This is a genomic window from Fredinandcohnia onubensis (genome assembly GCF_002734215.1).
Lineage (GTDB): Bacteria > Bacillota > Bacilli > Bacillales > Bacillaceae_L > Ferdinandcohnia > Ferdinandcohnia onubensis.
Map to the genome: position 1 here is coordinate 1 of NZ_NSEB01000023.1, position 57671 is coordinate 57671.

The following is a 57671-nucleotide window of genomic DNA, read 5'->3' on the forward strand; positions in this document are numbered from 1 at the left end:
GAGGTAAGTTTTGTCCCAGCCTCTTTTTTTAAGTGTGTCTGAATTTTAAGATTACGCTGACTTAATCGCAGCACCCTTCTTTTCTTTACGCTTCTTGGCGTATTCAGCAGTTGCTGTGAAAAGTACGTCCGATGATGAGTTAAGGGCAGTTTCACAAGAATCTTGTAGGACCCCAATAATGAAACCAACAGCAACGACTTGCATGGCAACATCGTTTGGAATTCCAAATAGGCTTGATGCTAAAGGAATTAGTAAAAGTGATCCGCCAGCCACACCTGATGCACCTGCTGCTGAAACAGCTGATAGTACGCTAAGAATAAGTGCTGTTGCAAAATCAACTTCAATGCTGAGTGTATGAACAGCTGCAAGCGTGAGAACAGAAATCGTTACTGCCGCACCAGCCATGTTAACTGTTCCACCTAATGGGATTGAGATTGAATAAGTATCTTTATTTAAACCTAGTTTTTCACATAGATTCATATTAACCGGAATATTTGCAGCTGAGCTACGAGTAAAGAATGCTGTAATTCCACTTTCTCTTAAACATCTAAATACAAGTGGATATGGATTTTGACGAATGTAGAAATAAACAATCAATGGATTTACAACTAGGGCAATAAAGAACATACAGCCAAGTAGAAGGCCGAGGATTTTTCCATATTCCATCAATGCAGAAAGTCCATTTGTCACAAATGCATCGAACACTAGGCCCATAATACCGATTGGTGCTAGGCTGATCACCCATTTTACGACTGTAGCAATTGCATCACTAACGTTGGAAATTAATGTCTTGGTTGTGTCGTTTGCATTTTTTAATGCAATACCTAGGACAACTGCCCAAGCAAGAATTCCGATGTAGTTTGCATTCATTAGGGCATTAATCGGATTATCAACAATGTTAAATAGTAATGTTTGAAGAACCTCTAGTACACCACTTGGAGGTGAAAGGTCTTCTGCACCCGATACAAGTGACAACTTGACTGGAAAGATAAAACTTGCTAATACCGCTACGAATCCAGCTACGAATGTACTAATTGCATATAAGCCGATAATCGATTTGATATTTGTTTGGGTTCCACTTCTGTGTTTAGAGATGGCGTCAATAACTAAGAATAAGACCAATACCGGTGCAACGGCTTTTAGTGCACCTACAAATAATGAACCAAAAATACTAACCCATTTTGCTCCTTCTGGTACGACTAAAGCTAAAAGGATACCAACGATAATACCGCCAAATATACGTTTAACCAGGCTAATCTGATTCCATTTGTAAAAGATTTCTTTCATATTCTTTCCCCCTTTTCATGATTGTCCACATTATTATTTTATGAAATTAATATTATAAGAATAATATAATATTTGTTAGTTTAACACGAAAATTGTCAATTGTGTATAAAATTTAAAAGCTGGAAACGAATTTAGTATGTGAAAAATTTGGTATTTAAAAAAATACAGAACTCTTTGACAGAAAGGGAAAGCTAACGAAGTATAGGCATTATTTTATCATAGATATCAAGATTTTTAGAACTAAATGTTTATAAAATGACTACCACTTATTCACAAGTATTTCGGTATTCTAAAATAATAGTTTCGAGAGGATTTTTCGTGAAACGAACTTATTGTAAAAAACAAAAAAACGACAATCCATGATCGGAATTAGTCGTTATTTTCTTTAACATATTTTTTGAATTAAATTTGGTGAGTTATTGCGTGGTGAGTTAACTAAAGATGAGACCTCATATGCCTCCATGTTGTCAGCAGGTAATGGTTTGAGTAGATGTGACACCTTTGATACATCATTTAGAGAAGGGTCGAGCCATGCTTGTTCGTCCTCCTTATTTAAAATAACAGGCATACGGTCGTGAATATCCTTCATTAGTTCATTTGGGGTTGTGGTAATGATAGAACAAGAAAATAAGGAATTCCCTTCTGGAGATTTCCAACGTTCCCAGATTCCTGCCATTGCGAAAAGATCATTCGATTTTAATTTAATGCGTATCGGTGTTTTTGTTTTGTTGGGCCCTTTTTTCCATTCATAAAAGCTATCCGCAATAATCAGACAGCGCCTATGTTTGAAAGCATGTCTGAAGCTTGGTTTTTCAGTCAATGTTTCAGCACGTGCATTGATCATTTTATAACCGACTTTTTCATCCTTTGCCCATGAAGGTACGAAGCCCCAACGTAAATATCCTAAGCGATTTTGTGTACCGTCATTAATTACTGAAAGGACCGAATGGGAAGGGGCGATGTTATAGCTTTGTAAATATAAATCTTGTTCAATTGCAGCTTCAATATCAAAACGATTAAGAATGTCATCGTACTCTGCAAAAAGAGTAAATCGACCACACATTGTGGACCACCTCATTTTTTATAATATGGAAGGATTTTTGGATGTTGGTAATTTGATCAGAAAAGATGTACCTTTCCCAACCGTACTTTCAACATCAATTGACCCTTTTAATTGCTCGATAATTTGAAAACAAATGGTAAGCCCTATGCCGGTTCCTTTATCTTTTGTTGAATAAAAAGGTGTACCGATTTTTGAAAGCTGTTCTTTCGTCATACCAGGACCATTGTCGGTGATTTTTACAAGAATGTCTTGGTCTTTTGCAAAGGCATTTATTTGCAATAAGCCGTCATCTCCAATTGCTTCTATTGCATTTTTAATAATATTTATCAAGACTTGTTTGATTTCATCCTTATTCCCGTTAATGTAAAGCGAGTCTTCAATGAAAGTTTCAACCTCAATGCTTTGAATATTTGTATAGGATGTCATAAGTTCAACCGTTTTTGATAGTTCCTCGCTGATGTTTACTAATTGAGTATTACTATTATTTGGCTTCGCGAGAGATAAATAATCATTAATAATCGATTGTGCACGATTTAATTCAGAAAGGGTAATAGCAATGTAATTTCGCTGTTTATCCGTAATATTATCATCTCGAATAATTAATTGTAAAAATCCATTTACCGTAGTTAGTGGATTTCGAACCTCATGCGCAACGGAGGCTGCTAGTTGGCTAATCACATTCATTTTTTCAGAACGTCTTAGTTCCCGTTGTAAGAGGATTTGTTGCTTTAAGTTTTCAATAATGAGAACTACGAGTAAAAGGGTAATCCACGTAACTATTGAAAAAAGGATCATAACGAGTAGTTGATCAATTTGATTATACTTTACTAGGACGATCGCTCTGGTAGTAACGATAAAACCATAAATGATAGAAAGAACTATGAGCTTCTTATTTAATAGAAGGGAATGATACCTTTTTAAAAGAAAATAAAATATGACTACGATAATGGCATAATTGACAATCGAAAAGATAACCTTAGTATCTCCGAGTAGAAGTAGATAGCCTAGCATAATCAAAATAGCACCAATTCCCTGAAAAAATCCAGTATAGAGAAATGCGACAAATATAGGGATAATCCTAAAATCATAAGCAAATCCATTCGCGTAAGTTACAGGGAAAGTGATGGTTAAAAGAAGCATAATGATAATCATTCCAAGAAGTTTATTTGGGTGTAGCTTTGGAGAAGAATGATTATCCTGAATAGTAAGCAGATAATATATGAGAATAGGAAAAATAACGATAAGTACATGATAAAGAACATGTCCAATATGCTCTAACAACTTTCGTGGCACCCTCTTCCTGTTTTTAATTTTTTGAATACTGTCTTTGTTAGAAATTCGACATATTCACCGATAATCCTTCTCTATTACTTGCATACTTGAACATATTTTGACAAAATGAAATATGCTATTTAACCCAATCATAATTCTTTTTTTCTTAATATGGGTATGATACAACTAAACATATCTTTAATATTGGAGGCTTATTATGTTTAAAAAATTATTTGGAAGTAAAGATAAAAAAGTTGAGGAAGTGTTAGTGGCTCCTGCAAATGGAAAAATTCTTGCCTTAGAAGAGGTGCCAGATCCAGTCTTTTCTCAAAAAATGATGGGCGATGGGCTTGCGATTGAACCGTCTGAAGGAAAAGTTGTTTCGCCTGTGAAAGGTGAAATTATTCAGGTCTTCCCGACAAAACACGCAATTGGAATTAAAACGGAGATAGGTTTGGAACTTCTTATACATATTGGCCTTGAAACAGTGAACATGAAGGGCGAGGGCTTCACTACACATGTAAAAGAAGGAGATAAAGTTGAGGTTGGAACTGAACTCGTAACCTTCGATTTAGATTTGATAAAAGAGAAGGCAGCGAGTACAATTACACCGATTGTCATCACTAATTTTGATGCAGTTGAAACGTTTGAGATAATTGGAAGTGGCCAGGCAACAGCGGGTTCAACAGAACTTGCAAAAGTGAAGAAAAAGTAAGATTGCGGTCCTATCTGGGACCGTTTTTTTTATAGTACTTATAGTGTATTTGAACATGTTTTTACATATAAATTAAAACAGAGCATAGGATTTTAATGAATTAAATAAAGACTTGGAAAGCCACTCACTGTGGCAACATCAATGTGACGTACATCGTGCGGGTCTAAGAAAAATGAGTCTTTTTACCTATTTATTAAAAGAGGATTTTTACCAATTTTCTAGAAACAGTATATAAGTAGTCAATGAGAGGGTATGAAAGATGGAGATAGGAAGCAGAATACGTTTCTTTAGAATTCAAAACAATCTGACACAAGAAGAATTGGCACAAGAGATTATCTCAATTTCTTATCTTTCAAAAATTGAAAATAACCAAACCTCTGCAAGCTTAGAGGTACTTGAATTATTATGTGAACGATTAGGAATCAAGCTAATTGAAAGTGAAGAATATGCCCAATTAAAGGAGCTTTATGATTGGTACCACCTAATGGTTTCTCGAAAAAGGGAGCAGGCGGTTTCATTTTATGATTCTTATGAGTGCAAGAATACAAATGATTCACGAGTTGCCATTTTCTTCGTTCTTTTTGAACTTAGGTATTTAATTTTTACAAACCAATTAGACAAGGCTGAACAACATATCAAGAAAATTGACTTATATAAAGATATTTTTGAAATACGCATGAACTATTTTTACGAAAAATTTGTTGGTCAGTTTTATTATTTGAAGAGCCAGTTTTCTGTTGCAATGGAGCATTTTAAAGTTGCAGAGGAGATCTTAACGAGCAGTGTCCACTTTGAAAACTGGGAAACGGCTGATTTGTATTATTATAAGGGGCTAAATAATAACCGGATGGGGAAATTAGCCTTAAGTATCGTGTATATACAGAAGGCATTGGCAATCTATCAATCTCTTTACGATTTAAAAAGGAGTGCTGAATGTCAAATTTTATTAGGGATTTGTTATGAAAAAATTAACGAATTTGAAATGGCGGAAGAGAATTATTTGTTAGCAACAAAGGTAGCAGAAGGGATAAAAGACCCGTCATTACTAGGTTTGATTTATCATAACCAAGGTGTCCTTTATTCAAAATTAGGTGAATCCAATAAAGCCATTAAGCAATTTGTAAATAGCCTTGAGCATAAAGAAGAACATATGGTCATTGGGCGTTTACGGTCGATTCACGGTTTAATTGAAGAAAATTATAAAATAGGAGACCATGAGGGTTGCAAAAAATGGCTTGAAGAAGGGTTTGCTTTAGTGGAGAATCACCAGGGGTATCATGAATTCAAGATTCATTTTATCTATTATGACTATTTGCTGAATAAGTCTGATCAGTTAACAAGATTTATTGAGAAGGATGCATTGCCTTTTTTTGAAGGCATTGAACATCATCTTCACGTAGCCTATTATGCAGAGGAACTTGGAAAAATCTATCAAGAAAATCATAAATATAAGCTAGCAAGCTATTATTTTTCAAAGGTAATTTCATCTTTGAAAAAACATAGTCATATAAATCAATAAAGGAGATGATGGTAAATGAAAAAACTAATGCTACTATTCATGCTTGGACTTGTGACAATCGCAGGTTATCAATTAAATGAAGGTGTTGCGTGGGTAGATAATGACTACCCAGATACGCAAGAAGTACAGGTATAATGTAGAAAGCAGCCCGATAAAATCAGGGCTGCTTTTTTCAAAAGATAAGAAAGTATAAAATTTGGGGTCTACCACAGTCGTTTATGCTGTGGTATTTTGATTTAATGGACGAATGTGACCAAACAATTCCACGTATGTTTTCATGCGAATTATGTGGTGGAGAAATGTACCCTGAAAATTATAACCAGTTTGACAAGAAGAGTAATTATTTATGCAACGCTAATGATAAAATCTAATTTTATTGACCTATTTTCTAGAAAAGGACAGTCATTTAGTCAGAATTAATCATATTATAAATTGTTTACAATCCAAAGGTTGAGGTGTATGTTAATGGTTCAGTTACATTTTAGGAAGGAAAATTATTTTCGAAGCACTGATTTAGATGATTCCACGCTCTATTTATCTAATAAATTTTTACAGGCTAATAATATTTATTCGAATGCAATCATATTAAAGTTTGGAAACTGGTCTAAACAATTTACCATTACAAGACAATACGCACAACATGAGCATATCATAAGCCTCCCGGAACACTCCATCCCGTTTACATTCCCTAGTACACTTGATTTTGAATTTAGGCTAAAAGGGAATACACTTCACCTCGGTCCTGTTATCGGATTTATTGCCAAAAAGAATAAAAATAATTTAACAATAAGTGCACTAGAATCCTACACATCTCGTTTAGAACAGTACGATAAAATCGGAGGTCTCCTCTTTATTTGTACGAGTGATAGGATTGATACAGCAAATGAAAGCATTCAGGGATACTATTATAACCCTGAGGGAAAAACGGTAGAAACTCGCTGGATATATGGTACTTTTCCCTATCCTGATTCGATGTTTAAAAAAATAAGAATTCCAAGTAATATAGAACGTGATTTAAGAATAAAGCTCGGAAACAAGCTCTTTAATACAAACTTCTTTAATAAGCTGCAGTTTTGGCAAATCTGTGAATCTACTGAACGTATAAAAAGCTTCATCCCCCATACGAATCTATTTAGACAAAAGCAGGATCTACAAGATATGCTATTCATGTTTGACATGGTCTACCTAAAACCGATACGAGGTAAAAAAGGTGAAGGCATTTATATGGTCAAAAAAGAAGTAGATCAGCTTATCTTAACCAATTTCAAAAAGGAAAAGCAAACATTTAGAACGATTAACGAATTGAAGGCTTACCTTGATCAACACATACGAAATGAAGATTATATCTTGCAGCAAGGTATAACTACTATCTACAAGAACAAACACGTAGACTTTAGACTCTACATGCAAAAAGACGTGAATGGTACATGGGTTTGCCAAGGTTCTGTAGGAAGAGTAGCCCAAGAAGAAAGCATTGTTACGAACCTAAAACAAATCGCTCACATTTCTAGAGGGGAAAAGGCTATAAGAATTGTGTTTCAAGTAGATTCAGAAGAAGCTAAGCAGATTATGAATGGTGCGATTGTAGCCTGTAAAGAGGTATGCAAAGTACTTGACCAAAAACTCGGTCACTTTGGCGATGTGGCTATTGATTTGATAATTGATAACGAATATAAGCCTTGGATTCTTGAGGTAAATAATTTGTATGGGGTTGAGAGTTTGAAGATTTTGGAGGATATGGAGACTTTGTCGGCTTTGCGGACTAATCCGTTTTTGTATGCTAGGGCGATAGGGGGCTTTTAAGTTTAGATTAATAAGTTTAGTTTATAAAAGCTAATACTCTAAAGATTAATAGCTTATGATCCTATTTGGTGCAAACTTAATCCACTACCAATAATTAACGAAAGGTATTGCACGGGTGGAAAATGACTACCCAGATTCACAAGAAGTACAGGTATATTGTAGAAAGCAGCCCGATTCAATCCGGCTGCTTTCTTTACTTTTTCTATAGAAAATTATGATAATCCGTTTGGTTATTTTTTACTTCATCGACTTGATTTTGAATGCTACGGGAGTCGGTAGAACGTTTCTTTTTGGAAATAATGTCTGCGACAAAACCAACAAGGAGTAACCCTCCAAAAAAGACTAACATCCAGCCCCATAATGGCATTTTCTCACCCCCATATAGTAGCGTATGAAAAAAGTATATAAGCGATGAGGGATATACACGAATCGTAATCTGTTTTTAAAATAAAAAAAGCAACGTTCATAAACGTTACTCTTTTGGAACATATTTAAAGATTTCATGTGATTCAAAGCTATCTACTAACCGGTTAAGCCAAAAATAATATTCTATCGCATTGTTCAACTTCGCGATATCGTTTTCTGCTTCTCCTTTAACTTCTTCGCTAATTTGTTCGTCCTCTAAGAGTTCCTTCAGATCAGCTAAAGATTTCTGAATGGCACTTACATTCATGGAAATGCCACTCCTCCATTTTATCGTAAAAAAGTCAATAAAGGTTTGATACCAATCTTCTTCAACCTCATAAAGGTCTTTTCGAATCCCTTTTTTCCATATCTTATCAACCATTTTCAAATCCACTAAGTTACGTACGGAGGTACTCATACTCGTTTTACTCATGCCTAGCTCTTGTTTCATATCATCCAGCGTCATCGGCTCGTCATGAAAATACATGAGACCCCAAAGTCTTCCAACTGAAGGTGTTACTCCATATAAATTCATATTTTGAGCAATCGCATCAATCACACGTTCTCGGGCTTTTTCTAGCTTGTCTATGCCTTGCAAATAGATTCACATCCTACATCAAAGGTTTGATATATATAGACTACTCATTTGGACATTGAATGTAAAGGGGAGGTGCTGAAAGGATTATGGAGGATTATGGAGGAATTCTATGCATTTTGAATGTGAAGTACGTACAGTTTTTACTTTACAAACTTTACGGTTGCATATCACGTAATATCAGCTTTGAGTATTTTGGAAATCATTACTACAATTAAAAGGTCAATGTGACTATTGCTTTCTACACAGGATACAGTAGTTTGTGTGAATACCATAATGGGCGGTTTGTATTAGACAAGTTTACAGCAAGAAAAAATTGAGGTGACAGAATGGAAAGTGAGAAACAAGCAAAAATAAAGGTTTCTAGCGTAACAAAAATTTTTGGGCGTTCGTCTAAAAAAGCTATTCAACTTTTAAAAGAAGGAAAAACAAAACAAGAAATCTTAAAAAGCACTGGTTCAACAGTCGGTGTAAATCAAGCAAGTTTTGAGGTATATCCCGGAGAGATTTTTGTGATTATGGGTTTGTCTGGAAGTGGGAAATCTACCTTGGTTCGTCTTTTAAATAGATTAATAGAACCAACTTCTGGTCAAGTTTTAATTGATGGAAAAGACGTCGTATCCATGAATAAAGAAGAAATTCGAGAAGTGCGTAGGAAAAAAATGAGCATGGTGTTTCAACGCTTCGCATTATTCCCACATAAAACGGTTCTTCAGAATACGGAATACGGACTAGAAATTCAAGGAATAGCAAAGCAAGAACGTTCACAAAAAGCGTTCGAAGCGCTTAAATTAGTCGGTCTAGAAGGCTATGAAAATCAATATCCTGACCAACTTAGTGGTGGGATGCAGCAGCGTGTTGGACTTGCAAGAGCGCTCGCTAATGACCCGGATATTTTATTAATGGACGAAGCATTTAGTGCCCTAGATCCATTAATTCGTAAAGATATGCAGGATGAATTGATTGAGTTACAAGGCTCTATGGAAAAAACAATTGTCTTTATTACACATGACCTTGACGAAGCCTTAAGAATCGGTGACCGTATCGCACTAATGAAGGACGGAAACATCGTACAAATCGGAACCCCTGAAGAAATACTTATGAATCCATCTAATGAATATGTAGAAAGATTTGTTGAGGATGTTGATTTATCGAAGGTACTTACTGCTGGCCATATTGTCAAACGAGCGGAAACCGTTCAGGTTGATAAAGGAGCAAGACTTGCGCTTAAAATCATGAAAGATAATGGTTTATCGACTGTCTATGTTGTTGACAAGCAAAAAAGACTCGTTGGGGCAGTTAGCGCAGTAGAAGCTTCAAAAGCGGTCGAGCAAAATTTAACATTGGCCGATGTCATGGAAACAAATCTTAAAACGGTTGATACAAGTACATTACTTGTTGATCTATTCGATGATGTTTCACAAGCTATTATTCCAGTGGCTGTAGTTGATGAACAAAATCGACTTAAGGGGATTGTCATTCGAGGTGCCGTGATAGGCGCACTTGCTGGTAATGACACATATATTAATGACTTTGGGGCTGAACAACTCCCTCCAAGTGATGAAAGGGAGGCTTTATAATGGAAGGTTTATTACCAAAGCTGCCAATAGCAGATTGGATTGATATATTTGTAGACTGGTTAGTCTCAAACTTCGAATTTTTATTTGAAGGGATTGCAGTGGGACTTGAAGGATTTGTAGAAGGAATTGTTGCAGGATTTGGATTTATTCCTTCTATTCTATTAGCTCTTATCTTGGGCGTTGTAGCCTGGAAAATTTGTAATTGGAAAATTGCACTTTTTACCTTAATTGGTTTATTTATAATCGATAATCTAGGTTACTGGGACAATATGCTTCAAACAATTGCCCTTGTATTAACATCTGTCGGGATATCAGTCATTCTTGGAATACCACTAGGAATATGGGCCTCACAAAGTAAAACTGTGGGTAGTATCGTGATTCCGATATTAGATTTCATGCAAACAATGCCTGCATTTGTTTATTTATTACCGGCAATCTTTTTCTTTAATATCGGAGTTGTACCTGGTGTTGTGGCGTCAGTTATCTTTGCAATGCCACCAACGATTCGACTAACGATACTTGGAATTACCCAAGTACCACAGGATTTAATCGAGGCAACTGAAGCTTTTGGATCTACAACAAAACAAAGATTAGTTAAAGTTCAAATTCCACTAGCTATGCCAACAATTATGGCAGGTATTAACCAAAGCATCATGCTTGCTTTATCCATGGTTGTAATTGCCTCAATGGTAGGTGCACCAGGATTAGGAGCAGATGTATATCGAGCTGTTACACAGCTGCAAACAGGAACTGGTTTTGAAGCTGGTCTAGCGATTGTTATTGTGGCAATCATCTTAGACCGGATTACTCAAAATATAGGAAAAACTAAACAAGGGGGAACTGCTTAATGTTAAAAAAAGTAGTCAAAGCATCATTAGCAATTGGATTTACTCTAGGACTTGCTGCATGTGGTGGCAATTCGGATGAGGCGGGAACGACATCTTCTTCTTCAGCATCTGTAGGAGAAAGTGTAGATTATGAGATTGTTGGAATCGATCCCGGTGCAGGAATCATGAAGGCAACTGCTTCGGCGATTGAAGAATACGGTCTAGAAGATTGGACTTTAGTAGAAGGCTCTGGTGCAGCGATGACAGCATCACTTAAAAAGGCATATAACAAAGAAGAACCGATTATCATCACTGGTTGGACGCCACACTGGAAATTCTCAGCTTTCGATCTTAAATACCTTGAGGATCCTAAAGGAGTATATGGTGGAGAAGAAAACATCCATACGATTGCACGAAATGGTTTAAAAGAAGATCTACCAGCTGTTTATACGTTATTAGACCAATTCAATTGGACGTCAGATGATATGGGAAGTGTAATGGTAGATATTAATGAAGGAACAAAACCAGAAGAAGCTGCTGCAAAATGGATTGAAGAGAATCCAGATAAAGTTGCAGAGTGGACTGAAGGTGTAGAAGAAGGAAATGGCGAAGAAGTAAAATTAGCCTACGTTGCGTGGGATAGTGAAATCGCAAGTACCAATATTGTGGCTAACGTTTTAACAGATTTAGGCTATAAAGTGAAAATGAGTCAAGTTGAGGCCGGCCCAATGTGGACTGGTGTAGCTGATGGATCTGTTGATGCACACGTAGCTGGATGGTTACCTGTAACTCATGCTGATTATGTAGAGAAATATGATGGTCAGTTTGAAGATCTAGGTTCAAACCTTGAAGGTACTAAAATCGGCTTAGTTGTACCAGCTTACATGGATATTGACTCAATCGAAGACTTAAAAGAATAAGAGTCATTAAAGTAAAGATAAGTTAAAAAGAAACTGTACATTCTATAAAGGGTGTACAGTTTTTTTCTATTTAATGGGTATAATGTCAATGATGTTGTACTTTTTCCGAAATGAGGTACTTATTTATGAACATAAGCAAATTTTCGATAAAACGACCTATATTTACGTTGGTGACAATGTTTTTAGTGATTATTCTAGGATTCGTTTCCTTAATGAATATCCCACTTAAATTAATCCCAGAAATCAATCCACCTGTAGGTGTAGTGGTTGCCAATTATTTTGGAGCAAGTCCAAATGAAGTTTCTGAAAAAGTGACAAAACCCCTTGAACAAAGTTTGTCAACCTTGCCCGGCTTAAAAACGATGTCCTCCACTTCTCAGGAGGGGGCAGCTCTAATCTTACTGCAGTTTTCATGGACAACCTCCATTGATGATATTGAAAATGACATTCTAAGTAGGATTAACCAAACACAAATTACCGATGATGCAGAGGCGCCTCGGTTTCTAAAATTCGATCCTTCTCAGTTTCCGATTATTCAATTGTCGCTTAGCATGGAAGGGGATGAAAAAGGACTCCAAGAGCTTGCAGAAGGTTTAACAACAGAGCTCAATAAAGTTGAAGGTGTTGCAAATGTTAATCTGTCAGGTGTTGTAACAGAAGAAATAAAAGTTGAACTTGATCAAGAACAGTTAGAAGAGTACGCTCTGAGCCAGGCTGATATTGTAAACATTCTCAGAGCAAACTCCGTCTCATTACCAGGAAATACAATTGAATCTGAAGGCAGAGAACTTACTACAAGAGTCATTAGTAAACTGACTTCGGTTCAGGACTTAGAGGAGCTTTCTATAACAATTGACCCACTGCTTGGTGAAAGGGTGTATCTTGGAGACCTTGCTGAGGTTAAAATTGTGCCCGAATCACAGAAAACCATCACTCGAGCCAATATGGAACCAGCGATGTTAGTCAGCGTCCTCCAAGAATCAGACGCAAATACCGCGCAAGTATCAAAAGCCTTCCAAACAGAATTAGAAAAAAAGCTTTCTCAGGACAAATATAAAAATGTCCAGGCAGAAGTACTGTTTGATCAAGGGGATTATGTCAAAATCGCAATAGGAAATATTACAAGTACATTGCTGTTAGGTGGACTGTTCGCGATGATTGTCCTCTTTTTCTTCCTTAGAAGTGTAAAGAGTCCACTCATTATCGGGATTGCGATTCCATATTCCGTCATTGTTACTTTTGTGCTCATGTATTTTTCAGATTTCTCGTTAAATATTCTTACGTTAGGTGGATTAGCGCTCGGTATTGGGATGCTCGTTGATAATTCAATCGTCGTCATTGAAAATATCTATCGTCATTTATCAATGGGGAAAGAACCAAAACAAGCTGCAGCCGATGGAACAAAGGAAATTGGAACGGCGATTATAGCATCGACTTTAACGACGGTAGCCGTCTTTTTACCAGTTGTTTTTATTACCGGTTTAATCGGGGAATTGTTTACTGAATTTGCTGTAACGATTGCGTTTAGTTTATTCGCATCTCTCGTGGTGGCACTAACAGTTGTTCCAATGCTAGCCAGTCGATTCTTAAAGAAACCAAATGAGGATCTTGAGAAAAAACGTCAATCATCAAGAGGCATGCGTTTTTTAGAAAATGCCACGAGATGGTCACTGGGACATCGTTTCATTGTCCTTTTGCTCACGATTTTATTGTTTGCGGCCAGTATTTTCGGGTTGTTTAGAGTCGGAACCGAGTTCATACCAAAAAGTGATGAAGGCTTTTTTACAATTAATTTAAAGCTTGAAAATGGAACGCCACTAGACGAAACACAAAAAATAGTAGGTGATATTGAAAATATCTTAGAAAAAGAGGCAGACGTTGATGTATTTGTAAGCCTGATAGGCTCTACCCAGGAGAAAAGTTTCAGGGGTGGAGGAAGTTCGAATGAAGCAGAAATTTATGTGAAAATGGTTGGATTCGAGGAACGTGAGCGCTCCACATTTGAGTTTGTTGACGAGACAAAATCGAAAATTGAGACTCCAGTTATCGAACTTCATCCAGAGGCAAAAGTAAGATTTAATTTACAGTCCTCATCAGGTTCAACTCCGAACACTTTGCAGTTTCATGTAAAAGATACAGATAAAAACAGGCTAAATGAAGCAGTTTCAAGGCTTTCGGAAGCGCTGGTTGATTTGAAAGATGTAACAGAGGTTTCAACAGATGTATCGAAAACAATTGAGGAACTTCAAATTACGATTGATCAAGAAAAAGCATTTGAGGAAGGACTTGCGCCTGTACAAATCGCCTCAACGGTAAATGATGTTACAAGAGGGACGAGAGTGTTTCAGCTAACTGATGAAGACAATCAAATTTATCCGGTTACTGTAAGCTATGATCGAGATTTTACAAACGATATCGAGGGTTTAGGGAACCTACTTTTAAAAACTCAAGCAACTTCTTTTGTGCCTCTAAAGGAAGTGGCAGATATTGAAATTGGCGAGGGGCCGCTAACCGTACGGAGAATTGACCAGCAACATGCCGTACAATTTACGGTCAAATACGTGACGACAACGAATCTTGGTGCAATTTCGAAAAAGGTGGATGAAGTAGTAGCAGACCTTGAACTTTCTGATGAAACAGACATCGTCTACAGTGGTGATAAGGAACTGTTAGAATCCTCAATAGATCAAATGGTCCTTGCATTTGTGCTCGCACTTACGTTGATTTATATTGTAATGGCAGCACAGTTTGAATCATTAAAATATCCGTTTGTTATTATGTTTACGGTTCCGTTAATGGTCATCGGGGTTGCATTTGGCCTTTATCTCACAAATACTCCAATCGGAATTACGGCCATCATCGGAATTATCGTGCTAGCGGGTATTGTGGTAAACAACGCAATCGTGATTGTTGATTATATTAATAAGAAGAAAGAGGACGGTATGAGTTCACATGAAGCAATTGTTGTCGCGGTAAAAGATCGAACACGACCGGTGATGATGACAGCAACCACAACTATTTTGGGGCTATTACCACTGGCATTTGGTATCGGTGAAGGCTCTGAAATCAACCAACCGATGGGAATTACCGTCATTGGAGGTTTGATCAGCAGTACCTTGTTAACTTTATTTATCATTCCAATTGTGTACAGCTTGTTTGACAAGGAAACGAGGAGGAGAGCTAGAGAGGAATAGGGGTAGTTATTGTGAATATTGGAAAGGTGCAGGGGGTTTGTGGTTGATATGAATAGAGTGTTGGGTAATTATGGTAAATATGGTGGAATAAATAGTGGATATTCTAGGGTTATTGGGTAATGTTGGGAATAGTGATGGGATAAGTGATAGATATGAATGTGGTTTTGGGTAATGTTGGAAAAGGTGATAGCATAAGTGGTACATAAGATAGGGACTTTGGATAATAAAGGAAAAACTGGTGTTTAATAAGCCCAATGAAGAACATTTCCAGCGAAAATCACAACTCAAATGTCCTTCATCACCCAAAAAACCAGATGCACCCACCCACATCCAATCCACCCACATCGCCTGGCCTAGCTTTGCCTCAAAAACTCCAGCACAGGCTCAAATGGCTGTTTCTCTTTCGCATCAAAATAATGCGCAAAGGGGCAGCCATTTTGATTGATTCTCTCAATGATAGTCTCCAACGGAAAGTCTTCAATCGACAATTCGTCCGTGATCTCTTCCCAATAAAGAGGGGTGGCAACATAGGCCCCATCATTCCCACGGACCGAGTAGGGTGCTACAATCGTTTTACCTTCAGCATGTTGCACGTAATCTACATACATGCGGTTTCCCCGATTTTTTTTCAATCTCTCAGTAGTAAACAGATCAGGCTCCATGGTTACTAAATAATTGGCGATAAACTCTGTAAATTGTCTTGTATCCTCATACGTGAACTTGTTTTCCGGCAGGGGTATATAAATTTGCAAACCCTTATTTCCGGAAGTTTTTACAAATGATATTAGTTTTAGTCCGTCAAATACTTCTTTTAGGATGGTCGCGGCTTTTTTAGCGAGTGGAAAAGCAGCGCGGGACGGTGGATCCAAATCAAACACAATCTCAGATGGTCCTTTTGAATGAATTGTTCGAAACGGGATATGAAACTCGAAACTCAATTGATTTCCTAACCAAGAAAGGGTCTTTAAATCATTGCACACAATATATTCGATCCCATCTGACATTGAGGTCTGGATAAACTCAGGTGCATACTCCGGGCAGTTTTTTTGATAAAACGACTCACCATACATCCCATGTGGATAACGAATGACAGTCAACAAACGCTCCTTTAAAAAAGGGAGCATATTGGGTGAAACCTCAACCAAATATTGAATATAATCGAGTTTGGTTATCGATTTATCCTTCCAAAGTGGCTTGTCAGGATGGGTAATCTCAATTTCTTTAGGTAGAAGCGGGGCATTATTACTGAGCTTTTCCCATGTGCAATCCTGCCATTCTACATCAAACCGGAACTGTGAGAAACTAGGCTGTCGTAATTGCTCTTTATACAATTCTAGATAAAAGAGTTCAACACAAATGCCAGGGCCGACTTTAATAAAACTAGCTGTTTCATCTGTAGAGTTAGTTTGTATAACTTGAAGGAGTGCTTGTCTTTCATCGGGAGAGAGACCATGTGAAAACAATCCTGCTTCATAGATTTGATTATTTCTTATAACACCGACATGAAAATAGGCATTTTTTTTATCGTAGCCTAGAATAAAAAAGACACCAACTTGCCAATTTTTAATTTTATACCAGTTAGTAGTGCGCTTGCCTTCCTCCCAGGTGCTATCTATCTTTTTTGCAATAATCCCTTCGGCTATTTGTTCAGTAGCATTCTTCCAAATCGCCTCGAGGTCTTCCTCGTATTTAATTAATTGGATGAGTTGGCTACTATTTGGATTAATGATATGGGAGAGATTGGCTTTACTAAAAAGTTTATAGAGTTCATCTTTCCTAACCTGAAATGGTTCAACCTTGAGATCCTGACCACCAAGCTCTAACAAATCAAAAACCAAATAATGAGCAGGCTTAGAAGCAGATGCCTGTGTTATTTTATCGGTGCTCCTTAATCGGCCTCGTTGCTGAATATATTCAAAGCTAGCTTTATAAGGTGACTCTAAGATACATAGTTCTCCATCAAAAATGAGTGGCAGGTAGGGAATCATCGCATCCGAAAGATTTTTACATTGATTAATAATCTCTGGAAACTGTTCATTTAAGAGGTTTCCGTTCCTACTGATCAGCTGGATCCGATCTTTTTCCCAATGGAGCATCGCGCGGAAGCCGTCATATTTAATTTCATATACCCAGTTTTGGCCAGTAGGGGCTTCGAAAATAAGGGTTGGAAGCATTGGTTTCAGCATCATACCACTCCTTTATCTAAGGGGAGAGCTCCTTATTAGGAGCTCTAATCAGGTGCCAACTTTTTTACGAGTCGTTCTCGTTTTTGGTTTGACTGAAGTCGTTTTATCCGTTCCTGTTGGCGCTTCAGGTTTTGCTTTTGGCTTTGTAGTTCCCGTTGCCTTTGCTTTGCCTTTTGGCGCTGCTGCTTTTTTAGGTGCAGCTGTTTCCTTCGACTTTGTTCGTTCGATACTAGCTTGTAAGGCACTCATTAAGTCCACCACATTTGTCCTTGGTGCTTCTTTAGAGGTTGTCCCCTCATTATTATTAATTTTCGATTCGATGAGCTCCATGAGAGCTGTGCGGTATTCATCCTTATACTTTTCAGGATTAAACTCTGTTGTTAATTGGTCAATCAGCATGATGGCAGTATCAAGTTCTTTTTCATTTAGATCCACATTTTCTGGGACACCTGGTACCTCGCCTACATTGCGAACTTCGTCAGGATAGTGAATCGTTTCCATGACTAGACTGTTTTTAAAAACTCGGATGATGGCCATTTGTTGTTTGGAACGTATTGTAATTTCAGCGATTCCGATTTTACCTGATTTTTGGAGAGCCTCACGAAGTAGTGCATAGGCTTTGCTTCCATTTTCACCAGGACCCATAAAGTAAGAACGGCTAAAATAGATAGGATCAATTTCTTCGAGCTTCACAAAATCTATGATCTCTACACTTTTATCCTCGTGCTCATCCTTTAGTTCTTTCAGTTCTTCATCGTTCAAGATGACGAATTTCCCTTTTACATATTCGTAGCCTTTAACAATGTCATCATTTCCTATGTCTTTTTCACAATTCGGGCAGGTTTTCTCATATTGAATGGGGGTATTGCATTCTTTATGAAGATTTCTAAGTTTGACATCCTTGTCTTCAGTTGCCGAGAAAAGCTTTATTGGAATATTGACGAGACCAAAGCTAATTGAGCCCTTCCACATCGTATGCATATGATTTCCTACTTTCCTTTTTTACTACTATTGTTTCCTTTAAATGGGGAAGGAATGTTGGTAATAATACCCTCACATTCATTCGTGAAATAAATTTCATAAAAAAGTATTATTTACCCCCTCAAAAATAATACCGAAGACGTAAACTGTAAATGAGTCAAACATTACAAAAACAGAAGTGGATGTAACGGAAAAGAAATATATGTTACAGAGCTTGTCACCATTACTATAAAAGAATAGTCTTTCGTATTAGTTCTTTTGTAATATTTTCGGTTGAGGCATTCCAATGTGAAAAATTGTTATTGAATCTCACTTCAGTATCTTGCTACTATTAACAGATAGTAAAGAGAATTGAGGTGAAACAGGTGCTTAGTCTTTTATTTAAAATTGGAAAACGAAAAAGCACTCTGGAAGAAACCGTTATCGAGATTCAAAATGGAAATCAACAACTACAAAATAAACTAATTGATGACTATAAACCTTTTATTGCGAAAAATGTTTCTGCTGTTTGTAAACGATATATAAATGAATCGGACGATGAATTCAGTATCGGACTTATTGCATTTAATGAGGCCATTGAAAAATACTCGAAGGAAAAGGGGAGCTCCTTTTTATCGTTTAGTGAACTCCTCATTAAACGACGAGTGATTGACTACATTCGTAAAGAAGCACGAGTACGCAATATTAATTTTATCTCTAATGGTGAAACGGATGAGGAAGGCGCACAAACAAAGCTCGAGGCTCATCTATCTGTTGACGATTATCAAAGGAAAGTGGAGCAAGAACAGAGAAAAGAGGAAATTCTCCATTTTCATCAGGTATTGCAGGAATTTGGTTTGTCTTTTCAAGAGCTCCTTGAAATTTCGCCAAAACATGCAGATGCTAGACAAAATGCTATTATGGTATCAAAGGCCGTTGTAGAAAATGAAGAGCTGATGAAGACGCTAATTGAAAAGAAGCACCTTCCAATTAAGCAGCTTGAATCGAAGGTCTCAGTCAGTCGTAAAACGATAGAGAGAAATCGAAAATACATTATTGCAATGGCGATCATATTATCTAGCGACTATGTTTATTTAAAAGATTATCTAAAAGGGGTGCTCGAGAGTTGAAAAAGGGGATCGTTATGGATGTGAACGATGATTATGTTACGATGCTAACCCCTGATGGTGAGTTCGTAAAGGCCAAACATACAAAAACGAGCTATGAAATTGGCGAAGAAATAACCTGTTTTCCGATCGACGAACGGGTAAGGAATGTTTCAAAGCCGCGGTTTTTTCAGGTAAGGAAATGGCGTTATGCGGTAGCAAGTTCTTTAGTTGCAATTTTATTTTTATCTTTATTTATACCTTTTTCATCGCGTGATGAAGTGTATGCATACATGTCCATTGATATCAATCCAAGCTTTGAAGTTGGATTAGATGAAAACCTACAAGTCATAAGCATAGAAGCTCTTAATGACGAGGCGAAAAAACTGCTTGAATCCATTCCAGATTGGAAAAATAGCACGTTAGATTCAATCACAGAAAAGATCATTGAAAATAGTAAAGATAGCGGTTATCTTAAGGGCGGTAAGCAAGTTTTAATTACCACAGTTGTGACGGATTCACATAATACAGATGTAGACCGTGAACTTGAGCAAGGTATTGAAGAAATAAAAGAAGAATATAAAAAGGAACAAATAGCAGTTACCTCGATAACTAGTACGGTTGAAACAAGGAAGGCCGCACAAGAAAAGGGGATTTCAACGGGGAAACTGCTAATTGAAGAAGATAAGGTTCCTAAACCAGTAGAAGAACAGAAGGCTCAGCCTGCCCGACAAGAGAAAGAGAATCAACAGGAAAAGGCCGTTGAGCAAAAAGAGATAAACGAATTTAGGAACAATCAAAAACAAAAGGCTGAAGAAGTTCAGGAAGAACTTAAAGAGAAAAAAGAACAGATAAAAGAAAAAGTCAAAAACAATATTGAAAACTCCAATATGCCAGCCCACTTAAAAGAAGAAAAAATAGAGAAAATTGAAGAGAAGTGGGAAAAGAAGCAGCAGAAGCAGGAAGAAAAGGAACGGAAAAAAGAAGAGAGAGAACAAAGAAAAGAAAACAATAATCGTGGAAAAGACAGAAATCACGATCATGACGATGATTAAGCCGAGGCATATGCGCCTCGGCTTTCGTCCATTTTATGAAGTTTTTTTATTCTCCGCCTCTTAATTGGTGTTGTGCTTGGGAAACAAGGCGTTTTGTAATTTCGCCACCTACAGAACCATTTGATCGTGACGCTGTATCTGAACCAAGCTTAACACCGAATTCTTGGGCAATTTCAAACTTTATTTGATCTAAAGCCTGTTCAATTCCAGGAACAAGCAATTTATTACTACTTCTAGCCATTTAAATCACTCCTTTATAATTATCAACAACGTTTAATTCGTTGTATGTTTAGTATGAGAATATAATTAATTTCAATACTGGAAATGCATACTAATAAGTAACGAAAAACGATTAAGAATAAAGCATTTAAAAGAAGACCATTCGGTTTACACAAAAAAGACTTTTAATATGGTAAATAATTCTTTAATATAGAGGAATAGATTTCGCAATTAGGTTAGGGTGAAAGAAAAAATGTGGAAAAAGCTAAATTTATATTTCAATGATCTATCTCCAGCTCAATTAATTTTTGCATTCTATCTATTGGCTGTTACGATTTCAGTTATATTACTTAGTCTTCCTTTTGCTATCAAGGAAGGGGTAGAGGTGGCCTTCATTGATACGTTATTTACAGCTGCAAGTGCAGTAAGTGTAACAGGATTAAGTGTATTCTCAGTCAAAGATACATATACCGTTTCTGGTATTTTTATTTTGATTTTCGTTCTACAGGTTGGCGGAATTGGAATAATGACAATGGGGACCTTCATTTGGTTATTATTTCGTCGGAAAATTGGACTTCGTGAACGACGATTAATTATGGTTGATCAGAATCAATCACAGCTATCAGGTTTAGTGAATCTGCTTAAACAAATTATTATTATTATGGTTATTATTGAGTTCTTTGGCAGTTTGATCTTAGGTCTTTATTTTATGCAGTTTTTTGATACTTGGCAGGCAGCCTTCATTCATGGTATTTTTGCCGCTGTTAGTGCCACCACGAATGCAGGATTTGATATTACAGGGACCTCTTTAGTGCCGTATGCGAACGATTATTTCGTCCAATTTATTACGATTATATTGATCATTTTAGGTGCAATTGGTTTTCCGGTATTAGTCGAAATCAAAGATTTTCTTTTTCAAAAGAAAGGAAGATATCGTTTTTCACTATTCACGAAGCTTACGACAGTTACATTTTTATCATTAGTTGTTTTTGGTACGTTGATGATTTTACTATTGGAATCCAACCATTTCTTTAAAGGGATGGACTGGCATGAAACCTTCTTCTATTCCTTATTTCAATCCACAACAACAAGAAGTGCTGGTCTTGCAACGATGGATGTAAATCAATTTTCAGAGCCTACATTGTTGTTTTTAGGTGCCATGATGTTTATCGGAGCTTCACCTAGTTCTGTTGGTGGAGGAATTCGTACTACGACATTTGCGATAAATATATTGTTTTTATATCACTTTGCAAGAGGAAACAAAAATATTAAAATCTTCAAACGTGAAATCCATGAAGATGATATTAGAAAATCACTTATAGTCACGATTTTTGCTTTTTTTACTTGCTTTATCTCTGTATTTTTATTAACGATTACTGAGGATTTTACATTTATGGAAATTTTCTTTGAGGTAGCATCTGCGTTCGGTACATGTGGTCTATCGATGGGAATTACCCCTGATTTAAGTAATTTTGGAAAAATCCTTATTATGTTATTAATGTTTATCGGTCGGGTTGGTATCCTGAACTTTATCTTCATTATCGGAAAGAAAGGAAAGGATGCAAATTACCATTACCCAAAAGAAAGACTAATAATTGGATAATACAAAAGAGCACCCGATTTGGGTGCTCTTTTGCAAATGTCTAGCACCAGGCGCCATCTGCTCGAGGTCACAAGCCAATCGCTACTGAAGGCAAAAAGAGCCTTCTCCCAGCGCTTCTCTTGTGCTTGTCGCAGATATGCGGGCACCTTATACTTTTCTAATTAGTCGTTTCCGTAGCTAGTGTCTTGTGATGGGTGCATGAATGGAACACCTTTAGGTTGTTTTTTACTTTCAAGCAATTCTCGATTTTCGGCTGTATTCCAGCCGATATCATTTGTTGGATGCACCCATTGGTCACCGGCCATTATTTCTGGATCCACTTCATCGCTCCAATTATTCAATGGAGAATTGGAGGAGTCATACAAGCTATCGCCTATAACCACTCCATGCTCATTTACAAATGGTTCCTCCATTTTAATTCCGGTACCTTTAAAGGATGGTGCGGAAATTTGATGGGGCATCGTTTCATCTAAAATTGGTGATTCGATCTCTTCTGATTGTTTTTTCTTTTTTGTCAATCTTACACACCTCACATATCCATTTTCTATAGTGTTTGCAACAACCAGAAATTTATAAAATGGAGAGTTTATCAAGAGGTGTATTTTACCATTTATGTAGATACCATTCATGGTGAAAACTACAGATGAAAAGGGGGTAAAAACATGAAACGTAAGGTGAAATTTGACGCAGCGAGAAAGAGTAATTTTACACCAAAAGAAAGTATGCCTGATACAGAATTTTCAGCAGAAGCAGATTATGAAAACCCAATGAAGGGTGCAAATCGTAATTCGAAAAAAGGAAACAGCACTGGCGAATAAGAAAAAGAGTCAGCCGCGCTGACTCTTTCTTTACGAAACTTTTCGGGAAAAGACTTTTGCTTGTCTTTCAATTGGCTCAAAATAAACGAGCAAATACGTATCTTGTAATTTAATTTCTCCCGTTTGTTTATAAGTCTCAAGATCAAATGGAATTTTTTCGACAACTGTATGCTTGTACAAATCTTTTTCTTGAAGCTTCAGTTTGCTAAATTCCTCACCCAAGGCATTCGGGTCTTCCACGATCTCCTGATAGAAGGTTGCCCGATCTTGTTTACTCACAAGGTCCTCCCACCAAGGCTTCCGTGGCTTGTATTTTTGATTTCTTAAATAATCATATTTCATGATAGCTTCGATAACTGGAAGCTGATGTTGGTTTGTCGCTTGTAAAAATTCATACAGACGCTTGAATAAATCCTCTAACTGGTGACCAATTCGAGACCATCCACGCTCGTCCCAATACGTGCCAAAGTCTTGGAAGAAATCAAATGGTGTCTCAAAACTATGAGTAACCAAAAACTCCACGGTCTCGTTCATTCGATGGTCATTCCAATACTTTTCGAGAACATCCTCAACCTGTTTAATTCTTGTTATATCCTCAAAACCCAAAACATTATTTCCTAGAATCTCATAAGGCGAGTGATCCATATAGATATAATCATGCTGTGCAGCAGTGATTCGAACCCCTGTCCCACGAAGCATTTTTAAAAAGCCAAGCTGAAGCTCCTCTGGACGCATTTCAAACACATCATTAAATGTTTTTCGGAAGGATTGGTAATTTTCCTCAGGTAGACCGGCAATCAAATCTAAATGCTGATCGATTTTTCCGCCTTCTTTTACCATCATTACGGTCCGCTGAAGCTTTGCAAAGTTTTGCTTACGTTTAACCAATTCATTTGTTAGGTCATTTGTAGATTGAACCCCAATTTCAAATCGGAACAGCCCAACAGGTGCATTTTTATTTAAAAAGTCAATGACTTCAGGTCTCATGATGTCTGCTGTAATTTCAAACTGGAAAACAGTACCTGGACGGTGTTCATCAATTAAGAACTGGAACATTTCCATCGCATAGCTTCGGCTAATATTAAAGGTGCGGTCAACGAATTTAATAGTTTTAGCACCATGGTCCATTAAGAAACGAATGTCGTCTTTGACTTTTTCACGATCAAAATAGCGCACTCCAACTTCAATCGAGGAAAGGCAAAATTGGCAATTAAATGGACAACCACGACTTGTCTCAATGTATGTCACGCGTTTTGATAACTGTTCGAGGTCCTCTTCAAACCGAAATGGTGAAGGTAAATCCTTAAGATTGAGCTTATTTCGTTGTGGATTGATTTTCAATCGATCTTCTTTACGGAAAGCGACACCACTGATGTCATCTTTACTTTCATTATCACGAATCGCAGTGAGTAGATCCTTAAAGGTTTCTTCCCCTTCACCCACGACAATATAATCAACCTCTGGGATGCGCTCAAGCCATTCGTGAACGTCATAAGTCACCTCAGGGCCGCCAAGGATGATGACTAGCTCCGGATTTATTTTTTTAAGCATTTTAATGACTTTAATGGTTTCTTCAATGTTCCAAATGTAACAGCTAAAGCCGATAACATCCGGCTTTTTTCGATACAAGTCAGTAACGATGTTCATTGCTGGATCCTTAATTGTATATTCCGCAAGTGTAACATCAAATTCAGGTGCCGCAAAAGCCTTTAAATACCGAATGGACAGGCTTGTATGGATATACTTTGCATTTAACGTACTAACAACAATATTCATTCTCTTGCTCCTTATTAAAAACACTATGATTAACTTATTTATTTTACCACAGGAGGCTATTTGCACCAAATACAAGTGAATATTCCTTTGTTTAATTCTCAGAATTCATTCCAAAGTCCGACAATTTCTACTATAATAAAGAATAGTGAAACAGGGATTTTGTCGAAATATCTAAAATAGAGAAACGCAGTAAGCGGGGGGTAGGCAATTGAAGGGGTCAAAAAGAGAAAAACGGGAAAAAAACGTACATAAAAAGTCACCAACAAAACTAGCCGCATGGTGGCATAATTTGAAGATTGGCTATAAATATGGAGTGGCATTTACAATTACCATTCTTTTATTTTGTTTATCGGCCATGATCATTTTTGGACAGCTGTATCATGTAAATAATGAAATGAAAGAAGTGAAAAAAAGCGGCGAGCAATCCATAATGATTACCGAAATTGCTAGCGTTTTCAACCAGCTAGGCAGCGAGATTAGTATTTACATACAAGATAGTAATGGAAAACATGTAACAGCATTCCAAGACTTAAGTAAACGATATGACGAATTATCTGATGAACTTGAACCTTCCCTAACACCAATAGAGCTTCAGCACTATAACAAGGTTGGAGAAAATAAACATAAGCTCACCACTTTATTTGATGAGAAAGTTTTTCCAGCGGTTGTTTCGGCAAACAAGCTAAGTTCAATAGAAGCGAGCAGGGAAGCTGAACAAATAATTAAGGATACTGTCAGACAATTGGACCAGTTGCGAGCTAACATGAAAGTCAAAAGTGAACGTGCGATTACAGTAGCAAATTCAAATGTAACTGGAACAGCTATTGTTTTACTCGTTTCAATTGTCATATCGACGATAATTGCTATTTTAAGCCTTGTGATTATCGGTCGAAATATCGGAAAGCAGCTTAAAAAATTGGTAGGAATTTCGAATCAAATTGCGGAGGGTAACCTAAATGTCGATGTCATTCAAGTGAAAGGACATGATGAAATAGGGTTGCTCAGCAAGTCATTAAATGTAATGAATGAAAGCCTTCGGTCAATGATTCGTGAAATTACAACGGTTTCCGAACAAGTAACGACAAAGAGTTCCGAATTAATGATCTCATCAAGTGAAGTGAAAGCAGCGAGTCAGCAAATTGCGTCTACCGTTCAAGAGTTGTCGACAGGAGCTGAAGAGCAAGCAAATTCTTCTACGCAATTAGCAAAAATGATGGATGATTATGCTGAGAAAATTCAAACAGCAAATCAAAGTGGAATCCAAATTAATGAATCGTCTCAAAACGTCTTGGAAATGACGAAAAAGGGCCATGAATATATGAGTGCCTCAACCGAGCAAATGAATAAAATAAACAGCATCATGCAGTTTTCTGTTGAAAAGGTAAAAGGGCTCGACGAACAAACGAAGCAAATTTCAACCCTTGTGAAGGTCATCCGAGATATCGCAGATCAAACGAATCTGTTAGCACTTAATGCAGCAATAGAAGCAGCACGTGCAGGAGAACATGGAAGGGGATTTGCAGTTGTTGCAGATGAGGTTCGGAAATTAGCTGAACAAGTATCTCATTCAGTCAAAGACATAACTGAAATTGTAAATAGTATTCAAACGGAATCAAACTCAGTTGCTCAGGGGTTATTAAATGGGTACAGCCAGGTAGATGAAGGGTCCAAGCAAATTCAAATAACGGGTCAAACATTCAAGGATATTTATGACGCGGTTACGGACATGGTAGAAAGGATCCAAACGATTTCTGAAAATCTTGATACAATTGCAAGCAATACGGTGGAAATGAATGTATCAATTGATAATATCGCTGCCGTTTCCGAGCAGTCAGCAGCAGGTGTTGAGCAAACCTCTGCCTCTGTTCAACAGACAACGAGTACGATGGAAACAATTTCTGACCATTCAGAGCTATTATCACAATTAGCAAATAGACTTAACACGATGATTACTAGATTCAAACTATAAGCAGGAAAGTCAGTGCTTTGATTGGTGCACTGGCTTTCTATTTTGTAAATATAGGATTTCCAAAATGTTTCAGGGTTTTGTAAAATAAAAGTAGAGAAGGGAGTACTGCGCGATGTATAAATATAGTGAAATGATAACCGATATATTTGGAACCATTTATATCCTTGCCCATGAAATGGAATTAGTTGACATCTCACTTTCTGAAGAGGACTGGGAGGTGGCTAATAAAAAGTACGATGCTTCCTATGCTCCGGATGATGCTACTCTTGTTGAAATTAAAAATCAGCTAGAGGAATATTTTAGAGGGGAACGGAAGACATTCAGCTTCCCAATAAAATTTCGTGGTACAGTGTTTCAAGAACAGGTGTGGAATGAACTTTTGAAAATTCCTTACGGTGAAACTCGCTGTTATGCGGATATTGCGAATGCCATTGATAATCCAAAAGCTGTTCGTGCGGTTGGACAAGCCAATAGGAAAAATCCAATTCCGATTGTTGTTCCATGCCACCGTGTTATTGGAAAAGACAGGTCATTAACGGGATACTCAGGTACACGAACAGATTTAAAAGAAAAACTGTTGGTATTGGAAGGTGTGTTTTAAAGACCTCTCAAATCACAAAAAATCCAGTGTGCCTCCACACTGGATTTTCTTTTATTTTTCAAACACTTTATGGATTTCCGCTCTGAGATCGCCTTGTAAAATCCCTTTTTCCGTAATAATGGCTGTAATAAGTTCATTTGGTGTAACATCAAACGCTGGATTGTACACTTTTACGCCTTCTGGAGCGACGCGAACACCACCCAAATGAGTCACTTCTTCTGGGTTTCGCTCCTCAATCGGAATTTCTTTTCCACTTTCTAATGTCACATCAAAAGTAGAAAGAGGTGCTGCGACATAAAAAGGAATACCGAATGTTTTTGCTAATACCGCCAAATTGAAGGTTCCTATTTTATTGGCAGTATCTCCATTTGCAGTAATTCGATCAGCACCTACGATGATGGCATCAATGCCTTTTTCCAAAATCGTATGGGCGGCCATATTGTCCGTAATGAGTGTCACATCCACACCTGACTGTAGGAGTTCCCAAGTTGTTAACCGAGCTCCTTGTAATACTGGCCTTGTTTCAGATGCATAGACTGATAGATTAATTCCTTGTTGAGCTGCAAGATGGAATGGTGCTAGTGCTGTTCCATAGCGAGCTGTTGCGATTGAACCAGCATTACATATTGTTAACACCTTAAATCCATTTTTGAATAGAGTAAGCGCATTTTCACCAATTTGGCGACAGACCCCTTCATCTTCTGCTTGAATGCGAATCGCCTCATGGACAATTGTTGTTTTTGCTTCATTCACAGACTTTGAAGCTTCAATACTTGCAACTAATCGGTTCAATGCCCAAATTAGATTTACAGCAGTAGGGCGTGAGCTTGCTAAGTATTCTTTATCTTTTAGGAGTCTTTCCTTGAACTCATCTAAGGATGTTACCTCATAGCCTTGAGCAGACAGAGCTAATCCAAACGCAGCTGTAATTCCTATCGCTGGAGCCCCACGGACTTTTAAAGTGGTAATGCTATCCCAAACATCCTCAATTGAAAACAGGTCGATAAACACAGTCTCCAACGGAAGCTTTGTTTGATCTAATAGTTTGATATGTGTTTCATTCCACTGAACGGATTGGGGAACTGTTTTTGTGTAGGTCATGTTGTCACTCCTTAGCTGTTTTTTCTACATAGTTTCGTAGAGTTCCAAGATCCTTAATTGACTTGCGCTCTTGTATTAATTCTTTTCCTAAATGAAGTGCATGTTGTTTAGTTGCAATTCTTTGTTCATAGCTTTCAATGCCATCTAAGTCGGCAACATGTGCAAGGCCGATTGTTCGTCGTATCACTTCACAGCCTGCAAAACCAATTGCATCTTCAAAAGTTTGCTCAAGAACATATTCTAAATAGCCCTCCGTATCACGATAAAGTTCAACCGCTTCATTTTTCCAAAGGTCTGAGAATGTTGAAGAAAATACATCCCATGTTCTTTCGATATGTTCGTATAATGGTTCACGGTACTCAGGATCTCTTGAAATCGCATTTAATAATAGATTGGCAATAAATTGACCGATATCAAAACCGAGTGGGCCGAAATAGGCAAATTCAGGATCAATAACTTTCGTCTCTGTTTCACTAGCGAAAATACTTCCTGTATGTAAATCGCCATGTAATAGAGCATCTGCTTGCGTTAAGAACTTCTGCTTTAATTTTGCAACTTCAAGCTTTAGCGGTTGATCAGCCCAGATTTGTTCAACATCATTCTGTAATTCCTCTTCGAAACTATTTGTATCGATATCGAAAAATGGATCTGTAAAAACAAGATCCTCCGTAATTTTACAAAGATCAGGATTAATAAATTTTTGTACCAATATTTTTTTCTTTGATGGCTCTAGTCCAAAGTCTGAAGTGAAAAATAATGTTTTAGCTAAAAATGTTCCGATGTGCTCAGATAATAGCGGGAAGTTTTTACCTTCAATAAGACCTGCTCTTGAGATCTGCAAGTGGGAAAGGTCTTCCATCACAGTAATAGCTAGAATCTCATCAGAATAATAAACCTTTGGTACAAGAGTTGGTACATAATCAGCAGCTGCTAATAATGCATTTGCTTCGATTGTTGCACGCTTTAGAGATAATGGCCAGCTTTCACCAACTACCTTTGCATACGGTAAAGCCTGCTTTATGATGACGCCATTTCCTTCTTCTTCGGTGATATGGAAAACTAGATTTAAATTTCCATCCCCAATTTCTCTGCATTTTAAAAATGTTCCTTCTTCAAACAAACCTAAACGAATGGCCAATGCCACCGCCGCGCTTTCTGTTAATGGTTCGTAAATCGATTGATATGATACTGCCATTTTATATTCCTCCAGAAGTATTAATTTAGTAGTTTGGAGGCTTCTCTAAAAACAGAAAAGCCTCTTTCAAAGAAAGAGGCTTGAAGACACGGCTTCGCACCTCTTATCTGCCAAGAAGTTCTACACTTCCTGCTGGAATTAGCACCGTGCCTTGTGGGTTTCCCCAGCGCTAGAAAAAATAGCGCCCCACCTTACGATGGTTTTACGGTCGGTTGCTGGGCTTCATCGGGCCAAGTCCCTCTGCCTGCTCTTGATAAGAGATAAAACAACGATATTTAAATTTTTATAATACTGTTAAAAATCATAACAATGAATATACATAATTGTCAATATACATTTTATTTGAACGATTAATAAAAAGTAGGGCGACGGTCTTGGAAAATGGGGATTTGTTTTCTCACTTCTTGAACCTTGTTTAGGTCGATTTCCCCAACTAATGTTGTACTTTGGGTACCGGCTTCAGCAACAATGGTTCCCCATGGATCGATAATCATTGAATGTCCCCCAAATACGTTATCAGGATTACTTCCAACACTGTTACATGCAACAACATAGCATTGATTTTCAATGGCGCGGCTAAGAAGCAATGTCCGCCAATGTTCAAGGCGAGGGAGTGGCCATTCCGCTACCACGAATAAAATTTCAGCACCGCTAGCTGTATGTGCACGAATCCATTCTGGGAAGCGAATATCATAACAAATGACACCAGCAGCTGGCACATTTTCAATGGTAAAATCACCTTTTGCTTCGCCTGCCTGTAAATACAAATGCTCATCCATGAGCTTGAATAAATGTAGTTTGCTGTATTCACTTAGCAATTCTCCGTCTCGATTAAAGACAAACATTGTGTTTGTCACACCTTGCCCCGTCTTTTTAGCTACAGAGCCTGCGACAATATTTACAGAGTATTGTTTTGCTAATGTTTTGATAAACGTTTTTGTTACATCGCCATTTTCGTCAGCAATCTCATCTAATCTTGTTAAATCGTATCCAGTTGTCCAAAGCTCTGGAAGGATAATAATATCGGGTTTGTCTTGATTCATCGTATTTTCTATTTCTTTTGAAATCCGGTCAAAATTTTCTTGCGGTTTTCCGAATTGGATATCATACTGAATACATGCAATTTTTAGATTCATTTGGTTGCCTCCATAAAAATGATACTTTACAGTTAACTCTAACAATATATGATTTTCAACTAATATTTCAAGTATTTTAAAGAAGGTGTAGATATGAAAAATTTCCAACAATCTGAAATCCTACAAAAATTACCGAAACAGTTTTTTGCTTCACTAGTTGCTAAAGTGAACAATGTAGTTGCCGAGGGGCATGATGTTATAAATTTAGGACAAGGGAATCCAGACCAACCAACACCTCAACATATTGTTGAAGCTCTTAAAAATGCTGCCGATCAGCCTAAATTTCACAAGTACTCTCCGTTTCGTGGCCATGCGTTTTTAAAGAAAGCAGCAGCTGAATTTTACCAACGCGAATATGGTGTTGAACTTGATCGTGAAACGGAAGTAGCCGTTTTATTTGGTGGAAAGGCGGGATTGGTAGAGATTCCACAATGCCTTTTAAATCCAGGTGATATTGCACTAGTTCCAGACCCTGGATATCCAGACTATTGGTCAGGTGTTGAACTTGCACGGGCTGAAATGTCATATATGCCTCTGAAGGAGGAAAATGACTTTTTACCAGATTACACAGAAATTGATTCGGAGAAGCTCGAAAAAGCAAAGGTGATGTTTTTAAATTATCCTAATAACCCTACAGGGGCTGTAGCAACTAAGGAATTTTTTGAAGATACGGTTTCTTTTGCAAAAGAACATGATATTTGTGTGGTACATGATTTTGCATATGGAGCAATCGGTTTTGAGGGGAAAAAGCCGATTAGTTTTCTAGAAGTTGAAGGTGCCAAAGATATTGGTATTGAAATTTACACACTTTCAAAGACCTATAATATGGCAGGCTGGAGAGTGGGGTTTGCGGTTGGAAACCCAAGTGTAATCGAAGCTATCAATCTAATTCAAGACCATATGTACGTGAGCTTGTTTAGCCCTGTTCAAGCAGCAGCTGCAGCCGCATTGACTGAGTCGCAAGATTGTGTAAAAGAATTAGTAGATAAGTATGAATCAAGACGGAATGCATTTATTGGTGCTTTACAGTCAATAGGGTGGGATGTAAAAGCACCTGAAGGCTCATTTTTCGCATGGTTACCAGTGCCGGCAGGATACACATCGGTAAGCTTTGCCGATCTGTTACTAGAAAAAGCTCATGTTGCGGTTGCACCAGGGATTGGCTTTGGCGAATTTGGAGACCGTTATGTGCGCGTCGGACTATTAACTGACGAAGAGCGGCTCGTTGAAGCTGCAAACCGCATCAACAAATTAAATCTATTTAAATAACCGTGTTGATCAATTAAGAAAAAAAGGTTTGACATGAAAAATAATTCCTGTCATAATCCTAATTGAATTACTTTTTGGAAAAATTAAATAAAGGTTGAGCCTCCTAGTAAGAAGGTTCAACATGTTATATAGAATCTATTTTCTTATTAAGAGCAGGCGGAGGGACTAGCCCAGTGAAGCCCGGCAACCGACTTACAAAATCGTAAGCACGGTGCTAATTCTTGCAGCGTTAAGCTGAGAGATAAGAAGATGTTAGTTTGCTAACCTCTTCTTATGAAGAGGTTTTTTGCGTTGTTTGTAACAAATTTCGAAATGAGGGTTAGACATGAGTGAAGTGATTGCTACATATTTGGTGCATGACTCGAGTGACAACTTAGAGAAAAAAGCTGAAGGTATTGCACTCGGATTAACGGTAGGTTCTTGGACCAATTTGCCGAAACTCGAGCAAGACCAGCTTAAAAAGCATAAAGGAAGAGTAATTAGTGTTAAACAATATGAAGTGGATCCACGAGCAAGTGACTATTTTGGGAAACAAGTTAAAAAGGGAATTATAAAAATTGGATACCCAAGTGCTAATTTTAGTGCGGATTTACCAGCTATCTTAACAACTACGTTTGGTAAGCTTTCCTTGGATGGCGAAGTTAAGCTACTAGACTTGGAGTTTTCTAGTGAATTGAAGTCAACATTCCCTGGTCCGAAATTTGGAATCGAAGGCATCCGTGAAAAACTGGGAGTATATAATAGACCGCTCGTAATGAGCATTTTTAAAGGGGTTATTGGAAGAGATATAGAGTACCTCAAGGATCAGCTTCGTGAGCAGGCACTTGGTGGTGTGAATATCATCAAGGATGATGAAATCCTCTTTGAGAACACGTTAACACCTTTTGAAACGAGAATCATTGAAGGGAAAAAAGTACTTGAAGGTGTTTACAAAGAAACCGGACATCGAGCACTTTACGCTGTTAACTTAAGCGGAAGAACTTTCGAACTGAAGGAAAAGGCAAGGAAAGCAGTAGAGCTTGGTGCTGACCTGTTATTGTTTAATGTTTTTGCATATGGAATCGATGTACTCCAAAGTTTAGCGGAGGACCCGCAAATTTCCATACCGATTATGGCTCATCCAGCTGTAAGTGGAACACTCACACCATCTGAATTTTACGGGTTTTCAAATCAACTATTACTTGGCAAGTTGCTTAGATATGCTGGGGCGGACCTTGTCTTGTTCCCTTCACCATATGGAAGTGTTGCACTTGAAAGAGATCAAACACTGGCGATTGCTGATGAATTAATAAAAAATGATGAGTCATTAAAACCATCATTTCCTGTTCCTTCTGCAGGAATCCATCCTGGCTTAGTGCCGCTCCTTATCAATGATTTCGGGAAAGACAGTGTCATAAATGCCGGTGGCGGTGTTCACGGACATCCAGAAGGAGCAATTGGTGGCGGGAAAGCTTTTCAAGCAGCAGTTGATGCAGTGCTCTCTGGAAAGACGCTTGTAGAATATGCAAAAAATAGCCCAGAGCTAAAAAAAGCAATCGAATTATGGGGATATAAAGAGGTACAACGATGAAGAAACCAATTATCTTCTGTGATTTTGATGGCACAATCACGAATACAGATAATATTATTGCCATCATGAAAAGATTTGCTCCTCCTGAATGGGAGGAAATCAAGGATCAAGTTCTCTCACAAACAATCCCGATTCAGGAGGGAGTAAGTAGAATGTTTTCCCTTTTGCCATCAGCATCGCGTGAGGAAATTACCGATTATATACTGAACCATGCTGAAATACGGGAAGGTTTTAAGGAGTTTGTTGCGTTTACAAAAGAAGAGGGAATTCCATTATACATTGTTAGCGGTGGGATTGATTTTTTTGTAGAGCCATTGCTCGATGGATTCGTTCCAAAGGGGCAAATTTACTGTAACAAATCTGATTTTACCAATGAAAAAATAAAGATTGTATGGCCATACACTTGTGACGATGAGTGCACAAACAAGTGTGGCTGTTGTAAGCCAACATTGATTCGTAAGTTTGCAAATCAGGACGATTTTAAAATCGTCATTGGTGATTCCATTACTGATCTTCAAGCAGCTAAACTTGGTGACAAGGTCATTGCTAGAGATTTTCTTGTACAAAAATGTGAAGAACTCGGAATCGAACATTCTTCATTCCATTCCTTTTTTGATGTAATTGAGATTCTAAAAAAGGAGGTTCTAACAAATGCTTCGAATTAAGCAATGGACAGAGCTTGCAGATATAAAAGATGAATTTGCAGCGCGTGATTGGTTTATGGGTACAAGTGGAAATCTTGCCATAAAAGTATCTGACAACCCTATTACCTTTCTAGTTACAGCAAGTGGTAAGGATAAAAAGAAAAGAACAGATGAGGACTTTTTATTAGTGGATGGGGCAGGTTATCCGGTTACTCCGACTCATTTGAAGCCCTCAGCAGAAACACTTCTGCATGTTGAAATCTATAACAAAACAAATGCAGGTTGTAGCCTTCATGTCCATACAGTTGATAACAATGTCATTTCTGAGCTATATGCTGACAAAGGTGAGGTTGTCTTCAAGGGGCAGGAGATCATTAAAGCGCTTGGTTTATGGGATGAGGATGCAGAAATCAGAATACCAATAATCAAAAATGATGCTAATATCCCGACACTTGCAAGAAATTTTGGCCAGTATGTTACTGGGGACTTTGGCGCTGTTCTGATCCGAAACCATGGAATCACTGTCTGGGCCAAGAATGCATTTGATGCAAAAAAACATTTAGAAGCATATGAGTTTCTTTTTAGCTATCATTTAAAACTATTAGCATTAGCCCCTTTAAGGGTATAAAAATTTTACGAGGTGAAGAAAAATGGCAAATATTAAATTACGTAATACAGGTGAAAGACTAGAGGGACAAGAAAAGGTAGCAGCATTTTTAGAAGAACAAGGTGTCCTTTATGAGCACTGGGACACTAGCAAACTATCAGAGGAATTAAGAGGGAATTGCAGAATTAATGATGAGCAAAAAGAGCAAATCCTATCGATTTACGAAGAAGAAATCAAATCACTTGGTGAGCGTAACGGATATCAAAAATGGGATGTCATCGCATTGTCTGATGCAACTCCAAACCTTGATGAGCTTCTAAAGAAATTTGAACAAGTACATGTTCATACAGAAGATGAAGTACGTGCAATCGTAGCAGGACATGGAATTTTCATTATTAAAGGAAGTGGCGATACTGGCTACTTTGATGTTGAACTAGAGGCAGGGGATGTTATTTCTGTACCTGTTGACACACCACATTTTTTCACCCTAATGGATGATCGTGAAGTCGTTGCAGTACGATTATTTATTGATCCAGATGGTTGGGTTGCTCACCCATTCCAAGACCCAGAATTTGCTGGTACAAAATAGGAATAGAAAGGGTTTTATGGTATTTTCCATAAAGCTCTTTTTTATATCTAAATGTTTAGAATATTCTTTACATATGAATATAAATATGTTACATTTTTGTTCATTGGAAAAGAAATATTTTGTTGCATATACTATAGGTAGTTGGGAATTCTTTCTACTGTATGAGGAGTGGAGATTATGAAGATTCGCTATAATTTTGTCCAGAAATCAGATGTGAAATATTGTCATGACAATTTTAACGTTCAACATGCCCTTCAATTTTTAAATGAAACAGGCTATCGGTCAGTCCCGGTATTATCAAAAAATGGAACAACATTTGAAGGTTTAATTTATAAAGTCGACATTTTAGAGTACCTTTATGAAAAAAATGGAGATGCAAATGCAAGTATTCTTACCCTCGTCGAGAGCAAAGATGCTTTTGTTTACGATGAGGATTCCTTCTTTAAGACATTTTTAACGATTCGACGTTTGCCATTTATTGCGGTGCTTAACTCCGAGAATGAATTTCTAGGAATCATGACACATTCGAATGTAATGGATGTCCTTGAGGATTCGTTTGGAATGAGGACAGGGGGATATACACTAACGATCGCTACGATTGAACATAAAGGTGCGATAAAAGATCTTGTGTCTCTAATTCGTGACATTAACATTGAGGGCATGTTAACCCTTGACAATGGTGAAAAATACCTCCGCCGCATCATCTTAAATCTACCAGGATTACTTGAAGAGGATGAGATTCAAGCTATCAAAAGGAAACTCGAAGCGAAAGAATTCCGTGTTACACATATTGATCGAATTAAATAAGAGAATGTTTAGACCTATGGGTGTATACCTGTAGGTTTTTTTATTGAAAATTATGTCGTTACTTGTATTATTTCGGTTGTCGAAAAAGGTTGAAAGACGGCTTGGAAGCGATTTCGTACACAAATTTGTAAATTTTTTTAAGAAAAAAATGTCTATTTTTGCGAATCTATTTACATAAATAGTAGATTTTGTAATAATTCATAGAGTAGCAACTCAGCATGCACCAAAGGTAGTATTGGTTGGCATACGATAGTTGTATGCGGCGTTAGGATTTTCTAACGTGTGAATAAAGGAGTGGAAGTTTTGGAAACCAGACGTGTAGATTACAAACAGATACTATTAGAGGAAATTAATAGAAAAAGAGAAGAAATGATCACTATCGCTAATAGTACGGGGTTTACAAGTAATGAAACAATTGAATGTAGTCAAGAACTTGATGATCTTATAAATATCTATCAACGAGCAGAATCAGCAGAACGAAACCATTCACTTTTTCGTCAGTTTTTAAAGAGAGTCATGTTATTTTTCGCACTTCAAAAAGTCAGCTATAAATCACAATCATAATATATTTTACTTAACAATTCATGAAGATGGATTGTTTATTTTTTTGCAAGGAAAGTGTGTGTTGAATAGGTGGGGGATGGAGGAGAAAAAACGTAAGCGGGGGAATCAGTATATTGAAGAGCCGCGAAACAATAAATGATATACCGCAAATGGGGTATAGGTATATCATCAAGCCGTAAAACGATAAATGGTATACCGCAAATGAGGTAATCGGTATATCATCAAGCTGCAAAACGATAAATGGTATACCGCAAACGAGATAATCGGTATAGCATCATGTCGTAAAACGATAAATGGTATACCGCAAATGGGGTATCGGTATATCACCAAGTCGTAGAACGATAAATGGTATACCGCAAATGAGGTAATCGATAAATCATCAAGTCGAAAAACGATAAATGGTATACCGCAAATGAGGTAATCGGTATATCATCAAGCTGTAAAACGATAAATGGTATACCGCAAACGAGCTAATCGGTATAGCATCATGTCGCAAAACGATAAATGGTATACCGCAAACGAGCCAATCGGTATATCACCAAGCCGTAAAACGATAAATGGTATACCGCAAATGAGCTATTCGGTATAGTATCAAGCCGTAAAACGATAAATGTTATACCGCAAACGAGCTAATCGGTATAGCATCATGTCGTAAAACGATAAATGGTATACCGCAAACGTGCTAATCGGTATAGCATCAAGCCGTAAAACGATAAATGGTATACCGCAAATGAGGTAATCGGTATAGAATCATGTCGCAAAACGATAAATGATATACCGCAAACGAGCCAATCGGTATATCACCAAGCCGTAAAACGATAAAAGGTATACCGCAAATGAGCTAATCGGTATAGCATCAAGCCGTAAAACGATAAAAGGTATACCGCAAATGAGCTAATCGGTATAGCATCAAGTCGTAAAACGATAAATGCTATACCGCAAACGAGCTAATCGGTATAGCATCATGTCGCAAAACGATAAATGCTATACCGCAAACGAGCTAATCGGTATAGCATCAAGCCGTAAAACGATAAATGCTATACCGCAAACGAGCTAATCGGTATAGCATCATGTCGCAAAACGATAAATGGTATACCGCATGTCCCAAAAGCCCCAAGCAACAAAAAAGGACGCCAGTAGCGTCCCTAAAAATGTGTTATCCTGCATGATTCCATTCATTTAGCTTTTGATCAGTTGGTAATAAGAAGGCCAACAATCCCAACAATGGAAGGAAGCCCATTATGATGATGGTCGGCGTTAAACCGATTGTGTCGATGATTGCACCAATTCCAACACCACCGATAGCCCCCATACCGAAGGCGAGGCCAACAATTAACCCGGACATCATTCCGATTTTACCAGGCACCAATTCCTGCGCATATACAACAGTTACAGAGAAGCTGGATAAAAGCATAAACCCGATAACCGTTACGAGCACGATTGCCACATGTGGTCCAACAAAAGGAAGAATCAAAGCTAATGGTGCTGTACCTAAAAGGGAAACAATGATGACATTCCGTTTTCCGAATTTATCAGCCAATGGTCCTCCAAAGAATGTTCCTAATGCCCCTGTGGCTAGGAATAAGAAAATAAAAATTTGAGCCTGTGAAATGCTGTAACCATATTTTTCAATTACATAAAATGAGTAAAAGTTTGTGATGCTTGACATGTACCATGTGCGAGCAAATACAAACAGCACGAGAACAACTAATGCGAACTTGACAGCTTTCATGTTTCGCGGAGCAGTTGAAATGGCCTTTTTTACTTTCTTTTGAAGCTCAACTGTTTTTAGTGTTTTAGAATACCATTTTGCTATATAGATAAGTAGTCCGACTGCAAGTGCTGCAACTAACGAAAACCAAATGGCCCCAAATTGTCCTAATGGGACAAGGATTAAAGCGGTAATGACGGGTGCAAGGGCTTGCCCTGAATTCCCTCCAACTTGATAAATCGATTGTGCCAATCCGCGTCTGTTCCCAGCGCTCATGTAGGCTACACGTGACCCCTCAGGATGAAAAATAGCTGAGCCTATTCCAATAAACAATACAGAAAGAATAATTGTTAAAAAGTTTGGTGCAAATGCGAGGCCAATCACTCCAAAAAAAGTAGAGGTTAATCCAATTGGCAAAGCAAATGGCATTGGTTTTTTGTCTGTATACCAACCGACAACAGGTTGAGCAACTGAAGATACAATTTGTAACGCGAAGGATATTAGTCCGAGTTGCGTAAACGTTAATCCCATCGACCTTTCCAAAATTGGAAACATCGCTGGAATAATCGCTTGTATCGAGTCATTGAGCATGTGGACAAATCCAATGATAAATAAAATCCCATAAAGGGTTTTATTCGCGTCATTTTCAGTACTTGTAGCTTGTGTTTTTGCTGCGAGCATTTTATTTATTTCCCCTTTGTTACTTACCGATGAAGTAATTTTAATCATATTAATCCTTTACTCTATGAAAAACCTTTTTTTTAGTTTTGTAAAGTGAAAATTCAAAATAAATATAGGTAAATCAAGACAAAAGTCAACATTTTATTCAATGAACAATTACTTTACCTTGTTTGAAATTTCTGATAAATTTAATAGTAAGATAATATTCGCTTGAAGGAGGAGGCTTGACATGAAATACAGAAGATTAGGACGTTCTGGCCTTAAAGTTAGTGAAATTAGTTTGGGTAGTTGGCTAACTTTTGGGAAAACAGTAGATGTATCAATGGCAACGAAAACCGTTCATAAAGCATATGAACTTGGAATAAATTTTTTTGATTCGGCAAATGTGTATGAGCGAGGGGAAGCAGAACGAATCGTAGCAAGTGCATTAAAAGAATACCCGCGAGAGTCTTATGTTATCGCTACTAAGGCATATGGTCCGATGGGTGATGGTCCAAACGATAAGGGCTTATCACGGAAACACGTGATTGAACAGGTTAATGCGAGTTTAAAACGCATGGAACTAGATTATGTGGATGTGTTTTACTGTCACCGCTATGATGAAGATACTCCTCTGGATGAGACACTGCGAGCAATTGACGATTTAATTAGGCAAGGAAAAATTCTTTATGTGGGTGTAAGCGAATGGAGTGCAGCTCAAATCCAGGAAGCTGTAGCCATTGCAGATAAGTATTTATTAGATCGGATTATTGTGAATCAGCCTCAATACAATATGCTCCATCGTGACATTGAGGATGAGATTATACCAGTTTGTGAGAAAAATGGTATTTCCCAGGTTGTATATTCACCGCTTGCCCAAGGGGTATTAACAGGTAAGTATAGAGGAGGTTCGATTCCAACTGGTAGCAGGGGAGCAAACTCTCAGGTAAATACATGGGTGAAAAATATCATTAATGGAATTGTTTCAACTAAATTAGATCGACTTGAAGAATTTGCAACAGAATTAGGTGTGACCCTACCAGAATTAGCTCTGTCCTGGATTTTGAGACAGCACAATATTGCGAGTACACTTGTCGGGGCGACAAATCCCGAACAAATTGAAGCAAATGCCAAGGCTTCTGACCTTGTACTTGGATTTGAGGAGATTAAGAGAATCGAATCTATTTTGACTGTTTAGTCCCATAAGCATCAACAAACCCACTTTTCTAAAAAGTGGGTTTGTTTTTAATCTTCGTGCAGAGGTAAGTGTACTTGAACGGTTGTACCTTTACTTTCCACACTCTCAATGTTAATTGTTCCATTATACATACTGACAATTCTTTTACAAATCACGAGACCCAGCCCAGTTCCAGTATCCTTATTTGTAAAAAATGGAGTATACACCTTTGAAAGGATATGTTTTGGAATACCGACACCTGTATCGGTGATTGACAATAAACAAGACTGCCCCTCTTTTTGAATCGAAATTGACAATTTGCCACCATCTGCTTGCATCGATTCAATGGCATTTTTGGATAGATTTAAAACAACCTGTTTAATATTATCATTTGAGCACATGATGTACAGTGGCGTTTCAGAAAACTGTAAATCAAACTCCACATTATAAAGGTTTGTTTCAGATTGTATAATGGGTTGGACTTCTTTCACAATATCATTCATATCATAGCTTTTTCGTTTATCAGCAGTAGGTTTTCCAAGAATTAGGAACTCATTTACAATATCATTGATTCTTGTAATCTCTTGCTGAATCACCGAAAAATAAAATTGATCGTTCGGATCCTTATGTTTTTCACTTAATAATTGAATGAGTCCTTTTACCCCAGTTAAAGGGTTTTTAATTTCGTGGGCGCTACTAGCGGCTAATGTTCCGACTAATTCTAATTTCTGTAACTCATTTTCCTCTCGTTCACGAATGGTTTGGCGTCTGAGAAGAAGATATTTTCCAAGGAGAAATAGAATATGAGTAAGGATCAATAAAATACCACTAAAAATAACTGAGTTTAAAATAAATATTTTTTTATTCGTTAATGTTGTTCGTGGCCATGCTTCAACTGTCCAATTCACATTAGTAAGCTCTGTACGAATGATATCGCTATCAAGTGAATGTGATTCAAAATTAGTGGTAATTAATTCTTGGCCAGTAGGGTCTATGACTCTTAAAATTTCATCCGGTGCAAGAACCTTCAATACATTTTCTAAATAATCTAAGCGTAGGCTAAAGAGTACAACTCCTTTCACTTCATTCGATTTTAAAACGGGTGTGGCGATTGTAACAATAAATCTCCCTGTTACAATTCCTTTATGGCCTGATGAGATGACGGTCTGTTTTGTTTGAAGCGCCTGTTGGAAATACTCGCGATAGGAAATGTTCACTTTTTTATCTAAGTCAAGAGTAGACACAACTATATCACCGTTCGGGTTTGCCCAATAAAGTCCAGAAAAGCGATCATCCTTTTTATGAATTGAATGTAACATGTTCTTAATCTCTTCATTACTATTCTTGTTTTCAAAGACAATTCCAAGCGTTTCGGTGCTAGCGATTGTCTCTCCAATAAACCGATCAATATAGCTAGATTGAAAGTCTACCATCTCTTTTGTTTTGGCAGTTTGGTTAAGAATAGCCGTATTATAATGATGATTCGCAAATAAAATACTACCAACTGTGGTAGGTAAGATTACAATTATTAGATATACAAGAATATTTTTTAGAACATTCGATTTTATTCTCAAACACATTCTCCTTGCCATTTTCTTGTAAAAATATTATATCAAAATGGAAAAGAGAAACATATTAATTTCGACAAAAACAATCAATTTCTGTCTCTGGGTACATTATTTAGGAGTGAATGGAAAAACTCTAATGTTAAAAGATTATAATTCTTAACCCCGAAAATGGTAAAATTATGTATACTAAAATTGATCCTATACAAAAGAGGTAACAAAAATGAGATCGATATCAATTACAATTCTTGAAACGAGTGATGTACACGGCAATATTTTTCCAATTAACTATGGGAACAATAAGCCTGTTGGACTTGGACTTACAAAGATTGCGACTGTAATTAAAGAGGAGAGAAGTCGTAATAAGAATACGATCGTTATTGATAATGGAGATTTAATCCAAGGTACGCCATTAACCTATTATTATGTACAATCAAGTCGTCATAAACAAAATCCAATGATTAAAATATTGAATGATTTAAAATATGATGCAGCAGTAGTTGGAAATCATGAATTCAATTATGGAATCGATGTCGTACAGCAGGCGATAAAAGAATCTACTTTTCCATGGCTTTCTGCAAATATAGTAAATGATAAAGGCAATCCATTTATTGGAAAGCCATATATCATGGTTGAACTTGAGGAAGGAATAAAGGCTGCGATTCTTGGTGTCACCACTCACTACATCCCGAATTGGGAAAATCCGGAACATATTAAAGATTTAACATTTAATGATGCATTCGAAACAACGAAAAATTGGGTGAAGAAAATCCGCAATGATGAAAATCCAGATCTGATGATTGTTTCCTACCACGGTGGCTTTGAAGCAGATTTGGAAACCGGTGAACCCACCGAAAAGCTAACAGGAGAAAATCAGGGGTACCGAATGTGTAAAGAGATTGAGGGGATTGACGTTTTATTAACTGGTCATCAACATCGTTCCCTTGCCGGGAAGGTAAACGGCATACCGATTGTTCAGCCAAGCTTTAATGGCCAGGCAATTGGTAAAGTCACTCTAACACTTACAAAAAAAGAGGAAAAGTGGACCATTTCAGAATCTAAGCCTGAACTTATTTTAGTTGAAGATAAAAAAGCAGACGAAAGCTCAATTGAACTAGTAAACGAATATGAGGCTGCGACACAAGAATGGTTGGACAAACCAATTGGCAGGGTTATCGGAAATATGACAATTGATGATCCATTAAAAGCACGCTTAAATGATAATGCACTAGTTGACTTTATTAATAAGGTGCAAATGGATGTTGCCAAGGTATCAATTTCTAATACAGCTCTTTTTAATAATATAACGAAAGGTTTTCCTTCAAATATTACGATGAGAGATGTGGTCTCCAATTATATTTATCCGAACACATTAACGGTCATTCGGATAACAGGGGAGGACATAAAGGCGGCACTTGAAAGAAGTGCAAGTTATTTTATTCTTGAAAATGGTAAGGCAGCAGTCAATCCGTCCTTCGCAACACCAAAGCCACAGCATTACAATTATGATATGTGGGAGGGTATTGAATATATAATCGATATTTCAAAGCCGATTGGAGAGCGAGTCGTACAGTTAATCTTTAAGGGTGAACCCATACAGCCAGAAGGTGAGTATGATGTGGTCATGAACAACTACCGTGCAGGTGGTGGCGGAGAATATGTGATGTTTAAGGATAAGCCAGTTATTAAAGATATTCCGCTAGATATGTCCGAGTTGATTGCAAATTATATCCTTAAAAGAGGGACAATTGTGGCCACTGTTGATAAAAATTGGAAGGTAATATGGTAATAAAAATCCCACGGATGTGCTCCGCGGGATTTCTTTATTCTTGCTCTACACCATTTGGCAGGATTAGTATTTCTACTCGACGGTTTAGACTACGACCTTCTGGTGTGTCATTTGTCGCAACAGGTTCATATTCACCAAGGCCGCGAGCGCTGAAGCGGCTTGGATTCAATTTTTCATTCTCTAATAAAATACTCATAAAATTAACGGAACGCATGACACTTAAATGCCAGTTGCTTTTAAACTCATGATTATTAATAGGGACAGTATCTGTATGTCCACTTACAATGATATTGCGGGGGGAATCCATAACCAACAGCTCAGAAATTTCTCTTGCAATTTTAATATCCTCTGGACGAACCTTAGCACTTGCCGGATTAAAGAAGGCACCATCCTGAATGGTAACTAGCAAACCTTCTTCCGTTAAGCGCGTTTTAAGACTTAAATCTAAACCACTCTCGGCGATATAGCCATTAATCTTCTTTTGCAATTCCTTCAGTTCTTCTTGCTCTTGTTTTTCTCGTTCTTTTTCTTTGTCTTTATCATTTTGAATTGCAACTGTATCAATTTCAACTGGTGTCGGGCTCTCGTATTCTAAAACAGAGGTGCCACCTGTGAAAACATTATTAAAAGAGCTTCGGAGCGCATTAAATTTCTGAGCATCTACATTGCTAGCTGCAAATAGAACGATAAACAAGGCCAGTAATAATGTTAAAATATCCGCATAAGGCACGAGCCATGATTCATCCATGTGCTCATCGTGCTTTCGCTTTCGTCTTTTTCTAGCCATCTATCATTTCACCTTCAGTCATAACCTTTTCACGGTCTTTGTTTGATAGGTACATTGAAAGTTTTTGTTCGATTGCTCGAGGTGATTGACCTTCAAGGACGGACAAAACGCCTTCAATCATGACTTCTTTAATTTTTATTTCCTGCTTTGATTTCTGTTTTAATTTATTTGCAAAAGGATGCCACAGTACATAACCTGTGAATATCCCTAATAGTGTTGCAACGAACGCAGCTGCAATAGCTTCCCCAAGTGCATTTGTATCGTCCATATGGCCCAAGGCTGCAATTAGACCTACAACGGCCCCTAATACTCCAAGTGTTGGGGCATATGTTCCTGCTTGGGAGAAAATCGAAGCGCCAGATAAATGGCGGTCTTCCATTGCTTCTAATTCTTCTGTCATCACGTCGCGAATAAATTCCGCACTTTGTCCATCAACGGCCATGCTTAAACCATTTTTTAAGAATGGATCATCCACTTCAGCAACCTTGACTTCAAGTGCTAAAAGCCCTTCCTTACGAGCAATCGTTGCCCAGTTTGAGAACATAGGAATTAACTCTTCAACACCTAACAGCTTTTTTTCTTTAAAAAGGACCCCAAATAATTGTGGCACCCTTTTTAATTCACTGGTAGGAAAAGCAATCGTTACTGCTGCAATCGTTCCTAAAATAATAATTAAAAAGGCAGCGGGGTTTATCAAAGCAGTTACTGAAACCCCTTTTAAAATCATACCTATAAAGACGGCAATTAAACCAAGTATTACACCTATTAATGACGATTTATCCAATTAATATCACCTATACTTTCATATGTAACAACTAAAGTTGTTTATAATTGTGTATCTAACATTCTACTATTTTTATCGACATACTTACTAGATTATTTAGCGAAACTTATCATTTTATATCGAATATTTCGGAGTGGTAAATATATGTAGGAGTGGTTTACAATGTAAGAGTATACATATACGAATCTCTTAAGCGAAAAGGGGAACTTTCTATGAATTTTAATGATTTTAAGTATGTCCGCCCGAACATCGACGAAGTAGAGCAAACATTTAATGTAGCGCTTGAAAAATTTAAAAATGCGGCAAATCCAGCCCGACAAGATGATGCGATGAAAGAAATCATTGCCATTCAACGAACAGTTGATACAGCTTTTAACATTTGCTATATCAGGCATACGGTTGATACAAATGATGAATTTTACAAAAATGAGCAAGATTATCTTGATGAAATACAGCCATTAGTTCAAGGCTTAACAACGAAATACTATGAAGCTCTTGTTAATTCTAAATTCCGTACCGAATTAGAAAACAAATGGGGCAAACAGCTATTTGATTTTGCTGAAACACAAATCAAAACATTCTCTCCAGAAGTTGTGGAGGACCTCCAATTAGAAAACAAGCTTTCTTCTGAATATACAAAGCTTGTGGCTTCAGCAAAAATTATGTTTGAGGGAGAAGAGCGAACATTAGCGCAGTTAGAGCCATTTACTGAATCGAAAGACAGAGGGATGCGTAAAAAAGCGAATGAAGTGCGATTTGCATTTTACCAAGAGCACCAAGAGAAATTCGATGAAATCTATGATCAGCTTGTAAAGGTACGTACACGAATCGCACATAAGCTAGGATTTAAAAACTTCGTAGAGTTAGCTTATGTAAGATTAACTAGAACAGATTATAATGCGGAAATGGTCGCTAACTTTAGAAAACAAGTGAAGGAACATATCGTTCCACTAGCAGTAAAGCTTCGTGAGCGTCAAGCAGAGCGTATTGGAATTGATAGCCTAAAATATTATGATGAGTCATTCAGCTTTAAATCCGGTAATGCTGTACCAAAGGGTGATCCTGAGTGGATTATTGAAAATGGTAAGAAAATGTATGAGGAGCTTTCTGAGGAAACAAAAGAATTCTTCAATTATATGATTGAAACGAATTTAATGGACCTTGTTGCCAAGAAAGGGAAAGCTAGTGGCGGTTACTGTACGTACATTAGCGATTATCAAGCACCATATATTTTCTCAAACTTCAATGGAACTTCAGGAGATATTGATGTATTGACACATGAGGCTGGTCACGCATTCCAGGTCTACTCAAGTAGACATTACGAGGTTCCTGAATACAACTGGCCAACATATGAGGCTGCAGAGATCCATTCAATGAGCATGGAATTTTTCACATGGCCATGGATGGAGTTATTCTTCAAAGAAGATACGGATAAATACAAGTTTTCTCATTTAAGTGAGGCGTTATTATTCTTACCATATGGTGTTGCAGTAGATGAATTCCAACATTTTGTCTATGAAAATCCAGAAATAACACCAACTGAGCGCAATAAAGCTTGGAGAGATATTGAGAAAAAGTATATGCCATTACGCGATTATGATGGTAATGAATACCTAGAAAAAGGTGGCTTCTGGCAGCGTCAAAGCCATATTTACACAACTGCCTTTTATTATATTGACTATACATTAGCGCAAATCTGTGCATTCCAATTCTGGAAAAAATCAAGAGAAAACCATGAAGCAGCATGGGCAGATTATCTTCACCTATGTAAACAAGGTGGAAGCAAGCCGTTCACCCAATTAGTGGAGGTTGCAAACCTACTCTCTCCATTTGAAGAGGGAACTGTAGAATCTGTTGTTGGTGAAATCGAAGCATGGCTAAATAGCGTTGACGACAAAACATTATAAACGACAAGGAGACTGTGGAGAAATCCACGGTCTTTTCTGTGCTATTTTTTCAAATTTTCCAAATTAAGTTGTATGTTATGCAAAAGGTATTAATTAAGGATATAATAAAAACATCAAACTGAAATTGAGGGTGTTTTCATGATTCATTTAAAAACAAAAAGAGAAATTGAATTAATGCGTGAAGCGGGCCAAATTTTAGCTGCTTGTCATAAGGAAATTGCTAAAATGATTCAGCCTGGAATCACAAGTCTTGAGATCGACAGCTTTGCTGAGGATTTTATAAAGAAAAATGGTGCCACGCCTGAACAGAAAGGCTACAAGGGCTATAAATATGCAACATGTGCATCAATTAACGATGAAATTTGTCATGGGTTTCCTAGAAAGAAACCATTGATGAATGGTGATATTGTGACAATTGATATGGTCGTAAACCTTGGGGGCGCACTCGCAGATTCTGCATGGTCTTATGGGGTCGGTGAAATTTCACCAAAGGCAGCTAAGCTTCTCGATGTTACTAAGACGGCAATGTACAAGGGAATTGAACAAGCGGTAATCGGCAACCGACTTGGGGATATCGGTCACGCTATCCAGTCTTACACAGAAGGTGAAGGATTCTCAGTTGTTCGTGATTTTATCGGACATGGAATCGGACCAACGATGCATGAGGAGCCACAAGTGTTACACTATGGTCTTCCAAACAAAGGATTGCGCTTAAAAGAAGGTATGGTTTTCACAATTGAACCAATGGTCAACGTCGGAAAATATCAAACAACCATGGATAAAAATGGCTGGACTGCGCGCACAATCGATGGCAGCCTCTCCGCACAATATGAACATACACTTGCAATTACACAAGATGGTCCACTAATTCTAACTGACCAAGATGCATTATAACAAAAAAAGTGTCACATCCATAATTAGTGTTCAAATAACGTGGGAAAATCGTAAATCAAATAAAAAAGTGACATAAATTACAATGAAAGCTTGGGGAACTTCAACACCCAAGCTTTTTGATTTTAATATGGTGTGTTATTTCTAAAATATGCTTTATTATTTTCGAATTTTCCAGCTTGTATAAAGATTATGTGTGGTTTTAATAGAAAGGTAGTATAAAACCATATGAAAAATCAGAAAAAGGAAATGTGGTTTCGAAAGAGATGTAAAATGGAATTGTTATCCACTTGTGTATCATTTTTAAGTAAAAAAGCTAGAAAAGCATATGTAAAACAGGAATACGTATGCTTTTATATAGGTTGGTGGTATAAAACCATGTGTAAAATCCAGAAAAAGGTAAATGTTATGTGAAAAGAGATAAGAAATGTAAAAAATATCCATGTGTGTATCGTTTTTAAGTAAAAAAGAGAAAAATGCATACGTAAATCAGGAATACGTATGCTTTTATATAGATTGGCAGTATAAAACCATATGCAAAATCCAGAAAAAGGTAAAAGGGTTGTAACACCAGCTATAATCTTCGTTTTTTACTCTCGATCAAAGTGAGAATTGACTTGTAAATTAACAACTAGATTAGCATTCATTGTGGCACTTTTTTTGTTAAAGAAATGTATCGATCAATACCGGGAAGATGGAGTCCGCAACCCAGTGAAAATAGAGCGGGAAAACAGTAACAAGTAAGTTTCCATATAAACAATATCTACAATAAAACCTCTTTGTCGAACCAGGTTCATCAGCAATAGACGCAAAAACAGCCCCCACTAGACACGTAAAAATAAAAAAACCATACCCAAATAAAGAATTAAACCTCTCGGTAAACAAAATAAATCCTAATGCTGAACCATTTAAAAATAATAAGACAAAGGACATAATTAAGAATAGCTTTGGAATAATGGACATGTTTTCCACCTCACTAATGTATATGAGGGAGAAAAGAGGGAGATGACACACTTCCAAAAATTACTTGTAGCCCATCCAAAAATATGGTTAAATAAATCAACTAAATTACTTTTTAAGTAAGAGGCGATAAAATCATGATCACGATAAAGCGGTTGTCCCAATGTACACTTGAGGATGCAGTAGTTGCATGGAATAAAGGATTTGAAGGTTATTATTTTGATATGACAACAACAGTCGATTTTTTTACAAGACGTTTAATTTTGGAAGGGCTTTCTCCGACACTCTCCGTGATTGCATATGATGACCAGCGACCAGTAGGAATTATATTAAACGGCATTCGCCTTATTAACGGTAAGAAGGTTTCTTGGAATGGTGGAACCGGTGTTGACCCTGAATACCGCAGGAAGGGTGTTGGCAAAAAGTTGATTGATGCTGTTCTAGCAATCTACGAAGAGGAAGGTGTAGAAGTTGCTACACTTGAGGCTGTGAAAGAAAATGCTAAAGCGATCTCTTTATACGAAAAGGTCGGGTATAAAATTGTAGATGAGTTAGTTCATTTCCAACATATAGGTGAATTATCAAAGGATGCATTTCTATCAGAGAATAACGATTACACTTATAAAAAAGGGATTCCAATTGACGCATTGCAGGCACCATTTTATAAAGCACTGGTTCCATGGCAAACACAATGGAACAATGCACGTGACGGAGAATCAATTCTAGCCTTAGATGAAAACGGAAATGTCGTCGGTTATGCAATCTTTAAAAGGTTGTTTAATGAGGAAGGTACACTTCAATCTATTATTCTATTTCAATGTGAGGCAGAGCCATCGCATCTTATGAAAGAGGACATTGTAAGAAGTCTGCTAGGTATGGTTTATAAGTCAACTAGTCTGCATGTGGCAAGGACAGCAGTCAATATGTCAATGTCGAATAATATTTTACGGGATTTATTAGAAAAAGAAGGATTTAGTGTGAAAGCAGAGCAAGTCTTTATGATAAAATGAATTATTAGAATATTCCTACCAATCGGTTGCCAAACCAATTGTAAAGTGGGGGAGGGTAATTGAAAAAAATCATTTTACGTGATGTCACGATGGAAAATTTACTGGATGTCATTCGATTGAAATCAGAGGATAAAGAGTTTGCTTTATTTGAAAAATGGGTTGCTTCAAATGTTTTTTCACTTGCCCAGGCAAAAGTCCAACCAGATTGGGTAACAAAGGCAATTTATGATGGAACACAGTTAATTGGGTTTACGATGTTCGGCCTAGATAATGAACGAAATCGGTTTGAACTATGTAGGATTATGATTGATTATAAATTTCAAGGTAAAGGCTATGGTACAGCCGCAGTCAAGGAAATTATTGCAGAAATGATAAGGACATTGCCCTATTGTGATGAGATTTACTTGTCGGTTATTCCAACTAATAAAGCTGCAATCCATGTTTATACAGAAGCGGGATTTACGAAAACCGGTGAAATCATAAAAGGCTTTGTGGACGAAGATGTATATTGTTTTAAGGTGTAGGAAGGAGTAAATGAATGAAAGCCATACTCATTGGAATTGTTTCATCTCTATTTTTTGCAGTTACATTTATTCTGAATCGTTCGATGGAGCTTTCAGGTGGTAGTTGGCTTTGGAGCTCATCATTGCGTTATTTTTTTATGGTGCCATTTTTAGTTGGGATTGTGTTCATTAGAGGGAATATGAAGGAATTGCTACATGAGTTAAAAACAAATCCCGTTACATGGATAGTATGGAGTACGATTGGGTTTGGATTGTTTTATGCACCCCTTACATTTGCAGCTGCATCAGGTCCAGGTTGGCTGGTTGCGGGAACTTGGCAATTTGTGATTATTGCTGGATTACTCGTTGTTCCGTTTTTCTATAAGACAGTAGAAACAAAGAATGGAATGCAAAGGGTTCGAGAAAAAATCCCTGTTAAAGGTCTTATTTTTTCTAGTCTTATTTTTATTGGGATTATCTTAATCCAGCTTCAGGCAGCAGACGAAGGCATTGGAATGGAGATGCTTCTCGTAGGCATCCTTCCAGTTGCGGTGGCAGCTTTTGCGTATCCATTAGGTAACAGGAAAATGATGGAGCATTGTAAAAATAACTTTGATACGTTTCAGCGTGTGCTTGGAATGACACTTGCATCGACTCCATTTTGGCTAATTATTGCTGGAATCGGAGGTGCTACGGTTGGACTTCCAAGTAAGGATCAGGTGTTTCAGTCCTTTATTGTAGGAATTTCCTCTGGGATTATCGCAACCGTGCTTTTCTTTTTTGCGACAGAGCTTGTTAAACATGATCAAAGTAAACTTGCTGCTGTAGAAGCAACCCAAGCTACACAGATTATTTTTGTCATATTTGGTGAGGTCCTATTATTAAGTGCACCAATGCCAACGATGTATTCCTTTGTTGGACTCATAATGATCGCGGGTGGCATGGTGCTACACAGCCTGTTCTCGAATCGAAAGACACCGATTAAAGTGACTGACCTGGAGACGAAGTCAATATAAAAAAATGCAGAGCTTTATGGGCTCTGCATTTTTAGTGGAAAATTATTTTACAACAATTTTATTTTCTTCAACTGTTACAATCAAGCTTGTTTGCTCTTCATTTTCTAGAAGAATATCTGTGATTTGGTCTTCAAGCTGTTCTTGGATAACACGGCGTAGTGGACGTGCACCAAAGGCTGGGTGGTAACCAAGTTCAGCTAATTTTTGTTTCGCTTCATCGTCAACAGTGATGGTTACTTCTTGTTCTTTAAGAGTTGCTTCAAGATCATGTAACATTAAGTTGACAATTTGTAGCAGATGTTCTTTTTCAAGCTGTTTGAATTCGATGATTGCATCAAATCTGTTTAAGAACTCAGGCTTGAAGAAGGAACCAAGTGATTCAAGGATAGAAGATTCCTTGTAGGCATCAGTTTCAGCCTTTTCAAAGCCGACTGTAATTTTCTTAGGAGCGCCAACTCCGGCATTACTTGTCATAATAATGACTGTTTCTTTGAAACTTACAGTACGCCCTTGGCTGTCTGTTAAACGACCATCTTCTAAAATTTGTAGGAACATATGTTGAACGTCTGGATGTGCCTTTTCAATTTCGTCTAAGAGGATGATGCTGTAAGGATTACGACGGACTTTTTCAGTCAGTTGTCCAGCTTCCTCATGGCCGACATATCCAGGAGGTGAACCGATGATTTTAGAGACTGAGTGTTTCTCCATATACTCACTCATGTCGAGTCTAATCATGGCATCCTTCGAGCCGAATAGTTCCTCTGCAAGAGTCTTCGTTAACTCTGTTTTACCTACACCAGTTGGTCCAACGAAGAGGAAGGAACCGATTGGACGGTTTTTAGCCTTTAAACCAGCACGGCTACGACGAACTGCTTTCGCAACCTTTGTTACTGCTTCATCTTGACCAATTACTTTTTTGGCAAGATTTTCTGCAAGCTGCTTCATTTTTTGTTGTTCATTTTCTTGTAGCTTACCAACAGGAATACCCGTTTTCTTTTCAATAATTTGTTGAATGTTTTCGACATCAATCAAATGCTCTACGTTGTTTTCTGGATTATTTAATTGTTTTTCAAGCAGAATTTCTTGATGTCTTAATTTTGCTGCTAATTCATAATTTTCTTCACCAGCAGCTTTTTCTTTTTCCGCTGCAATTTTTGAAAGCTCTTCTTCAATATTCTTTGGATTTGTTCCACCAGATACTAGGTTCATTTTTGACCCAGCTTCATCAAGCAAGTCAATGGCTTTGTCTGGTAAAAAGCGATCCTGAATGTAGCGATGTGATAGTGTAACACAGGCGCGAATCGCTTCATCTGAGTATTTTACACCATGGAAGTCTTCATACTTACCTTTAATTCCTTCAAGAATCTGAATCGCTTCATCAATCGATGGTTCTTCCACAATTACAGGTTGGAAGCGGCGCTCAAGTGCTGCGTCTTTTTCAATTTCTCGATATTCTTTTAAGGTTGTTGCACCGACCACTTGAAGCTCACCACGAGCAAGAGCTGGTTTTAAAATATTACCTGCATCCATTGACCCTTCTGCAGATCCTGCACCAACTAATAGGTGAATTTCATCGATAAATAAAATAATATTTTTACGTTTTTGAAGCTCCGCAATTAATTGTTTCATACGCTCTTCAAATTGACCACGAATACCAGTGTTTGCAACTAATGATGCGACATCTAGTAAATAAACCTGTTTATTTGAAAGCTTGTTAGGTGCTTTTCCTTCAGCGATAAGTAGGGCTAATCCTTCTGCAATTGCAGTTTTACCTACACCCGGTTCCCCAATTAGAACGGGGTTATTTTTATTACGGCGGTTTAATATTTCAATGACACGTTGGATTTCCTCGTCACGGCCAATCACTGGATCAATTAGTCCAGCTTTCGCCATTTGAGTAAGGTTCCGTCCAAATTGATCGAGAAGACCTCCGCCATTTCCACCGTGTTTTGTTTGTGTTTGTTGTTGATTGATTCCCATTTGTTGACCGAAGGCATTGCCTTTAAATAGGTCATCAAATGTGAAATTAGGGAAACCGTTCAATCCTGAAGGTATTTTCATGTTGTTCTTCTCCTTCGCATAACACTCACTGCAAAGTTGAATTTGTCGCTTTTCATGGTTAAGTTGAAGATGTAATTGAACAGTAGCTTCATTTTGATTACATGCTTGACAAATCATAAACAAATACCTCCTTGAATTTTTGACCATCTTTGACTAATAAGATAAATGAAATAGGTCATGTGTGATGATCCGTAAAGTTTGACCATCTTTGACCTTATGTCTACATTATACTTTGACCATCTTTGACTTTCAAGTGAAAAGTCCTAGCAATTTTTTCCGCATGTTTCCGAAATAATAGCTCGTCTTATTTATAGAACTTGTACATATATATCAAGTAATAGAGATAAACAATGAGGTGGCTATTTGTGCGAGGGAATTGGGGAGCAGCATTCCAGATTGGTGCTGTATATGTTGGAACAATCGTAGGAGCGGGCTTTGCAACAGGTAGAGAAATTGTTGAATTTTTTACCCGGTACGGTGTATATGGCTTGGTAGGAATCTGCATCAGTGGTTTCCTATTTATATGGTTAGGAACAAGAATTATGATTATCGCAAACCGAATTCAAGCTGATTCATATAAAGAATTTAATGAATATTTATTTGGGAAAAAAATAGGGTTCGTTGTGAATGCACTTATGCTCCTTGTCCTAATTGGAGTAACTTCCGTTATGCTTTCTGGTGCAGGAGCGGTTTTTCATGAACAATTGGGAATATCCTATCAGCTCGGAATCCTGTTGACGGCTGGGCTTTCCATCTTTGTATTGACGTATGGAGTTAAAGGCTTATTTGGAGTGAACATGTTTGTTGTTCCAATTATGATATTCTTTAGTGTTGTTTTAGCAGTAGAGGTCATAGCAACGGATGCAACGGGCCTGTTGAGTCGGCCAGAAATTGAGTCGCAAAGCGCTAAATGGTTGATTTCACCGTTTTTATATGCGGCTTTTAATTTGACAATGGCGATGCCCGTATTAGTTCCGCTTGCAAAGGAAATTGACCATGAAAAAACATTAAGATGGGGCGGCTCTATCGGTGGTGGCGCATTATGTCTCATTTTATTTACGAGCCACATATCATTATCCGCACTACCCAATGTAGAAAGTTTTGAAATCCCGATGGCTGAAGTGATGAAAAACTTCATGGCTGCGTTTTACTGGTTGTACATCCTTGTGATTTACGGAGAAATTTTTACGTCTGTGATCGGAAACCTATTTGGCCTAGAGCGCCAACTGAAAAATGTGATTAAACTACCATCCATTTTAATTGTGTTTGGTATTCTATCGATTGCCTATGTGATAAGTCAATTAGGTTATGGCTCATTGATTTCATTCTTATATCCGTTGTTTGGGTATATGAGCTTGATTTTATTAGTACTGTTGGCAAGGCCGATGAAGCGCTAACCGAGGGAATAATCAAAACCTGGATAAATGAAACTATATAAGAGGAAAAATAAAGAGGTATAATCAACCTCTTTATTTACTTTTTTCATGGTGATTAACGGTAACTACTTAAATAACTAATGTACATCCTTAGAATAAGCGAATGTTTCTTTAAGGTGACAGGCCAGCTGTATTTCAAGAAAGTCTTTTGGGTCATTAAAACTCAAATTTAGCATGTCCTCAATTTTTTTAAGACGCTGATATAGTGTATTAATATGAACGTGAAGTTTTTTCGCAGTTTCATTAATAGACTTATTTAACTTTACATAAGTTAACAATGTTTGTTCTAAATCATTTTTCTTTGATTTTGCTGTATTTAAAGGCTGGAACAAGTTATTTATGAATTCCTGAATCTCATTGGTATCCTGATTAATAAACAAGCGATTAACTCCAATGCTTTCATAGGCAATCATACCAGATTCTTTTTTATTAACTAGATAGGCAACTGCCTTCTTTGCTTCCTCATAACTCTTTCCTATGTGATATAACCCCTGTTTTTCAGAACCAATACCCACACACACAAACGAATCATTATTCGTTTTCCAGTTAGTAATAATTGTTTTTAATCCCCTTATCGTGTCGTCAGATACTGAATTGTGTGCAAATGAAACAAGTAATAGAATTTTATTATGAAATCCGTAGATGAGTTGCACGACTTGGATGTTCTTTTTTATCAATGAGATAATACTATGAATATCAGCACCAAGCTTATATAAATCTTTATAATTAACAAGTTCAATTAAGACCACATAAAACATATGAGAAGGATTTAGGTTAAACTCTTTTCTTTTCTCAAGTAAGACTTCTGGCTCTTTGCTTTGAATCAATTCATTAAAAAATTCATGGGATTTCTTATAATAGATTTCTTCTAGTGTGTGTTTCTTTACAAGCTCAAGTGCGAGTAAGGAGCCACCTTGTTCGATAATTATTCGATCAATGATTGATAATGTATTAGAGTAGGGGTAAATAAAACATCCAAGAAAAATAGTACCATTGAGTATCGGGTAAAGATAAAATTTTCCCTCATCAGGCTTACGCGATTCCATGAAAACAGCATTTCTTCTATGTTTAAAAATAGTAGTAATTTCATCCACGCTAAAATGTATTTTTTCTTTCTCTTGATTATGGTACCAATCGTTTTCTAGGTAGTCATAGAAGGAAAACGGACCATTTATCATTTTACCTATTTCTCTAATAATTGACTTTAAACCTTTGTTTTGTATAGAGATCTTAATAAGTCTGTCGTGGACTTCGTTTCTTTTTGAGAGCTCATTTAACTGTTGCTTTACCTCTGTATAAAGACGTGCATTTTGAATTGCGATTGCAGCCTGGGATGCAAATCCTTGTAAAAGTCGCACGTCATCATCCGTAAATTTCCCCACCTTATTAAATTGGTGAATCGTCATGACTCCAATACGCTTGTCCCCAATAGATATAGGCACACTAACAATTGCTTGAATTTCTTTTCCTTTGTACGAAGACTTGATAATATTTAGATTTCTCTCGGAAATAGAATTCTCACTCATTACTTTAAAAATCTGTTCTTTAGAATGATAAATTAACGGTTTTCCTTCCTTAAAAACCATACCCGTAATCGATTCTCCGACCTTCATTTTAAGCTTTCTGATGTTCGGTTCAAATCCAACACTTGTTTTTGTAATGATTTTTTCTTGATCATAGTCATAGAGTTGTAGATAACCTGCATTTGCAACTGGTATTACTGATAATGCATTTTTTGTAATCTTCTCTAATAGATCATCAAGGACAAGGGAGGAAGAAACAGAACGTATTCCCTCGATTAGCATCTCAAGTTCTGCACCTTTAGCTTGGATTTGACTTTTAGCATCTATAAGTTCGAAGCATACATATAAATAATCCAGGTCTCTTTCATCAAAAGGGCAAGATTCACAGTTTGAGCGAAGAAGCACTAAATGCTCGTTTACGTAAGAAAATGAAATATATAAGTACCCCTTATTTGTCATGATTTTGTATTTGTTCTCTCCATTACATGTTAGTAGACTAATATTCTCTTTTCTTAGAGTTCCTTTTTTATACATAAGGTTGAACGAAGTATCATGTGCTTTTTGTACCAAGATTTCATAGGAAGCGCCTTTAAACATTTTATCTAGAAAAGATAAAATTTGCTGATTTATGTTCATTACTAACCTCCAAGACTAAGAAAATGTAGAAAGTTCTATTTCATCCGTATCATTTATGTAATTAATTACATTGTAATCGGTAATTTAATAAATTACTATAAGAATTAGAAAATATAGAATTTTCAACCATTAAAGTTGAATGCGCTTTCTTTAGAGGGTAGAGGTAGTAATTAAAAGTAATTTGAAAAAGGAGGAAGATTATTTTGGAAAAAGTATTACAAACGGCAAATAGCTTACCACTCTGGATTTTGGCTTCACTGGTAGTTGGTATCGTAATCTTTCAAGCTATAATTTTTATTC

At 37.3% G+C, this 57671-nt stretch carries 48 protein-coding genes, 1 pseudogene and 2 riboswitches (1 of these 51 running past the window's edge); of the genes and pseudogenes, 29 read left to right on the forward strand and 20 right to left on the reverse strand.

The annotated features are described in order from the left end of the window. Positions 1-51: 51 nt before the first annotated feature. From sstT to CKK03_RS21295, 3 genes are all read right to left on the reverse strand, one after another. A complete protein-coding gene (gene sstT, locus CKK03_RS21285; RefSeq protein WP_099364514.1) occupies positions 52-1287 on the reverse strand; it encodes a serine/threonine transporter SstT in 1236 nt (411 codons plus the stop codon). Between the two features lie 385 nt (positions 1288-1672). Next, positions 1673-2350, reverse strand: coding sequence for an SOS response-associated peptidase (locus CKK03_RS21290; RefSeq protein WP_099364515.1), 678 nt, complete (start codon positions 2348-2350; stop codon positions 1673-1675). Between the two features lie 18 nt (positions 2351-2368). Next, entirely contained in the window at positions 2369-3631 is a 1263-nt protein-coding gene (locus CKK03_RS21295; protein ID WP_245864247.1) for an ATP-binding protein, read from the reverse strand. Positions 3632-3839: 208 nt separating this feature from the next. Here CKK03_RS21295 and CKK03_RS21300 point away from each other — a divergent pair, with 208 nt between their 5' ends. The 3 genes from CKK03_RS21300 (at position 3840) to CKK03_RS21310 (ending at position 7659) form a co-directional block, all read left to right on the forward strand. After that, positions 3840-4337 (forward strand): PTS sugar transporter subunit IIA, encoded by a 498-nt coding sequence (locus CKK03_RS21300; protein ID WP_099364516.1) that lies wholly within the window; start codon positions 3840-3842, stop codon positions 4335-4337. A 259-nt stretch (positions 4338-4596) separates the two neighbouring features. Next, positions 4597-5856 (forward strand): helix-turn-helix transcriptional regulator, encoded by a 1260-nt coding sequence (locus tag CKK03_RS21305; protein ID WP_099364517.1) that lies wholly within the window; start codon positions 4597-4599, stop codon positions 5854-5856. A 465-nt stretch (positions 5857-6321) separates the two neighbouring features. Next, complete coding sequence (locus CKK03_RS21310; protein WP_180271351.1) at positions 6322-7659, forward strand: YheC/YheD family endospore coat-associated protein; 1338 nt, start codon at positions 6322-6324, stop codon at positions 7657-7659. 202 nt (positions 7660-7861) lie between these two features. Here the strand turns inward: CKK03_RS21310 and CKK03_RS23885 are convergent, their stop codons facing one another. Together CKK03_RS23885 and cudC are read right to left on the reverse strand one after the other, a co-directional pair. Continuing rightward, positions 7862-8026 (reverse strand): hypothetical protein, encoded by a 165-nt coding sequence (locus tag CKK03_RS23885; protein WP_180271352.1) that lies wholly within the window; start codon positions 8024-8026, stop codon positions 7862-7864. 105 nt (positions 8027-8131) lie between these two features. Next, complete coding sequence (cudC, locus tag CKK03_RS21315; protein ID WP_099364519.1) at positions 8132-8662, reverse strand: choline uptake/conversion transcriptional regulator CudC; 531 nt, start codon at positions 8660-8662, stop codon at positions 8132-8134. A gap of 326 nt (positions 8663-8988) precedes the next feature. On the opposite strand from cudC, the gene proV reads away from it, so the two are divergent. The 4 genes from proV (at position 8989) to CKK03_RS21335 (ending at position 15180) form a co-directional block, all read left to right on the forward strand. Next, the gene (proV, locus tag CKK03_RS21320) at positions 8989-10239 is read left to right on the forward strand and encodes a glycine betaine/L-proline ABC transporter ATP-binding protein ProV (protein ID WP_099364520.1); all 1251 of its coding nucleotides are present in this window, start codon (positions 8989-8991) and stop codon (positions 10237-10239) included. Next, positions 10239-11087 carry an ABC transporter permease gene (locus tag CKK03_RS21325; RefSeq protein ID WP_099364521.1) on the forward strand — a complete coding sequence of 283 codons (849 nt, stop codon included), beginning with the start codon at positions 10239-10241 and terminating at the stop codon, positions 11085-11087. Before proV ends, CKK03_RS21325 begins: the two co-directional genes overlap by 1 nt. Further along, a complete protein-coding gene (locus tag CKK03_RS21330; protein ID WP_099364522.1) occupies positions 11087-11986 on the forward strand; it encodes a glycine betaine ABC transporter substrate-binding protein in 900 nt (299 codons plus the stop codon). The genes CKK03_RS21325 and CKK03_RS21330 overlap by 1 nt, the downstream gene beginning before the upstream one ends. 125 nt (positions 11987-12111) lie before the next feature. Beyond that, positions 12112-15180 (forward strand): efflux RND transporter permease subunit, encoded by a 3069-nt coding sequence (locus CKK03_RS21335; protein ID WP_099364523.1) that lies wholly within the window; start codon positions 12112-12114, stop codon positions 15178-15180. Positions 15181-15533: 353 nt separating this feature from the next. On the opposite strand, the gene CKK03_RS21340 is transcribed toward CKK03_RS21335, so the two are convergent. Further along, entirely contained in the window at positions 15534-17366 is a 1833-nt protein-coding gene (locus CKK03_RS21340) for a DNA ligase D (RefSeq protein ID WP_245864249.1), read from the reverse strand. Positions 17367-17414: 48 nt separating this feature from the next. Then, positions 17415-18347: a non-homologous end joining protein Ku gene (gene ku / locus CKK03_RS21345; RefSeq protein ID WP_099364524.1), complete on the reverse strand. Its 933-nt coding sequence runs from the start codon at positions 18345-18347 to the stop codon at positions 17415-17417. 356 nt (positions 18348-18703) lie between these two features. Here ku and sigI point away from each other — a divergent pair, with 356 nt between their 5' ends. After that, positions 18704-19456, forward strand: a complete 753-nt coding sequence (gene sigI, locus CKK03_RS21350; RefSeq protein ID WP_099364525.1) for an RNA polymerase sigma factor SigI — start codon at positions 18704-18706, stop codon at positions 19454-19456. Further along, entirely contained in the window at positions 19453-20487 is a 1035-nt protein-coding gene (locus CKK03_RS21355) for an anti-sigma factor domain-containing protein (RefSeq protein WP_099364526.1), read from the forward strand. Before sigI ends, CKK03_RS21355 begins: the two co-directional genes overlap by 4 nt. Positions 20488-20533: 46 nt before the next feature. Here CKK03_RS21355 and CKK03_RS21360 read toward each other — a convergent pair whose 3' ends face one another. Further along, positions 20534-20728, reverse strand: a complete 195-nt coding sequence (locus CKK03_RS21360) for an alpha/beta-type small acid-soluble spore protein (RefSeq protein ID WP_099354122.1) — start codon at positions 20726-20728, stop codon at positions 20534-20536. Between the two features lie 231 nt (positions 20729-20959). Here CKK03_RS21360 and CKK03_RS21365 point away from each other — a divergent pair, with 231 nt between their 5' ends. After that, positions 20960-22309, forward strand: coding sequence for a TrkH family potassium uptake protein (locus CKK03_RS21365; protein WP_099364527.1), 1350 nt, complete (start codon positions 20960-20962; stop codon positions 22307-22309). Positions 22310-22470: 161 nt separating this feature from the next. On the opposite strand, the gene CKK03_RS24065 is transcribed toward CKK03_RS21365, so the two are convergent. Then, positions 22471-22827 carry a DUF3905 domain-containing protein gene (locus tag CKK03_RS24065; protein ID WP_281254545.1) on the reverse strand — a complete coding sequence of 119 codons (357 nt, stop codon included), beginning with the start codon at positions 22825-22827 and terminating at the stop codon, positions 22471-22473. Positions 22828-22971: 144 nt separating this feature from the next. Here CKK03_RS24065 and ykzP point away from each other — a divergent pair, with 144 nt between their 5' ends. Continuing rightward, positions 22972-23127 carry a protein YkzP gene (gene ykzP, locus CKK03_RS23890; protein WP_099354306.1) on the forward strand — a complete coding sequence of 52 codons (156 nt, stop codon included), beginning with the start codon at positions 22972-22974 and terminating at the stop codon, positions 23125-23127. 30 nt (positions 23128-23157) lie between these two features. On the opposite strand, the gene CKK03_RS21380 is transcribed toward ykzP, so the two are convergent. Beyond that, positions 23158-24903 (reverse strand): B12-binding domain-containing radical SAM protein, encoded by a 1746-nt coding sequence (locus CKK03_RS21380; RefSeq protein ID WP_099364529.1) that lies wholly within the window; start codon positions 24901-24903, stop codon positions 23158-23160. A gap of 208 nt (positions 24904-25111) precedes the next feature. On the opposite strand from CKK03_RS21380, the gene CKK03_RS21385 reads away from it, so the two are divergent. Continuing rightward, positions 25112-26872 carry a methyl-accepting chemotaxis protein gene (locus tag CKK03_RS21385; RefSeq protein ID WP_099364530.1) on the forward strand — a complete coding sequence of 587 codons (1761 nt, stop codon included), beginning with the start codon at positions 25112-25114 and terminating at the stop codon, positions 26870-26872. Positions 26873-26984: 112 nt separating this feature from the next. Continuing rightward, positions 26985-27473 (forward strand): methylated-DNA--[protein]-cysteine S-methyltransferase, encoded by a 489-nt coding sequence (locus CKK03_RS21390; RefSeq protein ID WP_099364531.1) that lies wholly within the window; start codon positions 26985-26987, stop codon positions 27471-27473. 51 nt (positions 27474-27524) lie between these two features. On the opposite strand, the gene mtnA is transcribed toward CKK03_RS21390, so the two are convergent. The 3 genes from mtnA to CKK03_RS21405 all read right to left on the reverse strand — a co-directional run bounded on the left by mtnA (position 27525) and on the right by CKK03_RS21405 (position 30905). Next, positions 27525-28574 (reverse strand): S-methyl-5-thioribose-1-phosphate isomerase, encoded by a 1050-nt coding sequence (gene mtnA, locus CKK03_RS21395; protein WP_099364532.1) that lies wholly within the window; start codon positions 28572-28574, stop codon positions 27525-27527. Between the two features lie 4 nt (positions 28575-28578). Next, a complete protein-coding gene (mtnK, locus tag CKK03_RS21400; protein ID WP_099364533.1) occupies positions 28579-29769 on the reverse strand; it encodes an S-methyl-5-thioribose kinase in 1191 nt (396 codons plus the stop codon). Between the two features lie 100 nt (positions 29770-29869). Then, positions 29870-30029, reverse strand: a riboswitch (SAM riboswitch). Positions 30030-30119: 90 nt separating this feature from the next. Continuing rightward, positions 30120-30905 carry a carbon-nitrogen family hydrolase gene (locus CKK03_RS21405; protein ID WP_099364693.1) on the reverse strand — a complete coding sequence of 262 codons (786 nt, stop codon included), beginning with the start codon at positions 30903-30905 and terminating at the stop codon, positions 30120-30122. 93 nt (positions 30906-30998) lie between these two features. Here CKK03_RS21405 and CKK03_RS21410 point away from each other — a divergent pair, with 93 nt between their 5' ends. From CKK03_RS21410 to CKK03_RS21440, 7 genes are all read left to right on the forward strand, one after another. After that, positions 30999-32174 (forward strand): pyridoxal phosphate-dependent aminotransferase, encoded by a 1176-nt coding sequence (locus CKK03_RS21410; protein WP_099364534.1) that lies wholly within the window; start codon positions 30999-31001, stop codon positions 32172-32174. 140 nt (positions 32175-32314) lie between these two features. Beyond that, positions 32315-32422, forward strand: a riboswitch (SAM riboswitch). A 77-nt stretch (positions 32423-32499) separates the two neighbouring features. Continuing rightward, positions 32500-33744 carry a 2,3-diketo-5-methylthiopentyl-1-phosphate enolase gene (gene mtnW, locus CKK03_RS21415; RefSeq protein ID WP_099364535.1) on the forward strand — a complete coding sequence of 415 codons (1245 nt, stop codon included), beginning with the start codon at positions 32500-32502 and terminating at the stop codon, positions 33742-33744. Continuing rightward, a complete protein-coding gene (locus CKK03_RS21420; protein WP_099364536.1) occupies positions 33741-34409 on the forward strand; it encodes a 2-hydroxy-3-keto-5-methylthiopentenyl-1-phosphate phosphatase in 669 nt (222 codons plus the stop codon). The genes mtnW and CKK03_RS21420 overlap by 4 nt, the downstream gene beginning before the upstream one ends. Continuing rightward, on the forward strand, positions 34396-35016 hold the full coding sequence (locus CKK03_RS21425) for a methylthioribulose 1-phosphate dehydratase (protein WP_099364537.1): 621 nt from the start codon (positions 34396-34398) through the stop codon (positions 35014-35016). The genes CKK03_RS21420 and CKK03_RS21425 overlap by 14 nt, the downstream gene beginning before the upstream one ends. A 22-nt stretch (positions 35017-35038) precedes the next feature. Continuing rightward, positions 35039-35584 (forward strand): acireductone dioxygenase, encoded by a 546-nt coding sequence (locus CKK03_RS21430; RefSeq protein ID WP_099364538.1) that lies wholly within the window; start codon positions 35039-35041, stop codon positions 35582-35584. A 177-nt stretch (positions 35585-35761) separates the two neighbouring features. After that, positions 35762-36391 carry a cyclic di-AMP binding protein CbpA gene (gene cbpA, locus CKK03_RS21435; RefSeq protein WP_099364539.1) on the forward strand — a complete coding sequence of 210 codons (630 nt, stop codon included), beginning with the start codon at positions 35762-35764 and terminating at the stop codon, positions 36389-36391. A 303-nt stretch (positions 36392-36694) separates the two neighbouring features. Then, positions 36695-36955, forward strand: a complete 261-nt coding sequence (locus CKK03_RS21440) for an aspartyl-phosphate phosphatase Spo0E family protein (protein WP_142354049.1) — start codon at positions 36695-36697, stop codon at positions 36953-36955. Positions 36956-38111: 1156 nt separating this feature from the next. On the opposite strand, the gene CKK03_RS21445 is transcribed toward CKK03_RS21440, so the two are convergent. Beyond that, positions 38112-39347, reverse strand: a complete 1236-nt coding sequence (locus tag CKK03_RS21445; RefSeq protein WP_099364540.1) for an MFS transporter — start codon at positions 39345-39347, stop codon at positions 38112-38114. 229 nt (positions 39348-39576) lie between these two features. Here CKK03_RS21445 and CKK03_RS21450 point away from each other — a divergent pair, with 229 nt between their 5' ends. Continuing rightward, positions 39577-40524 carry an aldo/keto reductase family protein gene (locus tag CKK03_RS21450; protein ID WP_099364541.1) on the forward strand — a complete coding sequence of 316 codons (948 nt, stop codon included), beginning with the start codon at positions 39577-39579 and terminating at the stop codon, positions 40522-40524. A 47-nt stretch (positions 40525-40571) separates the two neighbouring features. Here the strand turns inward: CKK03_RS21450 and kinD are convergent, their stop codons facing one another. Further along, positions 40572-42077: a sporulation kinase KinD gene (gene kinD, locus CKK03_RS21455; protein ID WP_180271353.1), complete on the reverse strand. Its 1506-nt coding sequence runs from the start codon at positions 42075-42077 to the stop codon at positions 40572-40574. A gap of 214 nt (positions 42078-42291) precedes the next feature. On the opposite strand from kinD, the gene CKK03_RS21460 reads away from it, so the two are divergent. Beyond that, complete coding sequence (locus tag CKK03_RS21460) at positions 42292-43857, forward strand: bifunctional metallophosphatase/5'-nucleotidase (RefSeq protein ID WP_099364543.1); 1566 nt, start codon at positions 42292-42294, stop codon at positions 43855-43857. Positions 43858-43891: 34 nt separating this feature from the next. On the opposite strand, the gene motB is transcribed toward CKK03_RS21460, so the two are convergent. Continuing rightward, positions 43892-44605, reverse strand: a complete 714-nt coding sequence (gene motB / locus CKK03_RS21465; RefSeq protein WP_373604855.1) for a flagellar motor protein MotB — start codon at positions 44603-44605, stop codon at positions 43892-43894. Continuing rightward, positions 44566-45428, reverse strand: a pseudogene (motA, locus tag CKK03_RS21470) (flagellar motor stator protein MotA). The gene motB and the pseudogene motA overlap by 40 nt, the downstream one beginning before the upstream one ends. A gap of 212 nt (positions 45429-45640) precedes the next feature. Between motA and CKK03_RS21475 the strand changes: the two are divergent. Then, the gene (locus CKK03_RS21475; RefSeq protein ID WP_099364545.1) at positions 45641-47335 is read left to right on the forward strand and encodes a M3 family oligoendopeptidase; all 1695 of its coding nucleotides are present in this window, start codon (positions 45641-45643) and stop codon (positions 47333-47335) included. Positions 47336-47473: 138 nt separating this feature from the next. Next, positions 47474-48229: a type I methionyl aminopeptidase gene (map, locus tag CKK03_RS21480; protein ID WP_099364546.1), complete on the forward strand. Its 756-nt coding sequence runs from the start codon at positions 47474-47476 to the stop codon at positions 48227-48229. Between the two features lie 660 nt (positions 48230-48889). On the opposite strand, the gene CKK03_RS21490 is transcribed toward map, so the two are convergent. After that, a complete protein-coding gene (locus tag CKK03_RS21490; protein ID WP_099364548.1) occupies positions 48890-49189 on the reverse strand; it encodes a hypothetical protein in 300 nt (99 codons plus the stop codon). 134 nt (positions 49190-49323) lie between these two features. Between CKK03_RS21490 and CKK03_RS21495 the strand changes: the two genes are divergently transcribed. The 3 genes from CKK03_RS21495 to CKK03_RS21505 are packed head-to-tail and all read left to right on the forward strand — an operon-like array spanning position 49324 to position 51715. Further along, a complete protein-coding gene (locus CKK03_RS21495; RefSeq protein ID WP_099364549.1) occupies positions 49324-50196 on the forward strand; it encodes a GNAT family N-acetyltransferase in 873 nt (290 codons plus the stop codon). Positions 50197-50255: 59 nt separating this feature from the next. Further along, positions 50256-50720, forward strand: coding sequence for a GNAT family N-acetyltransferase (locus tag CKK03_RS21500; RefSeq protein WP_099364550.1), 465 nt, complete (start codon positions 50256-50258; stop codon positions 50718-50720). A 14-nt stretch (positions 50721-50734) separates the two neighbouring features. Further along, the gene (locus CKK03_RS21505) at positions 50735-51715 is read left to right on the forward strand and encodes a DMT family transporter (RefSeq protein ID WP_099364551.1); all 981 of its coding nucleotides are present in this window, start codon (positions 50735-50737) and stop codon (positions 51713-51715) included. Positions 51716-51757: 42 nt separating this feature from the next. Here the strand turns inward: CKK03_RS21505 and CKK03_RS21510 are convergent, their stop codons facing one another. After that, on the reverse strand, positions 51758-53893 hold the full coding sequence (locus CKK03_RS21510) for an ATP-dependent Clp protease ATP-binding subunit (protein ID WP_099364552.1): 2136 nt from the start codon (positions 53891-53893) through the stop codon (positions 51758-51760). 248 nt (positions 53894-54141) lie between these two features. Here CKK03_RS21510 and CKK03_RS21515 point away from each other — a divergent pair, with 248 nt between their 5' ends. Further along, complete coding sequence (locus tag CKK03_RS21515; protein ID WP_099364553.1) at positions 54142-55173, forward strand: YkvI family membrane protein; 1032 nt, start codon at positions 54142-54144, stop codon at positions 55171-55173. 116 nt (positions 55174-55289) lie between these two features. Here CKK03_RS21515 and CKK03_RS21520 read toward each other — a convergent pair whose 3' ends face one another. Beyond that, complete coding sequence (locus CKK03_RS21520; protein WP_099364554.1) at positions 55290-57371, reverse strand: helix-turn-helix domain-containing protein; 2082 nt, start codon at positions 57369-57371, stop codon at positions 55290-55292. Positions 57372-57574: 203 nt separating this feature from the next. Between CKK03_RS21520 and CKK03_RS21525 the strand changes: the two genes are divergently transcribed. After that, positions 57575-57671, forward strand: the start of a protein-coding gene (locus tag CKK03_RS21525) for a DUF5058 family protein (RefSeq protein WP_099364555.1). It continues 611 nt past the right edge of the window; 97 of the gene's 708 nt are visible here — the first part of the coding sequence; it begins with the start codon at positions 57575-57577; the stop codon falls past the right edge of the window.

Excerpts from the sequence above, each read along its gene's own strand:
- sstT (WP_099364514.1), bottom strand. The coding sequence starts at position 1,287 with ATGAAAGAAATCTTTTACAAATGGAATCAGATTAGCCTGGTTAAACGT.
- CKK03_RS21290 (WP_099364515.1), bottom strand. The coding sequence starts at position 2,350 with ATGTGTGGTCGATTTACTCTTTTTGCAGAGTACGATGACATTCTTAAT.
- CKK03_RS21300 (WP_099364516.1), top strand. The coding sequence starts at position 3,840 with ATGTTTAAAAAATTATTTGGAAGTAAAGATAAAAAAGTTGAGGAAGTG.
- CKK03_RS21305 (WP_099364517.1), top strand. The coding sequence starts at position 4,597 with ATGGAGATAGGAAGCAGAATACGTTTCTTTAGAATTCAAAACAATCTG.
- CKK03_RS21310 (WP_180271351.1), top strand. The coding sequence starts at position 6,322 with ATGGTTCAGTTACATTTTAGGAAGGAAAATTATTTTCGAAGCACTGAT.
- CKK03_RS23885 (WP_180271352.1), bottom strand. The coding sequence starts at position 8,026 with ATGCCATTATGGGGCTGGATGTTAGTCTTTTTTGGAGGGTTACTCCTT.
- proV (WP_099364520.1), top strand. The coding sequence starts at position 8,989 with ATGGAAAGTGAGAAACAAGCAAAAATAAAGGTTTCTAGCGTAACAAAA.
- CKK03_RS21325 (WP_099364521.1), top strand. The coding sequence starts at position 10,239 with ATGGAAGGTTTATTACCAAAGCTGCCAATAGCAGATTGGATTGATATA.
- CKK03_RS21330 (WP_099364522.1), top strand. The coding sequence starts at position 11,087 with ATGTTAAAAAAAGTAGTCAAAGCATCATTAGCAATTGGATTTACTCTA.
- CKK03_RS21335 (WP_099364523.1), top strand. The coding sequence starts at position 12,112 with ATGAACATAAGCAAATTTTCGATAAAACGACCTATATTTACGTTGGTG.
- CKK03_RS21340 (WP_245864249.1), bottom strand. The coding sequence starts at position 17,366 with ATGCTGAAACCAATGCTTCCAACCCTTATTTTCGAAGCCCCTACTGGC.
- ku (WP_099364524.1), bottom strand. The coding sequence starts at position 18,347 with ATGCATACGATGTGGAAGGGCTCAATTAGCTTTGGTCTCGTCAATATT.
- CKK03_RS21360 (WP_099354122.1), bottom strand. The coding sequence starts at position 20,728 with ATGGCTAGAAGTAGTAATAAATTGCTTGTTCCTGGAATTGAACAGGCT.
- CKK03_RS21365 (WP_099364527.1), top strand. The coding sequence starts at position 20,960 with ATGTGGAAAAAGCTAAATTTATATTTCAATGATCTATCTCCAGCTCAA.
- ykzP (WP_099354306.1), top strand. The coding sequence starts at position 22,972 with ATGAAACGTAAGGTGAAATTTGACGCAGCGAGAAAGAGTAATTTTACA.
- CKK03_RS21380 (WP_099364529.1), bottom strand. The coding sequence starts at position 24,903 with ATGAATATTGTTGTTAGTACGTTAAATGCAAAGTATATCCATACAAGC.
- CKK03_RS21390 (WP_099364531.1), top strand. The coding sequence starts at position 26,985 with ATGTATAAATATAGTGAAATGATAACCGATATATTTGGAACCATTTAT.
- mtnA (WP_099364532.1), bottom strand. The coding sequence starts at position 28,574 with ATGACCTACACAAAAACAGTTCCCCAATCCGTTCAGTGGAATGAAACA.
- mtnK (WP_099364533.1), bottom strand. The coding sequence starts at position 29,769 with ATGGCAGTATCATATCAATCGATTTACGAACCATTAACAGAAAGCGCG.
- CKK03_RS21405 (WP_099364693.1), bottom strand. The coding sequence starts at position 30,905 with ATGAATCTAAAAATTGCATGTATTCAGTATGATATCCAATTCGGAAAA.
- CKK03_RS21410 (WP_099364534.1), top strand. The coding sequence starts at position 30,999 with ATGAAAAATTTCCAACAATCTGAAATCCTACAAAAATTACCGAAACAG.
- mtnW (WP_099364535.1), top strand. The coding sequence starts at position 32,500 with ATGAGTGAAGTGATTGCTACATATTTGGTGCATGACTCGAGTGACAAC.
- CKK03_RS21420 (WP_099364536.1), top strand. The coding sequence starts at position 33,741 with ATGAAGAAACCAATTATCTTCTGTGATTTTGATGGCACAATCACGAAT.
- CKK03_RS21425 (WP_099364537.1), top strand. The coding sequence starts at position 34,396 with ATGCTTCGAATTAAGCAATGGACAGAGCTTGCAGATATAAAAGATGAA.
- CKK03_RS21430 (WP_099364538.1), top strand. The coding sequence starts at position 35,039 with ATGGCAAATATTAAATTACGTAATACAGGTGAAAGACTAGAGGGACAA.
- cbpA (WP_099364539.1), top strand. The coding sequence starts at position 35,762 with ATGAAGATTCGCTATAATTTTGTCCAGAAATCAGATGTGAAATATTGT.
- CKK03_RS21445 (WP_099364540.1), bottom strand. The coding sequence starts at position 39,347 with ATGCTCGCAGCAAAAACACAAGCTACAAGTACTGAAAATGACGCGAAT.
- CKK03_RS21450 (WP_099364541.1), top strand. The coding sequence starts at position 39,577 with ATGAAATACAGAAGATTAGGACGTTCTGGCCTTAAAGTTAGTGAAATT.
- CKK03_RS21460 (WP_099364543.1), top strand. The coding sequence starts at position 42,292 with ATGAGATCGATATCAATTACAATTCTTGAAACGAGTGATGTACACGGC.
- motB (WP_373604855.1), bottom strand. The coding sequence starts at position 44,605 with ATGGATGAATCATGGCTCGTGCCTTATGCGGATATTTTAACATTATTA.
- CKK03_RS21475 (WP_099364545.1), top strand. The coding sequence starts at position 45,641 with ATGAATTTTAATGATTTTAAGTATGTCCGCCCGAACATCGACGAAGTA.
- map (WP_099364546.1), top strand. The coding sequence starts at position 47,474 with ATGATTCATTTAAAAACAAAAAGAGAAATTGAATTAATGCGTGAAGCG.
- CKK03_RS21490 (WP_099364548.1), bottom strand. The coding sequence starts at position 49,189 with ATGTCCATTATTCCAAAGCTATTCTTAATTATGTCCTTTGTCTTATTA.
- CKK03_RS21495 (WP_099364549.1), top strand. The coding sequence starts at position 49,324 with ATGATCACGATAAAGCGGTTGTCCCAATGTACACTTGAGGATGCAGTA.
- CKK03_RS21505 (WP_099364551.1), top strand. The coding sequence starts at position 50,735 with ATGAAAGCCATACTCATTGGAATTGTTTCATCTCTATTTTTTGCAGTT.
- CKK03_RS21510 (WP_099364552.1), bottom strand. The coding sequence starts at position 53,893 with ATGATTTGTCAAGCATGTAATCAAAATGAAGCTACTGTTCAATTACAT.
- CKK03_RS21520 (WP_099364554.1), bottom strand. The coding sequence starts at position 57,371 with ATGAACATAAATCAGCAAATTTTATCTTTTCTAGATAAAATGTTTAAA.